At 64.4% G+C, this 57,671-nt stretch carries 39 protein-coding genes and 1 pseudogene (2 of these 40 only partly in view); 30 read left to right on the top strand and 10 right to left on the bottom strand.

Features of this window, described 5'->3' with window-relative positions; translation table 11 throughout:
* Both JGU71_RS04445 and JGU71_RS04440 read right to left on the bottom strand, forming a co-directional pair.
* A protein-coding gene (locus JGU71_RS04445; RefSeq protein ID WP_199702641.1) for an acyl-CoA dehydrogenase family protein crosses the window boundary here: on the bottom strand, positions 1-523 show its 5' portion. It extends 659 nt beyond the left edge of the window; the window shows 523 of its 1,182 coding nt (coding positions 1-523); its start codon is at positions 521-523; its stop codon lies off the left edge, out of view.
* Between the two features lie 41 nt (positions 524-564).
* Complete coding sequence (locus tag JGU71_RS04440) at positions 565-1,737, bottom strand: 3-ketosteroid-9-alpha-monooxygenase, oxygenase component (RefSeq protein ID WP_307829489.1); 1,173 nt, start codon at positions 1,735-1,737, stop codon at positions 565-567.
* Positions 1,738-1,936: 199 nt separating this feature from the next.
* Between JGU71_RS04440 and JGU71_RS04435 the strand changes: the two genes are divergently transcribed.
* Positions 1,937-2,398 carry an FAS1-like dehydratase domain-containing protein gene (locus JGU71_RS04435; protein WP_199702639.1) on the top strand — a complete coding sequence of 154 codons (462 nt, stop codon included), beginning with the start codon at positions 1,937-1,939 and terminating at the stop codon, positions 2,396-2,398.
* Positions 2,395-2,796, top strand: a complete 402-nt coding sequence (locus tag JGU71_RS04430; protein WP_199702637.1) for a MaoC/PaaZ C-terminal domain-containing protein — start codon at positions 2,395-2,397, stop codon at positions 2,794-2,796. The genes JGU71_RS04435 and JGU71_RS04430 overlap by 4 nt, the downstream gene beginning before the upstream one ends.
* Here JGU71_RS04430 and JGU71_RS04425 read toward each other — a convergent pair.
* From JGU71_RS04425 to JGU71_RS04410, 4 genes are all read right to left on the bottom strand, one after another.
* Positions 2,790-4,160: an APC family permease gene (locus JGU71_RS04425; protein ID WP_199702636.1), complete on the bottom strand. Its 1,371-nt coding sequence runs from the start codon at positions 4,158-4,160 to the stop codon at positions 2,790-2,792. The two genes, JGU71_RS04430 and JGU71_RS04425, sit on opposite strands and share 7 nt — an antisense overlap.
* Positions 4,161-4,261: 101 nt before the next feature.
* Positions 4,262-5,179, bottom strand: coding sequence for a MetQ/NlpA family ABC transporter substrate-binding protein (locus JGU71_RS04420; RefSeq protein ID WP_199702635.1), 918 nt, complete (start codon positions 5,177-5,179; stop codon positions 4,262-4,264).
* Positions 5,180-5,229: 50 nt separating this feature from the next.
* Entirely contained in the window at positions 5,230-5,925 is a 696-nt protein-coding gene (locus JGU71_RS04415) for a methionine ABC transporter permease (protein WP_199702876.1), read from the bottom strand.
* Positions 5,926-5,927: 2 nt separating this feature from the next.
* Positions 5,928-6,923: a methionine ABC transporter ATP-binding protein gene (locus JGU71_RS04410; protein ID WP_199702634.1), complete on the bottom strand. Its 996-nt coding sequence runs from the start codon at positions 6,921-6,923 to the stop codon at positions 5,928-5,930.
* A gap of 234 nt (positions 6,924-7,157) precedes the next feature.
* Between JGU71_RS04410 and JGU71_RS04405 the strand changes: the two genes are divergently transcribed.
* Positions 7,158-7,388, top strand: coding sequence for a D-alanine--D-alanine ligase family protein (locus JGU71_RS04405; RefSeq protein ID WP_199702626.1), 231 nt, complete (start codon positions 7,158-7,160; stop codon positions 7,386-7,388).
* 23 nt (positions 7,389-7,411) lie between these two features.
* On the opposite strand, the gene JGU71_RS04400 is transcribed toward JGU71_RS04405, so the two are convergent.
* A complete protein-coding gene (locus tag JGU71_RS04400; RefSeq protein ID WP_307829493.1) occupies positions 7,412-9,067 on the bottom strand; it encodes a putative bifunctional diguanylate cyclase/phosphodiesterase in 1,656 nt (551 codons plus the stop codon).
* Positions 9,068-9,324: 257 nt separating this feature from the next.
* Between JGU71_RS04400 and JGU71_RS04395 the strand changes: the two genes are divergently transcribed.
* The gene (locus JGU71_RS04395) at positions 9,325-9,735 is read left to right on the top strand and encodes a MarR family winged helix-turn-helix transcriptional regulator (RefSeq protein ID WP_199702622.1); all 411 of its coding nucleotides are present in this window, start codon (positions 9,325-9,327) and stop codon (positions 9,733-9,735) included.
* A 95-nt stretch (positions 9,736-9,830) separates the two neighbouring features.
* Positions 9,831-11,294 (top strand): class I adenylate-forming enzyme family protein, encoded by a 1,464-nt coding sequence (locus JGU71_RS04390; protein ID WP_199702620.1) that lies wholly within the window; start codon positions 9,831-9,833, stop codon positions 11,292-11,294.
* A gap of 10 nt (positions 11,295-11,304) precedes the next feature.
* Here JGU71_RS04390 and JGU71_RS29685 read toward each other — a convergent pair whose 3' ends face one another.
* A complete protein-coding gene (locus tag JGU71_RS29685) occupies positions 11,305-14,622 on the bottom strand; it encodes a 3-carboxy-cis,cis-muconate cycloisomerase family FAD/NAD(P)-binding protein (protein WP_233528612.1) in 3,318 nt (1,105 codons plus the stop codon).
* A gap of 761 nt (positions 14,623-15,383) precedes the next feature.
* Here JGU71_RS29685 and JGU71_RS04375 point away from each other — a divergent pair.
* Positions 15,384-15,956 carry an RNA polymerase sigma factor gene (locus tag JGU71_RS04375; RefSeq protein ID WP_199702618.1) on the top strand — a complete coding sequence of 191 codons (573 nt, stop codon included), beginning with the start codon at positions 15,384-15,386 and terminating at the stop codon, positions 15,954-15,956.
* 168 nt (positions 15,957-16,124) lie between these two features.
* Complete coding sequence (locus JGU71_RS04370; RefSeq protein ID WP_199702617.1) at positions 16,125-17,012, top strand: alpha/beta fold hydrolase; 888 nt, start codon at positions 16,125-16,127, stop codon at positions 17,010-17,012.
* Positions 17,013-17,066: 54 nt separating this feature from the next.
* Here the strand turns inward: JGU71_RS04370 and JGU71_RS04365 are convergent, their stop codons facing one another.
* Positions 17,067-17,630, bottom strand: a complete 564-nt coding sequence (locus JGU71_RS04365; RefSeq protein ID WP_199702615.1) for an RNA polymerase sigma factor — start codon at positions 17,628-17,630, stop codon at positions 17,067-17,069.
* Positions 17,631-17,884: 254 nt separating this feature from the next.
* Entirely contained in the window at positions 17,885-18,601 is a 717-nt protein-coding gene (locus tag JGU71_RS29680; RefSeq protein ID WP_233528611.1) for a MerR family transcriptional regulator, read from the bottom strand.
* A 550-nt stretch (positions 18,602-19,151) separates the two neighbouring features.
* Between JGU71_RS29680 and JGU71_RS04355 the strand changes: the two genes are divergently transcribed.
* From JGU71_RS04355 to JGU71_RS04245, 23 genes and pseudogenes are all read left to right on the top strand, one after another.
* Positions 19,152-20,195 carry a type III polyketide synthase gene (locus JGU71_RS04355; protein WP_307829488.1) on the top strand — a complete coding sequence of 348 codons (1,044 nt, stop codon included), beginning with the start codon at positions 19,152-19,154 and terminating at the stop codon, positions 20,193-20,195.
* A gap of 44 nt (positions 20,196-20,239) precedes the next feature.
* Complete coding sequence (locus tag JGU71_RS04350) at positions 20,240-20,758, top strand: cupin domain-containing protein (protein WP_199702611.1); 519 nt, start codon at positions 20,240-20,242, stop codon at positions 20,756-20,758.
* Positions 20,759-20,763: 5 nt separating this feature from the next.
* On the top strand, positions 20,764-21,897 hold the full coding sequence (locus JGU71_RS04345; RefSeq protein WP_199702609.1) for a DegT/DnrJ/EryC1/StrS family aminotransferase: 1,134 nt from the start codon (positions 20,764-20,766) through the stop codon (positions 21,895-21,897).
* A gap of 10 nt (positions 21,898-21,907) precedes the next feature.
* On the top strand, positions 21,908-22,906 hold the full coding sequence (locus tag JGU71_RS04340) for a class I SAM-dependent methyltransferase (RefSeq protein ID WP_199702607.1): 999 nt from the start codon (positions 21,908-21,910) through the stop codon (positions 22,904-22,906).
* A gap of 9 nt (positions 22,907-22,915) precedes the next feature.
* Positions 22,916-23,830 (top strand): aromatic prenyltransferase, encoded by a 915-nt coding sequence (locus JGU71_RS04335; protein ID WP_199702605.1) that lies wholly within the window; start codon positions 22,916-22,918, stop codon positions 23,828-23,830.
* 20 nt (positions 23,831-23,850) lie between these two features.
* Positions 23,851-24,315, top strand: a complete 465-nt coding sequence (locus JGU71_RS04330) for a TetR/AcrR family transcriptional regulator (RefSeq protein ID WP_199702603.1) — start codon at positions 23,851-23,853, stop codon at positions 24,313-24,315.
* 176 nt (positions 24,316-24,491) lie between these two features.
* The gene (locus JGU71_RS04325) at positions 24,492-26,645 is read left to right on the top strand and encodes an MMPL family transporter (RefSeq protein WP_199702601.1); all 2,154 of its coding nucleotides are present in this window, start codon (positions 24,492-24,494) and stop codon (positions 26,643-26,645) included.
* 136 nt (positions 26,646-26,781) lie between these two features.
* Complete coding sequence (locus tag JGU71_RS04320; protein ID WP_199702599.1) at positions 26,782-28,434, top strand: AMP-binding protein; 1,653 nt, start codon at positions 26,782-26,784, stop codon at positions 28,432-28,434.
* Positions 28,431-29,600, top strand: a complete 1,170-nt coding sequence (locus JGU71_RS04315) for an acyl-CoA dehydrogenase family protein (RefSeq protein ID WP_199702598.1) — start codon at positions 28,431-28,433, stop codon at positions 29,598-29,600. The genes JGU71_RS04320 and JGU71_RS04315 overlap by 4 nt, the downstream gene beginning before the upstream one ends.
* Positions 29,597-30,724 (top strand): SDR family oxidoreductase, encoded by a 1,128-nt coding sequence (locus JGU71_RS04310; protein WP_199702596.1) that lies wholly within the window; start codon positions 29,597-29,599, stop codon positions 30,722-30,724. Before JGU71_RS04315 ends, JGU71_RS04310 begins: the two co-directional genes overlap by 4 nt.
* Complete coding sequence (locus tag JGU71_RS04305; protein WP_199702594.1) at positions 30,721-31,719, top strand: NAD-dependent epimerase/dehydratase family protein; 999 nt, start codon at positions 30,721-30,723, stop codon at positions 31,717-31,719. Before JGU71_RS04310 ends, JGU71_RS04305 begins: the two co-directional genes overlap by 4 nt.
* On the top strand, positions 31,712-33,202 hold the full coding sequence (locus JGU71_RS04300) for a PEP-utilizing enzyme (protein WP_199702592.1): 1,491 nt from the start codon (positions 31,712-31,714) through the stop codon (positions 33,200-33,202). The genes JGU71_RS04305 and JGU71_RS04300 overlap by 8 nt, the downstream gene beginning before the upstream one ends.
* Positions 33,195-33,452, top strand: coding sequence for an acyl carrier protein (locus tag JGU71_RS04295; protein ID WP_199702591.1), 258 nt, complete (start codon positions 33,195-33,197; stop codon positions 33,450-33,452). Before JGU71_RS04300 ends, JGU71_RS04295 begins: the two co-directional genes overlap by 8 nt.
* A gap of 10 nt (positions 33,453-33,462) precedes the next feature.
* Entirely contained in the window at positions 33,463-34,056 is a 594-nt protein-coding gene (locus JGU71_RS04290) for a hypothetical protein (RefSeq protein WP_199702590.1), read from the top strand.
* 1 nt (position 34,057) lies between these two features.
* The gene (locus tag JGU71_RS04285) at positions 34,058-35,107 is read left to right on the top strand and encodes a PEP-utilizing enzyme (RefSeq protein ID WP_199702589.1); all 1,050 of its coding nucleotides are present in this window, start codon (positions 34,058-34,060) and stop codon (positions 35,105-35,107) included.
* The gene (locus JGU71_RS04280) at positions 35,104-35,865 is read left to right on the top strand and encodes a maleylpyruvate isomerase family mycothiol-dependent enzyme (RefSeq protein ID WP_199702588.1); all 762 of its coding nucleotides are present in this window, start codon (positions 35,104-35,106) and stop codon (positions 35,863-35,865) included. Before JGU71_RS04285 ends, JGU71_RS04280 begins: the two co-directional genes overlap by 4 nt.
* A gap of 81 nt (positions 35,866-35,946) precedes the next feature.
* Entirely contained in the window at positions 35,947-36,558 is a 612-nt protein-coding gene (gene wrbA / locus JGU71_RS04275) for an NAD(P)H:quinone oxidoreductase (protein WP_199702587.1), read from the top strand.
* An 80-nt stretch (positions 36,559-36,638) separates the two neighbouring features.
* Positions 36,639-38,231, top strand: coding sequence for a class I adenylate-forming enzyme family protein (locus JGU71_RS04270; protein WP_199702586.1), 1,593 nt, complete (start codon positions 36,639-36,641; stop codon positions 38,229-38,231).
* Positions 38,228-39,298 (top strand): methyltransferase, encoded by a 1,071-nt coding sequence (locus tag JGU71_RS04265; RefSeq protein WP_199702585.1) that lies wholly within the window; start codon positions 38,228-38,230, stop codon positions 39,296-39,298. The genes JGU71_RS04270 and JGU71_RS04265 overlap by 4 nt, the downstream gene beginning before the upstream one ends.
* A 36-nt stretch (positions 39,299-39,334) precedes the next feature.
* A complete protein-coding gene (locus JGU71_RS04260; RefSeq protein WP_199702584.1) occupies positions 39,335-39,526 on the top strand; it encodes a hypothetical protein in 192 nt (63 codons plus the stop codon).
* 93 nt (positions 39,527-39,619) lie between these two features.
* Positions 39,620-46,036, top strand: coding sequence for a type I polyketide synthase (locus JGU71_RS04255; protein ID WP_199702582.1), 6,417 nt, complete (start codon positions 39,620-39,622; stop codon positions 46,034-46,036).
* Positions 46,033-56,592, top strand: a complete 10,560-nt coding sequence (locus JGU71_RS04250) for a type I polyketide synthase (RefSeq protein ID WP_199702579.1) — start codon at positions 46,033-46,035, stop codon at positions 56,590-56,592. Before JGU71_RS04255 ends, JGU71_RS04250 begins: the two co-directional genes overlap by 4 nt.
* Before the next feature lie 26 nt (positions 56,593-56,618).
* Positions 56,619-57,671 (top strand): annotated as a pseudogene (locus tag JGU71_RS04245) (SDR family NAD(P)-dependent oxidoreductase) (its annotated part continues 4,915 nt past the right edge of the window); the annotation flags it as partial.

The following is a 57,671-nucleotide window of genomic DNA, read 5'->3' as shown; positions in this document are numbered from 1 at the left end:
TCTCGTAGTCCTTGCGCGGCAGGATCATGTGCAGCATGCGCGGAGGCAGTGCCATGTTGCCGTCCTTGTCGCCTGCCATCGCACCGAGGAAGATCCAGTCGCAATGGTCGGTGCCCGAGGAGAATTGCCACCGTCCGTTGAAGATGTAGCCGCCATCGACCGGTGTGGCGATTCCTGTTGGTGCGTAAGGCGACGCCATCCACGTGTCGTTGTCGGCGCCCCAGACCTCTTCCTGTACCAACGGGTCCGCGAAGGCGAGTTGCCACGGATGCACGCCGACGATGCCGCAGATCCATCCGGTTGCGGGATCCTGTGCGGCGGCTGCCATTACGGTTTCCGCGAAAGCTCGAGGATGTGCTTCGAAGCCACCGTACTGCTTGGGTTGCAACAGCCGGATGGGGCCTGCGGCTTTGAGTTTCTTCGCGGTTTCGTCCGGTAGTCTGCCGATTCGTTCCGCTTCGGTTGCCTGGTCGCGGAGTTGGTCCGCGATCTCCATGATGTTGTCGAGAACCTGGTTGGCCATGATCGTGTCCTTAGGTGCGTCGGTTGGTCTCGGGTGTGCGGTCAAGCATCGATCTGCAGCGGCACAACGCCGTTCGCAATGTTCTCGGCGACCTCGGCCTCCCAGCTCTGGACCGCACGGTCGGTGTCGATCTCGAATTCGAACCGCTTGGTCATGTCGTCGGTGATGTCCTCGACGTCCACGTAGAACTGCTTGTACCAACGGCGAAGCTGGTAGACAGGGCCGTCCTCTTCCGACAGCAGTGGATTGTCGATGGGCGCCTTGGTCTTCCAGATCTCGATGTCCTGTTCGAAGCCCATTTCGACGCCCGCAGCAAACTGTGCGGCCATGCCGGCCGCTACCTCGTCGGACACCCCTTCGGGCTTCTTCACCATCGCGCCGTACTGCAACACGAAAGAGTTTTCGCTGATCGGGTAATGGCAGTTGATCAGGACTGTCTCGATGAGCATGCCGTTGGCTTCGCTCCACAGCTTGTCGATCATGTACGACGGGCCGAAATACGACGCATCGGACCGCAGCGTCGAGTTGGGATCGTCGTAGCTGGTTCCGACCGAGATGTCATGACGTGGTGTCGAGCGCATGTACTGCGTCGCGACGTGTCCTTCGAAAACATTTTTGAAGAAGCGTGGAAACGAGTAATGCACGTAGAAGAAGTGCGCCATGTCGACGACGTTGTCGACGATTTCACGACAGTGCGAGCCTTCGACCAGCAGTGAATTCCAGGTCCAGTCGGTCCATTCGGCGGTACCGTATCCCTCGATTTCAGGGATCGTGATGTCCTCAGGTGGCTTCCGGCCTTGCGGATCGTTCCAGACGTAGAGCTGGCCGTTGCGTTCGAGCGTGACCCAGGAGCGGGTGCGCGCGATCGGCGGCACCCGACGGGCATACGGAATGTCGTTGCATTTGCCGTTTCCGCCCCACCGCCAATCGTGGAACGGGCAAGCGATCGAGTCGCCCTTGACCGTTCCGAGGGCAAGGTTGCCACCCATGTGCCTGCAGAACGCGTCGAGCACATTGAGCTTGCCGTTCGATGTTTGGAAGACGACCAGCGAAGTACCGAAAGCTTTGATCTGGTGCGGCTTTCCATCCTGAAAGGTCTTCAGTAGACCCAAGCAGTGCCAGCCTCTGGCAAACCGTGTCGGCGCTGCGGCCGCCTCGATCATCCTGATTTCGTCTGCGTGAGAATTCGATTGCAGCGCCATCATTACCTCCATCTAGTCCACCGTTCGGTGTGATGACGCTCATAGTCGACCGCGCAACCGCGGGATCGACCGCGCTGTCCCGCCCAGCGGACACCTTTTGCACGTCCATGGTTTCGCGTCGATCGGTGTCCCTGTGGGCGGGAAAGCGCGCATCGGACAGAGCGATTCGACAGCTACCGTGTGGACACTCATTGCCCGGACAGGAGATGGAATGGTCAACACAGCAGCGGTCGGCAGAGTGGGATCGCCCTTCGTCATCGACCTGGAGCGCGGGAAGATTCGCGAGTTCGCGCAGGCGACGCAGTCTGCCAACCCCGAGTACTGGGAGGGTGAAACGCCCTCCGTTCCAGCCACTTTCCTTACCACTCAGATGTTCTGGCAGGAGTGGGCAGGTCCGGACGCGAACCCGTGGCATCAGGTCGAACTCGACCAACAGCGTGGGATGCATGCCGAACAGGACTTCGTCTTCTTCGGTCCACCGCCTCGGGCAGGTGACCGGCTGTTCGCGACGTCGCGTATCGAGCGGATCTACGAGAAGGCCGGCGCGCTCGGCGGAACCTTGACGCTCGCCGAGATGATCACGGAGTTCCGGGACGAGCAGGGACGACTGGTGGCTGAGGCCTCGCTCACCGGCGTCGAGACAGACCGCAATCCGGCTAGGGCGTCGCGATGACGCCTGCAGCGAGCCCGGCCGTGTACGGGCCGTTCACGCGGACCGACTTCGTTCGGTATCAGGGCGCGTCGGGCGACATGAACCCCATCCATCACGACGAAACCGTCGCGCGGGCAGCAGGTTACGACACACCGCTTGCTGTCGGGATGTTGTCGGCGGGCTTGCTCGCGACGTATGCGACGGACTGGCTCGGCGCGGACTCGATTCGACGATTCCGCACCCGTTTCAAACGTCAGCTGTGGCCGGGGGACACGTTGACATGCACAGGAACCGTTGTGCAGGAATACTTTCAGGACGGCGAGTTGCGTGTGGACGTGGCTCTCGTCGGTACGGCACAGGGTGGGGAGGTTGCCGTGCAGTCGTGGGCAACCTTTGCGCGTCCTCCCGCTGCTCAGTGAAGACGATCGCTGTCGTCGGACGGTTGCTTTCCGCCCGTTCCTGTCAGTCGCGCGAGCCCGTACAGGACTAGTCCGACGCCTATCAGGATTGCCGTCCGCAGCCACGTGGACGCACTCTGCTGGGTCATCAACACGATGCACGTCCCCACCGCGAGCACCGGGAGGATCGTGGGCGCGTGGAAGTGATCCGAATCCGCGCGATCGCGCCGCAGCACAAGCACCGCGACGTTCGTGCTGACGAACACGAACAGAAGGAGAAGCACGACGGTCTCGGCGAGCGCTGCGACCGAGCCGGTTGCCGAGAGCACCATCGCGACGGCGGTGGTTGCGACGATCGCTGTCCACGGAGTGCGGCGACGGGGGAGCACCTTGGCCAGGGCGGCCGGGAGTAGCCCGTCTCGTGCCATCCCGAACGTCAGGCGCGACGCCATGATCATGGTCAGCAGTGCACCGTTGGCGACGGCGATCAGAGCAATGAGCGCGAAGAGTCGGTCCGGAATGCCGACATCGGCGATCGAGACCACTTCGAGGAGTGGACCGGAGGATTCAGCGAGTTGCTGTGGCGGTGCAACTACCGAGACGGCCAGGCCGACGAGGACGTACACAACTCCAGCCGTGAGCAGCGACCCGAACAGCGCCTTCGGGTAGACGCGCCTGACATCGCGGACTTCTTCCGCAATGTTGGCCGACGTTTCGAAGCCGACGAACGAGTAGTAGGCGAGCAATGCTGCGCTCAACACGGCGAGCGCAGGCGTTGTGTCGCTGTCGAATTCGAGCACACGGTGCGGCTCGCCGTCTCCTCGGCCGAGGACGATGCCTGCCAAGACGATGACGAGCACGAGACCGGAGACCTCGACCACCGTCATCACGACGTTGGCGCGCAGCGACTCGCTGATTCCGCGCGCGTTGAGCGCCCCGACCGCGAGCAGAAAGACCAATGCGGCGGCCGAAGTCGGAACGTCGACAAAGGATTTCAGGTAGTCGCCGGAGAAGGCGAGTGCGAGCCCGGCCGCGCTGGTGACGCCCGCGGCCAGCATGCAGAAACCGACGAGGAACGAGACGAGCGGCGAGCGATACGCATGGCGTGCGAACACCGCGGCGCCGCCGGCACGAGGATATTTGGTGACCAGCTCCGCGTACGAGGCGGCCGTGAGCAGAGCCATCGCCAGCGCGAGCGCAAGTGGCACCCAGAGGGCGCCGCCGACTTCGCCGGCGATCTCACCGAGCAGCGCATAGATGCCGGCTCCGAGCATGTCGCCGAGGATGAACAAGAACAGCAACTTGCCGGTGATTGCGCGCCGCAGCGGAGTGTTGTCGTTGTCCGCTTGTACGTCGCCGCGCTCGGCCACCTGTTTATCGGTCATAGCGCTGTAGGTACCCGCATTTGGACGATCGAGACAGATCGCGACCTCGACTTCGAGCGGGTGCCGCCGACCGCAGAGCCGTAGCCCTGCGGTCGGGCGGTCTACTTCGCGTCGAGTGGCAGCAAGATGTCCTTCACCTGCGGATCGGTGGCGAGGAACTGCTGGACCTCGGGATCCTTGAACGCTTCGACCAGCTTCTCGATGTTCTCTGTGTCTGCCCAGTCGCTTCCGATGGTGAGTTGTCCCGCAAACTCGTCCGGGGCCGGCGGGGCGAAGATCTGCTTCTGTACCGGGATGCCCGCTGCGAGGTAGTACTCGGTGTAGCCGACAGCGGCATCGAGGTCGGGCAGGGCGCGCGACTGCGCGGCGAAGTCGAGCAGCGTGAACTTCAGGTTCTTCGGGTTACCGACGATGTCCTTCTGTGTCGCCTTCGACTTGTCGATCGCCGGATCCAACTGGATCAAGCCGGCGCGTTCGAGGACCCACAGACCCTGTGACTCGTTTGCCGGATCCGAGTACAGCGATACTGTTGCGCCGTCGGGCAATTGGGCCGGATCGGTGTACTTGTCCGACCACAACCCGAAGCCCCAACGAAACACCGGGGTTGCCGCAGTCTCGCGGAAATCCGGGTTGGCTTCGAGTACCTGGCCGAGCCACAGCTTGTGCTGATAGATCGTGGCCGCAACTTCGCCCTCACTGACGGCGCGGTTGATCGTGTTGCTGTCGGCGAGACCACGGAACGCGACCTTGATGCCGTACTTGGGTGCGATCTTCTCGGCGACGAAATTGACGAGCGCCTGTTCCGACGCGTTGCCCTCGGCTGTCGCCACAACCAGTGTTGCACCGGCGATCTCGTTGGCCGATTGCTTGTCGTCGAAGAGCGTGAAGCGCACGACGGCTGCAATGGCGAACACGAGCACGACGAATCCGATGATCCATGGCAGCTTTCGCCGCTTCTGCAATTCGAAGCCGTGATCGCCGATATCGGCGGTTGTGTCCTGGGTGGGGGTAGCGGTCATCGACATATCTCTCTGTGTGGGGATGTGACTGTGTGGGGTGTGAGGGTGAGTCAGGCCGCGACGCGAGCGCGGCTGTGTGGCGTGGTGAAGCGGACCAGTGCATCGCCGACCAGTTGGACGACGGCGACGGTGGCAACAAGGATCACGATGGTTGCGATCATGACGGTGTGATCGAAGCGCTGGTAGCCGTATGTCACTGCCACATAACCGATCCCGCCTGCGCCGATGGTTCCGGCGATCGCCGAGTATTCGATCATCGCGATGGTGTTGATCGTCAATCCGCCGATGATCGACGGAACAGCTTCGCTCAGTTGGGCGGTGCGAATGATCTGCGCGTTCGACCCGCCGGATGCCCGCGCCACGGCGACGACGGACGGCGGCACGGACCGGAGCGAGTTTTCGACGATGCGGGTGAAGAACGCTATGCCCGCCAACGACATCGGCACCACCGCAGCGGGAATGCCGATGTTGGTTCCGGTGATGAAGCGGGTGAACGGCATGATCGACGCCATCAGAATCAGGAACGGCAGCGAGCGACCAACGCTCACGGTCCAACTCAGCGGCGTGTGCAGCACCGGGTTCTCGAAGAGTCCGCCCGGTGCCAGGTTGTGCAGAACCGCACCGAGCGGGATCCCTACCAGCACAACGATCGTCATGACGATCCCGACCATGATCAAGGTATCCACGAACGCAGGCAAGAGCAGATCGGGTAGCTCTGAGACCGGAACTTTGGTGCTCGCCGACATGATCACGCGACAACTCCCAGTGTTCGCGCGTCGTGCTGGGACGACGTCTGCAGGCCGTAGCGTGCGAGTGTCGCGGGCACATGTGCCGAAAGATCCTTTGCCACACCGATGGTCGCGCTTCCGATGCTCACACCACCGACCACCTGTACCGACGCGCCCAACAGCGACACCGGGGCGCCGAGATCGGCAGCAACCCGCCCGATCCAGTCGGCGGGAACATCCGGCGAGTCGTAGGTGACAACCCACACCGCATCGCCGGACTTGGCGTCGCCGTCGAGGCGTCGGGGCTGCAGGTCACGACCCAGTGCCGATGCGTGATCGGTCAACAGGTCTACCAGTCGGCCACTTTCGACGATGCTGCCCCGATCGAGTCGCGCCACCGAGTCGGCAATCTCGAGCACCGTGTTCATTTCGTGGGTGATGAAGACGATGGCGAGGTTCAGGTCGTCGCGCAGTTCGCGCAACAGTGCCACCACCGACGACGTGGATTGCGGATCGAGTCCTGACGTCGCCTCGTCGGAGAGCAGGACCGATGGCCGCAGCGCGAGCGCGCGGGCGATGCCAACCCGTTGCCGCTGACCGCCGGACAGTTGAAAGGGGTAGGCGTTCGCGCGGTCGGTCAGTCCGACGCGGTCCAGCAATTCCCGTACACGGCGCTCGGCCTCACCTTTCGTGACACCGAGGTACTCGAGTGGTAGCGCGATGTTCTCGGCGGCGGTTCGACGCGATAGCAGGCTGGACGACTGGAATACCGTGCCGATGCGACGACGCGCGACCCGAAGTTGCTTGTAGCTCAACCGTGTCAGATCCTCGCCGTTGACGACCACCGAACCACTCGTCGGGCGTTCCAACAGGTTGATGCACTGCGCCAGCGTGCTTTTGCCTGCGCCACTCGGCCCGACGACGGCAAAGATCTCACCGGAGTCGACGGCGAAGTTGAGGCCGTCGAGTACGACGGTGTCGCCGTAGGCCTTGGTCAGGTCGTTCACTTCGATCATCGTCGCTGCCCTTTTCGTCCTTTTCGCACGCAGGCACCGCCGCCGAGAGGGGCGGTGTCGCCGCAGAGCGTCGCAGAAGTCCGATCGTGAACAACAGAGTTCGGCTCACGCCAATTCGAAAGCGAGGTCCGAGATTTTCGGAGAATGCAGCGTTTGCGCATCGTTTCGTCGGGGTAGGTCGAGCTCGTCGCCAAGGGTGGTGCCGAATCCTGGATCGTCGACGCGAACGATTCAATGACGCAACGGGGTTGGGACGTCGCGACACTGTGTCACACCGCGTTGGGCTGCAGGCACTACAGCCTGTTCGATTTCCGAATCGACCCGGGCGGCCAACCCTGGTTCCTCGAAGCGGGGCTCTACTGCTCGTTTGCAACCAAGAGCGTGATCGCGATGATGGCGGACGCGGCGGGCATACCACTCACCGAACTGTTCGGGGGAGCAGTCCGGCAGGCAGTCGGGAGCTGAAACCGTCCTACCGGATCGGGCGATCAGCGGCCGATGATCAGCTTGCGTGCGTCGTGCGCAGGCATCGAACGGTGGAACAGCCAACCTTGCACGTAGTCGTAGCCGAGGCCGGTCAGTGCGTCGAGTTGGGCTTCGGTTTCGACACCTTCGGCGATGACGTCGAGGCCCAGAGCGTGGGTCATGCTGCGGAGCGCGTTGAGCAAGGCGTGCGCGCCATCGTCGGGAAGTGGCTGCACCAACCTGCGGTCGATCTTCACGCTGCGCAGTAGCCCCTTCGCGATCAGTTCGCCGAGGCGAGCGAGGTTCGAGTAGCCGACTCCGAAGTCGTCGACGTGGAATCCGATTCCCGCGTCACGAAGTACGTGTAGGGCGCGGTCGGTGGTTGGATCCGGTTCGAGGATCGCGGTCTCGGTCAGTTCCAGGGTGAGCAGGTCGGTCGGCAATCCGACCTCGGACACCGCGCGCAGGATCAGACCCGGCAGCTCCGGGTTTCGTAGCTGACGTGCGGAGAGGTTGACGCTGACCCACACCGGCGGACGGTCGTCGGATTCGGGCTGCCACGCGAGGGCGGCGGAGAGGGCTTGATGCAGCACGGCGTCGAACAGGTCGTCGATCAGCGGTGAGGCCTCGATGAGCGCAATGAACTCGCTCGGGCACACTTTGCCGAGGATCGGATCGGTCCAGCGCGCGAGTGCTTCGAACCCAGCGATCGACCGGTCCTGTAGCCGAACGACCGGTTGAAACTCGGTTGTGATGTCGCCCGATTCGATTGCGTGTCGAATTCGAGTCGAGAGGCTGAGCCTGCGCGCCGAACGATCGTGGTCGGCGCTGTAGAAGCTGTAGCTGCCACCACCGGATCGCTTCGCGACGTGCGATGCACTGTCCGCACGCGAGAGCAGCGACGAGGTCGTAGGGCCGTTGTAGTTGTCGGCGACGGAAATACCGATGCTTGCGCTCAACCGCAGCTCGGCGTATGCGGGGGCGCCGTCGACCATGACGTCCACCTGCAGCGGCCTGGAAATCTGATTCAGCAGATTGTCCGCGTGCCGCGCGATGCTGCGGTTGTCCGTTTCTTGTATTGCGACGGCGAACTGATCGCCGCCGAAGCGTCCGACAATCGAATATGCGGGGAGGCTGTCGCGCACTCTCGCACCGATCTGTCGCAACACGTCGTCGCCTACTGCGTGGCCGTGGGTGTCGTTGACGTCGCGGAATCCGTCGACGTCGACGAGCAACACACTCACGGTGTGGGTGCCCGTCAGCAACGTGTCGAGCAAAGTTTCGACGTGTGCACGGCTGGCCAATCCGGTGACGGCATCGCTGAGCGCCATCTGCTGCAACGAACGTTGGTTGTGAACGAGTTCGGTGATGTCGACAGCGATACCCAGGCTGCCTTCGAGTACACCACGCCGATCGAACAGCGGCGTGTACTGCGTATCGAAGATCCGATCGCCGAGCGTTGTCTGCAGCCGGAACTCTTCGCCGGCAATAGCGCGGACGAACTCTTGGCTGAAGTCGGTTCGGTCCGGATAGATGTCGAAGATACTTTGTCCGACGAGTTGGTCCGGTTCGAAGCCGAGTGGTCGGAGCCCGGATCCGCTCGAGAAGGTGATCACGGCGTCGAGGTCGATCGCGAACACGATCGCAGGCACGGCACGAAGAAACTCCGCGACGCGAATGGGGCTGACGGTGAGGCCGCTGCTTGCGAGCTTCGGCGACCAATCGTGGAGCCGGGCAATCGTGGAAGGGGACCAAGGTAGCCCTCCTCAATTAGTCGACACGCGTTCCGCGTGTGGACACCACTCTCGACCGCCGATATCGGACTATCAGTCGGTTTATCATGGCTTCACCGAACCAAGAGTACTCAGGTAGCCTGACTATTGTCGAGTGAGAGCGGGTTTTTATGGACTTGAGCGGGTATTCCCTCGGTACTCTCGTGTCCATTCTCGACCGCACGCTGCAGGACTACATCCACGAAGGTCTGGACGCGGCGGGGTGCGGCGACATCACGCGTAGTCAGGGCGTGGTCATGCACATGCTCGACCGCGAGGGGACTCGCATCACTGCAATCGCTGCCAGGGCGCGAATCAGCGTGCAGTCGGTGTCCGAGATGGTCAACGCGCTGGAACGGCAGGGCTACCTCGAGCGCCGACCGGATCCGGCCGACGGCCGCGCGAAGCTGATCATCATCACACCGAAAGGCGAGCAAGCGGTGGTCGGAGCCACGTCTGGTTTCGACAAACTCGGCCGCGCCTGGGAAGCCGTACTCGGACCGGATCGAAAGGGCGAGTTCAAACGTGCGCTGATCGATCTCGCACTGGCGACCGGTACCGACCACATTCGTTGAACGTCGGCAGTTGCCGTCGTGCGGCCGGGGCTTTTCCGCAACTCAATTGCGCTTTTTGCCTCGAATTCGTGGTTCGATCGGTCGACAATGTAGCAATGACACACCAGCTGAGCAGCCTTGTGTCGGCGAGCGACAGAACAGCGCTCCTGGCAGCGGGCACGTCGTGGTCCTATGCCGAACTAACGACTGCTGCAGACCAATTGGCGCGCGTCATGATCGCTGCGGGACTGCGGGGCGAACGTGTCGCGCTGGCACTTCCGAATTGTTCGGAGTTGGTGCTCGGTTATCTCGCCTGCTTCACCTCGGGTGCGGTCGCGACGCCGTTGAACACGCGGTACGCGCCACCGGAACTCGAGCAGGCCCTTCGTCGTGCCCGTCCGCGCTGGCTCGTGACGCACTCGGGCAAGTTGGCAGACCTCGAACACATCGATCCGGGCGTCCTCGGCGACGTTCGCGTGCTCGTCGTCGGGGACTCGATCGGCGCGTACGAGGACTTCGGCGCGCTGCGCGCACCGTCCGATGCCAACGAGCCGGTTGCTTCGGATGCTGGTGCACCTGCGGTCATGTTCTTCACGTCTGGATCAACGGGGCAACCGAAAGGCGTTGTCCACAGCCACCGTTCGACACTCGCAGTGCTGACGAGCACCTCCGAGGCCATGGGTGACGTCACCGCGAACGACGTAACGCAGGTCTTCGAACCGCTTGTCCATGTCAGCGGCTTCATCGCAACGATGACGACTCTGTTGGCGGGTGGCACAGTTGCGCTGTACGACGGCTTCGAACCAACTCGGTACGTGGAGGCGTTGCAGGAGCATCGGCCGACGCTCGTGTGCACGCATATCGACATCATCGCGCAGGTGCTGCGGCAACCCGGGATGCAGCGTGAATGGTTCGCATCGCTTCGAGGTGTCTACACCGGCGGCGATACGGTACCCGAAGCGCTACAGCGAGAATTCCTGGCAGCCAGTGGCTTACCCATCTGCGTCGGCTGGGGCATGACGGAAGCGATCTGGTTGACGATCAACCGCGAACCCCAGCTCGATCGAGACGGATGCATCGGCGTGCCGGTGTCGGGCGTCGACATTCGCACCGACGACGAGACAGGGGAACTACTCGTGCGCGGGCCGATGATGATGGACCACTACTGGGAGGACGAAACCCTCACAGCCGCAACCGTCACCGACGGTTGGCTGCACACGGGAGACCTCGGCGAACAGGACGCCGACGGAGTCTGGTGGTTCACCGGTCGCAGCAAGGACATCATCGTGCGCCGCACGTCGAAGATCGCGCCCGGCGAGGTCGAGTCGGTCCTCGATCGACATCCCGACGTCGTCGCAGCAGCGGTCATCGGGGTTCCCGATCCGGAAGAAGGTCAGGTACCGGTTGCATTCGTCGTAGCGCGAGCTGGCGCTGTACTGACAACCGACGAACTTGTTTCGTTCTTGCACAACAAGATTGCGGAATACAAGATCCCGGCGCGGGTGTATTTTCGCGATGCACTTCCCCTCACGTCGAGTGGGAAGATCAATCGACGAGATCTGCACGAAGACGCCTCCTAGGGGAGGGTTTCTACAGGCGCAACAAGGCCCTGTCCACCAGTTCGCTTGTCGCTCCGAGGTAATTCTCGGGTCGCAAGAGTTCGGCGATCTCATCCGAATCGAGGTGCGTACGGACCCCTGCGTCTTCGGCAAGAATATCGGCGAGCAGGCGATGAGTCTGTGCGGCTTCGAACGCCGCCGCCTGGAGAGTCTTCTTGGTGGCCGTCTTGCCGAGTAGCGGTGTCAGTCGCATGGCCAGACGCTCGGAGACTATCTGCCCGCCCGTGAGTTCGAGGTTGGAGCGCATCCGGTCGGTGTCTGCCGACAGTCCGGCTGCGAGTTCCGCCGCGGTGGTGGCCGCGCCGCCGACGAGGAGTAGGCACTCCCGAAAAGGTTGCCATTCGGCGTGCCATGCTCCTGCAGGACGTTCGTCTTCTGCGAGCATGGCTCCGAACACGGTCGCGGTCAACGCTGGAACCTGCAGCGCCGCTGAGCGAATCATTGCGCTGAGCACAGGGTTTCGCTTCTGCGGCATAGCCGACGATTCCCCGCGGCCGTCGGCTGCAGGCTCGAGTACTTCCTGAATCTCGTTGCGGGACTGAGAAATAACGTCCGTCGCGAACTTCCCGAGCGCACCTGATGTAATTGCAATTGCGCTGGCGAGATCCGCGATCGGAGTACGTACGGTGTGCCACGGCGCCTTAGGGGCTGCCATCCCGAGTTCGGCCGCGAACTCGTCGGTCAACTTCGTGTAGATCACGCCGGGAGACTCGTTGTCCGCGCTGCTCGCGCACTCGACGTAGGAGGCGAACGTTCCTGCCGCCCCGCCGAGTTGTACCGGCAGTTCGACTGCCCGGAGGCGGTCTCGCGCATCGAAGATGCCATGCATCCACGTGGCAACTTTCGCGCCGAAGGTGGTCGGTACGGCGTGCATGGCGAGAGTTCTACCGGCAACCGGCGTATTGCGGTGCGCGCGAGCGAGCCGGGCGAGTGAGTCGAGGACGCGGTCGAGATCGGCGACGATGGCACCGACCGCGCGTTCGGCGATCACCATCGTCGCTGTGTCGAGCACATCTTGGCTTGTGCAACCGCGGTGCACGTAGTTCGCGCTCCCTTCGTCTATCGCCGCAACCGCGCTGGTTAGTTCGGCGACGAACGCCACGACAGGATTTGCGGCCCCTCTCGATGCCACGGCGAGGCGACGCGGGTCGAATGTGTATGTGCGCACAGCTTTTGCAATGTCCTGTGTCGCCTGCGCGGGGACCATTCCGAGTCGTGCTTGCGCGCGTGACAATGCCAGCTCGACATCGACCATGGCGTCGATCCAGGCGCTGTCGGAGACCAGACGCTCGATCGGAGTTCCTGCGCGAACGGGGGAGAGCAGGCCGGTGTCATGCATGGAGGGTGTCCTTTCAGAACTAGCGTCGACTGCGGTCGGTATCAGGTCGGTTCCGAGAACCGACCGCGCAATTGCATCGGCGTCGGCGAGGGAGACCGAGTTGACGCCCGGCCGCGGACCGGCGGCGGTGACCCAACGCACCGATTCGGTCGGCACGCCGAATGCGTAGCGGCGCTGGTGGACCCGACCCCGACTGTCGATCACGGCGTGCGTCGCGCGGTCGACGTCGAGTCCACCGGTCTGATGTCGTGTCCCGTCCGGGTCGCACAGCGTGTACGCGCGAACGGCACCGGTGCGGAGTAGCCCCGTCAACAACGGGTCGCCTGTGTTCCGGACGTCGGGTTCCTGAATTCTGGCGTCGATGAGGAAGCGTGCACGCACGGTTGCGCCGTCGACGACGGGTGACGTCGCGACGAAAGCCGGGATGGTGCCGTCGATATCGAATGTGAGTCGGGGTCCGACGAATCGCACGACCCCCGCGCGCACAAGGGCCGCGAGCTCGGCGATTCGGGAGGCAGGCGGACCGATCGACAGGAAAGCGTTCATCGGCGTGTACCAGCGGTCCAGGTCGTCGCGGTACGAGCGGCCGGAGATCCCGCCGTGGTCGACGATCAGCCTGATCTCGTTGCGGAGGTCGCGCAGGACGTCGAGTGCTGCCTTGACGGGTCCGCGCACGTTTCCCAGGCGGGCCTGTCGTGCATCCTCGTCCAGGTAGCCCAACAGCCAGCTCCGATAGTCGTCCAGGTCCGAGAACTCGAGTCCGTAGGCGGGATCGGTAATGCGGGTCCAATCCCACCGCTCGTCGCTGCCGACCTTGTATTGGCCGAGTATTTCGACTGCGGCTGCTGCGGTGGGAGCATCGAGGAACAGCGTGCGAAACCAACGCAGCTCGCTCGGGCTCAGTCGGTCGGTGACGAGCGCCGAGTAGTAGGTCACTTCGACCTCGCGGGCCACCAGCGGCCACACATCACGTCGAAAATCGACATTGCCGAATTGTTTTGCCCGCGTGCGCAAATGGTCGATGCGCTCGGGTACGAGCAACAGCGCTTGATGTCTGCCTGCGCTGCCCTTCTCGTTCTCGCCACGGGCGTGGTGTGGCACGCCGCGCCGAGAACCCGCGAACACCACAGGCTCGCGTCCGGACCGCAGATATCGCAGCCGCGGTCCCTCTTCCTCGAAACGACCGCCACGACCGCTGGTCAGCAAGGCGACGTAGTCGAAGAAGGTGAGGCCGAGGCCACGGATCAGCACGGGTGCGTCTGCCGGAATGCCGTGCACCGCGGCGTCCGCCGCGTTTCCGGGAGGGAAGTATGCCAAACCGAGCGCTGTTGCGCGTGCGGCGGTTCGGCGTGTGTCGTCGGATCCGACGAGGGCTAGATGGCCCTGGGTGAGGACCACTGCATCGAGCGCACCGAGGACCGTGCGGGAATCGAGCTCGATCTCCTGGCGCCCGTCGGCGCTGTCGCGCAGGTCGACGGCCGTCGCGTGGACCTCGACGACTCGAACCCGCGATCGCGACCGAGCTCTGATCTGTTCGAAAGCCCACCGCAGGTAGTGACCATAGAACGCGCGTGTCGGATACGTGTTCGGTCCGACGCTGCGGGCTTCGCTGACGACGTGTGGCGGAAGGTCCTCGACGACAGCGAATTCAGTGACGTACGCGGCCCACTCGTGCAGGCTCGGGCCTGCAACCACCGGACCGCTCATCGCGACGGAGGAATCGGTGAAGATCGTCACCTGCGAGGCAACTGTGTTCATCAGAAGTTGGGTGGATTGGCTTCGCCGCCACACTGCTCCCGACCCGACTGCGGTCGAGTCGATGAGAACGACGTCGATCGCGTCGTAATGATCGAACTCGGACTCGTTGGCGCACAGCCGCTCGAACACACTGAGCCCGCGGGGACCTACACCGACTATGGCCACGCGCAACACCCGGCTCGTTTCGCTCATGAGTCAGGTGCCCCGGCTGCGACGACGATATCGAGGTCGAGGACGGCGCGTGTTCCGATCGGGTAGTGGGCCATGGTTGCCTCCTCCACATCTGAAAGAGGTGAAGTCGCGTCGGATCGGTTCCATGGTGGCTGTCGGGGTGTTGGCGTGCCTCCGAAAGTCTCAGGGAGACTCGACGTACTGGCTACGACCAGCAACACGGTGCGAAAGGCGCGGTCCGAGGCGGCTCGATGACCGCAAGCGGACAATAGCCACATTTTCTTGGCGGGCGGTGCGGTCGGCTGCCGACGACCCGTCGCGGGGTTGGGTGCCAAGTAGGTGGCGGACCTTTCCATACGCGTTTCGCTGAAATCAGCCGCCCAGTTGTCGATTGTGCAGGGACTTTGCTCGCGTGCGCGATCCCTGTCGTTCGAATGTTTTGAATTGAACGAATGTCGTGCGCAACCGTTCGTTCGTGCGCATTTAATCTTCTCGCAACGAAACGCACTGTCGATCGGGTTCAGCACACCGTGCCTGGACTCCGTTGCTGATGTACGGTTCTGGCTATCGGCTCGTGGGAGGCATTCTCGAGTGATCGGGTGGTACCGATGACGTTTACCGCCGGGGGCATCGAACAATTCTCGGAACAATTCTGTAAATCCAATAATTTCGGAGATTTGGCAGCCGACGAGGGCGATCAAATTACTCAGGCCGACGCGGATTGCTGAGGTATTCAGTGATCTGTATCGGCGCGTCTTATTCAGCTGCGCTTGGAGTGGTCGATGGAAAAGTCGGAGTTCGATGAATCTGCTGTTATTTCCGCCTGCTTGGAGGGTCGAAGCGATGCGTGGAAGCTACTGATAGACGAGTATTCTGCGATGGTCTGGGCAATTGCGCGAAACTATCGCCTTGCCACGCATGACTGCGGCGATGTGTATCAGTCCACGTGGACGAATGTTTTCATACATCTCGCACAGGTACGGTCGTCCGATCGGTTACCTGCTTGGATTGCGACGACCGCGCGACGCGAGTCGTTGAAATGCCTCAATCGCAACAGCAAGTATTTGCCGACGGACAACGACGCCGTGCTCGACGTAGTCGGTCCAGATATCGAGCAACCCGACGAGGCCGCAATTCGCAAGTTGATGTGCGAACAGATTCGAGCTTCCTTTCAGCTGCTGCCGCCACGTGACCAGACGCTACTTGGATTGCTGATGTGCGACAGTGCTCCCAACTACGACACGGTGAGTGAACAGCTCGGTATTCCGCGGGGATCGATCGGACCATTGCGGCGGCGTGCATTGACACGTCTGCGAAATTTGTTGCCGTCAGCATTATTGGATGGCGTTGCCTGACCCTTCGTCTGCACGGAATCGACAGATCGATCGAATCGGACCGGAACGGAACCGTTCGGCTTGTCACGCGCCTCTTCGAGTCAGTAGAACATTTGCTTTCGACGACCCGAGCAGGACCCCAGACAACTGGCTGGGGATCTGCGTCGTCGAACGAAGGGGGGACCAGCGATGTCCGGCCTTGCTGCGGGCGCGATCCATTGGGTTCGTCGGCATGACGCCGAGCTGGCGGTGTTCGACAGCGGGGGCAGCGGCACGCCGGTGCTACTTGTGCACTCGTTTCCACAGGATTCCCGCGTCTGGAACGATCTCGGTGCACTACTCGCACCGCATTACCGTGTTCTTGCGGTGGACATGCGTGGGTTCGGGCGTTCGTCGAAGCCCCTGCGCGGCTACGACACTCGTACGCGAGCCGGCGATATCGTCGCGGTATTCGACGATCTCGGTATCGACCGGGCCGCGGTGATTGCGCACGGGTGGGGGGCCTGGGCGGCTTTCGTCGCGTGTGAGCGCCACCCGGACAGGTTTTCCAGACTTATCGCGTTGAATGTCATCCACCCCTGGACGAACCACCGGCGCGTTGTCCCGAACCTGTGGCGGCAGTACTACACCCTGCTGTTCGAAGTCCCGTATCTCGGTCGGTTCGTGATCCGCCGGATACCTGCTGTTGTCGACGCGTACGTCACGCGCACTGGGCGGGCGCCCATGGACGTGCACGTCGCTGTGTACGAAGACGATTCCGACGCGCGGGCAGCCGCCCGCGCCGCGGAACAGCTGCACTTCCAGTTCGTCGCGCGAGACATCCCGAAGCTCATGACGAACAGGCTTCGCCGTATGCCCTTGCAGGTGCCGACGCTGCTTATCGGCGGTTCGCACGATCCGGTGTACCCACCGGCGATGCTGCACGTGCCGGATCCGTTACGCGAGTTCTTGCACGTGGCGTTCGTCCAGGGTGCCGGGCACTGGTTGCATGCGGAACAGCCTGCGGCAGTTCATCGTCTGGCGGCCGACTTCATCGAGCGCGCGTATCCATATCGACCAGGAGGATCTAGACGATGACGACCCCGTGGAGTTCCGCTGAGCCGGACAAGATCATCTCCGCCGCCTGCGGACTCAGGCCGGCCGCCGGGAAGTCGGCCACGAGCGCCACTCTTCGCGGAACCGGTTCCGCGCTCGGCTGAGCCTGGATTTCACGGTCCCAGGCGAAACATCGAGATGCTCGGCGATCCTGGCCTCGGCCATGTCCTCGAACGAGCTCAACACTAGAACTGCGCGATGTTCGGGCGAGAGTCGTTCGAGCGTCCGCCGGACGTCGATCCGCAAATCCAGCTCGTGAACGTCGGAGACGTCGGCGATGTCCAGCTGATCGATCGCGAGCGGTATGCGGCGCGCGATACGGATCGATTCACGTGTTGCGATCGTTCGTGCCCAGCTGGCGAGAGCTTTCGGTTCGTGGAGCGTCTCCAGGTTCTTGAAGATGATCAGCAACGTCTCCTGCGCCGCGTCTTCACCCTCGTCGAGGGCGATGGAACCGCAGATCCGCCCGACGTACGGCTCCAGTTGTTGAAGTAGCTCATGCAGCGCGAGAACCTCGCCGCGTTGGGCGCGATGCAGCATGTCGGCACTGATATCGATCGGTAGCCGTCGCGGCCGGGCATTGTTGATTCGTTCTGTCATCGTGCAACTCCCAGGCAGCCTGGATTGGAGTACCGTTCGTCAAAAGGATTGCGACACTGCAAAGTTCAGCCTGTTGCGCGGTTGTTGGCGCATCCCCGTCGCCCCACTTCTGTCGGGCGGCTCGAACGTAACACCATCGAATGGCGCGAAAGATGGTTGCGTCCGCAAGCGGCCGCGCACTGGCGCGTATCAGAAAAATCGGTATCCCTTTACCGAAGCTTTGCCGTGCGCGAGGCCGCGAAGTTCGCGCGAGGTCACTGTCGGCGATGTCGCTTTCCGGCGACGCGAAGCACTTCGGAGAGGTCGAACTCGGCGCGCCGCGGTGTGCCATGCCTGACGATCTGCCCGCGGTGCACCCAATGTCGGAGGGTGTCTTCCGATACGCCGGCGGCCCACGCGGCGACGCTCGTCGTGACGGTCTCCGATTGCTCCTGGCCGTCGGTGACGAAACGATGTCCGTAAGTGCACAGTATCTCCACCGGCTGCTTTCCGAGGCCGCTCCGATGCCGAGCATGGACTGTTCCGGCGCACTCCGGCGTTGGGCAGCCACGTCCGGCCTCGTGCTGCTGTGGCACTGCGATCGATTCGACCACTGCCAGGCCAACTTTCACGGTGGCGTCCAGTTCGTCGACAAAGTCGTGTGCCGCGAAATGGTGCATCACCCAGCTCAGGTGCTGCAGCAGAAAATCTGTCAGCTCGCCGACCGTGACGCCGGGAGAGGGCTGTGGCCTGCGCTCGTCGACCACAAGCGCACTCCACGTTCGCAGAAAGTCGTTGATCTCCAGTCGCGCGGACAAGGCGGACTCGCGCAGTGGGAGATTGTTGCTCTTGGTGCCTCGGATTCTTTCTCGGACCCCCGAGATTGCCGGCAGCTGCAACGCCGCCTGGCACGCATCGTGAACGAGCGGCAATTGGCGCAGTTGCTCGCGCGCGCGCTCCTGTGGAAGTGAATCTGTCCATGTTTTTTTCACGCGAACCCCTCATGCCCCGAAATCGATTCGGATCGCTTCGTTGGTAAGGAGAAGTGGGACCCCTGAAATGGTTCCCTCGAATTCCGCAGTGACGCACGTTCGAACATTTCGCTTGGCCGGAACCTGCAGGCCGCTTGACACGCTTCCTTATCAGCTGTAATTGACGTCGGCCGCTGCTCGAACGCCGAAAAGGGAGTGTGATCTACGTCACTCTGCGGACCCGTTGGCGCTCGGCGGCAAATCTGTCATGCTGATCGGGCGGCATTGCTGTGCCTGCCGGTGGAATTCATCGAAACAACCCGCAGGCCGTATTCGGAAACGGAATCTCTTCATCCGAAATTCATTTAGCAAAGCACGCGTCCACGTGTCGATAAATGCCCGAACATGCTTTCCGCAGACAGCTGAGATGTATTCGGTGTGTAGTCAATGATATCGGTGTGGATCCGCAACCTCGAGGTGATCGATCCGTTTCGTATCTCTAGAGAAAGTTGCCCAAGAAATGCCAAGGCTGTGCAAACCTTCGGTGAATGTGCCGGAAAATGTAGTCACAATGGAAGACACGCTGAAATTCGCGGAGAAGATGCATGCCGGAAAGGAGCAACTTCCGCTTGCGCTGAAGTTGATTCAGAATACGGGTGTACAGACGCGGCACATCGTTCAGGACATCGATACGACGTTGCGGCATCCGGGATTCGAGGAACGCAACAAGATTTACGAGCGTGAGTCGAAGAAGCGCTGCCCCGAGGTCATCGAAAAGGCCCTCGCGAACGCGGGCGTGACCGAACGCGAAATCGACGCAATCATATATGTGTCGTGTACGGGATTTCTCATGCCGTCATTGACTGCCTGGCTGATCAACGACATGGGATTTCGGTCGGACACCCGCCAGATTCCGATCGCACAGCTAGGTTGCGCGGCAGGTGCCGCGGCGATCAATCGTGCGCACGACTTCTGCGTGGCCCACCCCGGAAGCAACGTGTTGGTCGTCGCGTGCGAACTGTGTTCGCTGTGCTACCAGCCCGACGACGACGATGTCGGCTCGCTGCTTTCCGACGGGTTGTTCGGTGATGCCGTCGCTGCAGCTGTAGTGCGCGGAAGCGGCGGGACCGGAATATCGCTCGAGCGGAATGCCGCGTATCTGATTCCGAACACCGAGGACTGGATCTCCTACGCCGTGCGTTCCACCGGCTTCCATTTCCAGCTGGATCGAAGGGTCCCGGGAACGATGGAACCGTTGGCGCCGGTGTTGCGGGACCTCGTCACTGCCAACGGCTGGGACGTCGCCAACCTCGACTACTACATCATTCACGCGGGTGGTCCGCGGATCCTGGACGATCTCAGCAAGCACCTCGGTGTAGATCGCACGATGTTCCGCCACAGCTGGGCCACCCTCACCCAGTACGGCAACATCGCCAGCGCTGTCGTGCTCGATGCGCTACGCAGGCTGTTCGAGGAGGACATGCCGATCGCAGGCGCAACCGGTGTGATCGCAGGATTCGGTCCTGGCATCACCGCCGAGATGTCGCTCGGCCGATGGGCAGTCGACGGACATCGTGAAACCGACCGGACGAGAAAGATCGCGCCGGCTTCCTGACCTCCGGTGAAATTCCTCCGCACGATCCGACAAGGAGCCGAAGTATGAGCGACCTCATTGTCCCGGCCGGCCAAGGTCGAGTTCTTGCCACCGACAAACAGGAAGTCACCTTCAAAGTCACCGGAGCGCAAGGATCCGTGGTTTCGATATTCGAAGTTGTCGTCCCACCCGGTTTCGACGTAGGAGCGCATTCCCACCGCAACTCCCAAGAATTCTTCTACGTACTGGAAGGCGAGCCGGACCTGCTGGCATTCGAGCCGATCGAACGAACGCCGGAGGGCTGGCAGAACTGGGAATCCGCGGCAGGCGATCGAGTCGTCCACGCCGGCCCAGGGGACTGCATGTTCGTTCCTGCCGGGTGTCCGCACGCGTTCAGGAATGCGACCGACAAGCCTGTTCGAATGTTGTTCCAGAGTTATCCGGCACCCGACCACGAGCACTACTTCGAGGAGATCGTCGAGATCTTCGCGTCAGGTCGGTCGGTCGATGCCGAAGCAATTCAAGACCTGCGTGATCGCTACGACATCAACCCGATCACACCCCTTCGATTCGAACCGAGGTGATCAGGATGGACGCGATTCCACTGGTGCACGCGAGCCTCGGCGAGCAGGAGTTGGCAGCGATCGCAGCGGTGTTCTCGTCGGGATGGCCGGCCGGTCAGGGGCCCCGCGGCAAAGCGCTCGAGTTGGAACTCGCTCGACGCTACGGGGTTGGCGGCGCGGTTGCAGTCAGCAACTGTGGTGCCGCACTACACCTTGCCCTTCTTGCGCTTGGAGTCGAGCCGGGCGACGAAGTGATCGTCGCCGACTACACCTTCCCCGCACCGGCCCACGCTGTGCGGTATGTCGACGCGACCCCGGTCTTCGCCGACGTCCGGGCCGACACCGGCACCGTCGACCCGCAGGCAGTCGCGGACCTGATCGGTCCGCGAACCGTCGGTGTGATCGCCGTGGACACGGTGGGCCTTCCCGCCGATTACGCGGAACTGAGGTCGATTGCGCAACGCCACGGGCTTTTCCTTGTCGAAGACGCCGCGTGTGCGGTCGGCGCGACCTACCACGGGATCGAGGCAGGCGCTTTGGCGCCCGTTGCGTGCCTGTCCTTTCACGGGCGCAAAGGTGCGACGAGTGGTGAGGGAGGGGCGCTGCTCACAGCCGACCCAGCTCTCGCCGCTGCCGCACGCGTGCGATCGTCGTTCGGCATAGGAAGCATCTTCGAGGAGGCACAGGTCGTCGGTCTACCGATTCCGGTGTTCACCGAAATCGGCTACAACTACAAGCTTTCCGACATTGCTGCGGCGATATTGCAGGTACAACTCGGGCGGATCGGCGAGCTGCTCGAACGCCGGCGCGCGGTAGCCGCTCACTACGGGCACCTGTTCGGTGCCGAAGACCTCGTCACTGTGCCACACGTGCCGGACGACCGCACCCACGCCTGGCAGTCCTATGTGGTGACGCTGGATCCGTCGGTGGACCGCGGCGCAGTCGCTACCGAACTCCGCGCCAACGGCATCGGCTGCGGGCACGGTACGTGGGCGTGCCACCTACAGCCGGTGTACGACACGAAGTATGCGTGCCCAGTCTCGGCGGATCTGTTTCACCGGAATCTGGCGTTGCCGATGCACGCCGAACTCAGTTCGAGTCAGGTCGAGCGAGTCTCTGACGTCCTGCACACCGCCATCCGAACTCACCGGAAATCGTGAAGGAACCTTTATGAGCAACACCCAACCGACCCCCGATCGGATTCTGCAACTGACCAACGGCTACTGGGCCACCGGCATCATCGGCGCTGCGGCGAGCCACTCGTTGTTTGCCCATCTCGAGTCGGGCGCGGACACTGCCGTCCTGCTTGCTGCCGAAGCTGGAACCTCCGAGCGCGGCACGCAAACGCTGCTGAACGGGCTTGTCGGCCTCGGCCTCGTCGAAGTGCTCGACGGCAAGTACCGCAACGCCGCGGATACCGCCGCCTACCTTGTCGAAGGCACACCCACCTCGTTGAGCGACCTTGCGATTCTCAAGCTTGGCCACATGGGCGAGTTGACAGAACTGCCCCAGATCGTCAGCGCAGGCGGGCCGGTGACTGAACCGACCGTCGAGGTGGCAGACAACCCGCATTGGGAAAAGCTGGTCACGGCAATCGCTGCTATGTCGACTCCAGTAACGGCAGTCGCGGCAGAACTCTTGCACATCGCGGACGCCGGACCGATCTCCATCCTCGACATCGGCGGTGGCTCGGGCATTTATTCGGCCACCTGGCTCGAGCTCAACCCGGCTGCGCGGTCGACGCAGCTGGACTGGGCGCCGGTGAATGCGATCGCGCGCAGACTCCTTGCCGACCGTGGCGTCGCGGACCGTTTCACCTGCGTAGACGGTGATTTGCACACCGTGGACTTCGGTGCCGCCTCCTACGACGTCGTGGTGTATTCCCACATCGCCCATCAGGAGGGGCCGGAGGACAACGCCGAGATATTCGCCAAGGTCCGCGACGCGCTCGCACCGGCAGGCACGTTCGTCATTTGCGACTTTGTCGTCGACGACGACCTGAGCGGTCCGCCGTTCCCGCTGCTCTTTGCTTCGGAAATGCTTGTGAAAAGCAAAAACGGAGGAACTTGGCGGCGAGGCGACTACGTTGCCTGGCTCGAAAAGGCGGGCTTCGGCGACATTACCTTCCACCCGACACCGTCGCCCGCGACGCTGATCCTCGCCAGATAGGACAACAAAATGGCTGTCGAAACGGAAGAACTGCTCGCGGTCCTCGCGGAATCGGCTGCAACTCTGGGATTGGAATACGCGCCTGACAAAGTCGAACCGGTCTTTACCGCATATCGGGACGAACTTGCGAACGCGATGGTCATCGTCGGAATTCCGGCGGACGGCGGCGGCGAACTCGACGTCAGCTTCGGAGTGCCGTTGCGCGACTTTCCGGACGATCCCTACGAACTTGCCCGATCGCGCGGTTTCGTTCAGGCGAACGATCATCCGGTCGCCAACCTGCTCGGCGAGGTTCTCAACAATTGCCCCGTTTATGGCTACGGGGTCGACTGTGGCATCGATCAGGGCTTCAAGAAGATCTATGCGGCGTTTCCACTTGAAGACCTGCAGGGGATTGCAAAGCTAGCGGCTTTGCCGTCCATGCCGCCGAGCGTGGCCGAGCACGTCGACAGTTTCACACACTGGGGCATTGCCGACAACGTCTCCATGTTCGCGATCGACTATCTATCCAGGTCGGTCAACATCTATTTCGGCAAGCTGCCCGACGGTGTCCTGAAATCGGAGACGGTACTTTCGATACTCGGGGAGATTGGAATTCCGGAACCAAGCGAGCAGATGATGGAATTCGTCGGACGATCGTTCTCGATCTATCCGACGTTCAGCTGGGACACCGGTAAAGTCGAGCGAATTTGTTTCTCCATCGTGACGCCGGATCCGATACCGCTGCCGACGCGAGGCGGACCGGAAATCGAGCGATTCTTGGCGAATGCGCCGCATACATACACGGGCAAACCGATCATCGTCTATGCCGGCGTGCTGTCGCCAAGCGGTAGCGAGAACTACAAGCTCGGCTGGTACTACCAGGAACCGCAAACAATGTGGCGGAAATTGGAAGTGTTCAACGCCGTCGCAGGCGGCGGATAACAAGATCAGAAGGAGAAATAATGTCTGCAGTAGCCGAGACAGAAGGTTCGGCCGCCTTCACCGAGTACGGCGAGGCTCTGGCGGCGGCCGCGGTGGAGGCGCACACCGGAGATCGGGCGCAGTTGGGCGAAACCCTCATCGGTACTTTTCTGAAATTCTGGGATGATCCCCAGCTCAGGCCACAGCTCCTCGAGAAGTATCGCGCCGCGTTCACCAGCGAAACGGGGGCAGCAGAAATGCGACACTTCATGTCCTCCGGCCTGTTCGCACAGGCGGTTGGGAAGCTCGATGATCCACCGAAGAACATCGAAGAGGTGGCGAAGCTGCTCGGTGTTCCCCCGCTTCAGGTCAACGCAGCGGTTTCGCAGGTGATGGGCGTGATCATGCTGCGCTATGTCGTGAAGGTGGAGCCGATCGCCTCGGCAGCGCCCGAAGAGATCCGTGCCATCATCGCGCCGACTGTCCAGCGCTATCTGGTTGGTTAGCGGCGAAGTTCGCGGTTCGATGTCCGCTTGCGGACACCTTCCGTGACGTGCGTCGAATGCGTGTCACGATGCTCGAAGACGGTGATGGGGATGCGCCGCGAGAACAATTTTCCAGCGCCTCCGCAGACCACGTCGGGACCCGGTTTTATCCGCTGTAGCTCACGATGGAGGAATCGATGAGTTCGTTGAAGTTGAACGCAGCCGACGCGGTCGGCCGGTTCGCGCGAATTCCCGCAGGCAGAAAGTCCAAATGGATTGTGCTCGTCGTCTGGATCATTGCGCTGCTCGCAGTCGGTGGTTTGGCGTCCAAACTTACTGGCGCACAAACGAACGACGCTGTGGAGTGGTTGCCAGGGGGCGCGGAATCGACCCAGGCATTCGAAGCCGCCCAAACGTTCCAGGACGCAGACGAATCGCCCGCTGTCGTCGTGTACGAACGTCCGAGCGGCATCACTCCTGCCGACTTGGCGACGGCCCAGGCGGACGTCGCAGCATTCAAGACGAGTGATCGCGTCATCGCGGAAAAGGTCCTCGGACCGGTGCCGTCCGAGGATGGCCAAGCGCTGCAGATTCTGCTTCCAGTACGCACGGGCGGCGGTAGCTGGCCCGACATCGCCGAAATCGTGGCAGAGCTGAAGCAACCGTTGTCGGATCGGCCCGACGGCCTCGCATTCCACGTCACAGGCCCTGTCGGGTACGCGGCGGGCTACGGCGAAGCGTTCAAGGGTGCCGACGGCATCCTGCTACTGGCGGCGGCCGCTGTCGTCATCGTCATCCTGTTGATCAGCTACGGACCCGTGTTGTGGTTGTTGCCACTCACCGCAGCGATATTCGGCTTGACGATCGCGCAGGGTGTCGTCTACCTGGCGACCAAGGGCGGAGTGACGGTCACCGCGATGGGTGCGTCCACGCTGATGGTGCTCGTGTTCGGCGCGGGTACGGATTATGCGTTGCTGCTCGTGGCGCGCTATCGGGAGGAACTGCGAAGGCACGACGACAAACACGAGGCAATGGCGGTTGCGTTGCAGCGGGCCGTCCCGGCAATCCTGGCGAGCGCGGCGACGGTGGTGGTCGGGACGCTGGCATTCCTTGTCGCCGACATGAATTCGACGAAGGGCTTGGGGCCGGTCTGCGCTATCGGAATCGTCGTCTCGTTCGGAGTGATGACCACGTTGTTGCCGGCCTTGCTGGTGATATGTGGTCGGTGGGTCTTCTGGCCGCGTCACCCAGAGGTCGGATCCAGTGAGCCGACCAACGGTATCTGGGAACGCATCGGCAAGGCGATCTCGATTCGGCCACGAACGATATGGGTTGCCACAACGGCGGTGCTGCTCTTGGGCACGGCCGGAGTGATCGGTTTCGACAGGGACGGGATCGCGGCCAAGGACTCGTTCGTCGGCGAAGCAGACCCGGTGGCCGGTGAGGAGATACTCGGTCGACACTTCGACATCGGAACCGGCAATCCATTTGTTGTCGTCGGTTCTGCCGACCGCGTATCGGTCGTCGAGTCGGCACTGACACGAGTCGATGGCCTCGGATCCGTGAAAGCCCCAGTGGTGAAAGACGGGCTGTTCTACATCGAAGGGACCCTTGCCGATCCGCCCGACAGCAACGCCGCGGAGGCGACGATCGACCGCACTCGTGATGTCGTGCATGGGATCGAAGGTGCCGACGCAAAGGTCGGTGGAAGTACCGCGGTCCTGCTGGATTCCAAGCGCGCAGCAGAGCGCGACAACAAGGTCATCGTGCCATTGGTGCTCGTGCTGATCCTGTTGATCTTGATGGTGCTACTCCGCGCGGTATTGGCTCCGGTCTTGCTGATCGCAACGGTCGTGCTGTCCTTCTTCACGGCGCTGGGTCTGAGTCGCTGGCTATTCGAACTGTTCGGGTTCGAGGGTGCCGATCCGTCTCTGCCTCTGCTCGGTTTCGTCTTCATGGTCGCACTCGGGGTCGACTACAACATCTTCCTGATGACCCGGGTCCGGGAAGAAGCGGTGCAACACGGCACCCGGCGAGCAGCGCTCATCGCGCTGGCATCGACCGGAAGCGTGATCACCTCGGCCGGGCTGGTGCTCGCTGGTACGTTCGCGGTGCTCGCGTCGTTGTCGATCTTGTTCCTGGCCGAGATCGGCGTGCTGGTTGCAGTCGGCTTGCTGATCGACGCGCTGATCGTGCGCTCGATTCTGGTGACCGCACTGAACCTGGACCTCGGCCCGAAGATCTGGTGGCCGAGTGCACTAGCTCGACAGCCCGAGAAGCCGCTGTTCGTCGACGCCGAGAATGCGAACGCCGAGGAGGACGACAAGCGCGAGTTTGCTCGGCTGAACTGAGCCGCCGCGCAAGCGTATTCGCTGCGAGTGCCCCGTCGAGGAAGCTGACCCTTCCTTTGGCGGGGCACTTGTCGTTCCCGCGCAAACGATCCGGTGGTGAGCCCGACTACGAGTTACGACGATGTGGAGCGAGAAAATGACTCTGACGGCATGGATCGAGCATCCCGTTACCGACCGCGGAATAAGCTTCTGGCGCGATGAGCAGTGGCAGCGGTTCAGCTATGCCGAATTGGCCGATGGTGTTCGCCGCAAGGCAACGCAATTCCGCGAGGCAGGCGTCCGCCACGGCGAGGTGGTGCCGATCGTGATCGGGCAGAGCGCCGATTTCGTCCTGAGCTTCTTCGGGTTGATCTGGATGGGTGCTGTGCCGACGGTACTGCCGGCGCCGAAGGCTTTGTCAGGGACCAGCGGTTACACGCCGTTCGTCGCAGGCATCGCCGGAATCAGTGGCGTGCAGCACTTCGTATCCGAGGAGCGCTACAGCGAGACCCTCACTGCAGCTTTGGGCACCACCGATCGTCGGGTACTTCCGCTCGAGTCGGGGTGGACTTCGTGCGCCGAGTCCGGGGAGCAGCGCAACGACGGTCCGGCGATCATGCAGTTCACGTCGGGGTCGCGCGGAAACCCGAAGGGGCTGTGCATCACTCGCGAAAATGTCGAGGCAAACCTAGCCATGCTGTACGAATGGCAGACCCTGGGCGACCACTTTGGGGTGTCCTGGCTTCCGCTTTATCACGACATGGGTCTGATCGGCGGCATGCTCACGCCGGTCACCGCACAGGCCGAGCTGAAGATGATGTCACCACGCGACTTCGTGCGCGAGCCGCTGCGTTGGCTGCGTGAATACGGGCACGAGCGGTTCACCGTCATGGTCATGCCCAACTTCGGTTTCGAGTGGCTGGTGAAGCGGGTCGAGCCGCAGGACGTGCGGGACTGCGACTTCTCATCGATCCGTTCGGTGATCAGCGGAGCCGAGCGCGTACAGCCGAGCACGATCTCGCAGTTCGGTGCACTTCTCGAGCCGCGCGGGTTCAAGTTCACCGCGCTCACACCGGCTTACGGACTCGCGGAAGGCACGCTGGCCGTGACCGGAGTTCCGTTGGATCAGAACGCGGTTGCGATAAACCTCGGGCAGACTACTGCGCCGTTCGGACGGCGCGTCGAGGTCTTGCTCGAAGCCGAAATCGACGGCGCGGGATCGGTCGGTGCCGGGTGGATGGTGAGCTGTGGTGTTCCGCTGGCAGGACTGGAAATGTCCATCCGCGGCGACGATCAGCAGGAGTTGCCCGAATGTGTCGTCGGCGAGATCTGGGTCTGCGGCGCGTCGGTCGCCCGGCAGTATTCCACCGACGGGGGCGTGATCGACACCAACCGAGTCGGCGATTGGCTATGCACGGGCGATAGCGGGTTCGTCTACAACGGCGAACTCTATGTCGTGGGGCGAATCGGAGATTCGATCAAGGTCCGCGGCGAGGTTGTGCACATGGAGGACCTCGAAGGACAGCTGGCTGATGTCCTGCGGCCCAGCATCTTTCGGCGCTCCTGCGTGGTGGGTTCGAACTCGGGGGACCAGCCGGTCGTCGTGGTGGCGGCCGAGTTCGTCGTCACACCGGCCGAACGTGTGGCGATCTCGCGGATCCTGTCCGGAATCATCGGCAATGCAACGGAATTGCGTTGGCTGCAATTGGAGCCTAACGAGCTTCCGGTAACCACCAGCGGTAAGCCCCGCCGGCGCGAGGTGTGGCTGCGTCACCACACTGCTGCCACCGTGGACGGCGATCAGACGTGAAGTACGCGGGGATCGTCGGCGACGCCGAGCGGGCGCGCCTGGACAAAATTATCGGCGCGGCCGTCGATCGCTACGGTGCCGAGGCCGAGCGCTTGGGGATCTTCCCCCATGGACTCGTGAAGGAGCTCGCGGCCGAGGGGCTCTTCCGGCAGCGGTGGCCGCAGGAACCTGCAGCCGGCGACCCGATCCTCGGCTTGCTGATCGCCGAGCGAGTCGCCAATCGAGGCATGTTCGGGATCGCAGTTGGACTGAGCCTGCAATTGGAAACGTGTGCGTCGGCTCTGCGGCGATTCGGTAACACAGCCGAGCACGAACGGTTGTTGAACGGCCTGCTCGACGGCGACACGATCTGCGCGTTCGGCGCGTCGGAGCCGGTTGGTGGCTCGGATCTGCTCGGAATCGAAACCCGGATCACCCCGCTGGGCGACGGTCGCATCCGCGTGACCGGGGAGAAGAAGTACCTGTCGCTCGGTGAGGTATGCGACGTCGCGATCATTCTCGGCAAGTACGTAGTCGACGGCAGCCAGGCACCACTGTTGACGACGGTGATCGTGCCCTCGTCGGCGTTGACGACGGTGAAGCGGCACAACAAGACCGGAACGTCCTGCCTGGACACGTCGTGGGTCCGCGTCGACGCCGAGTTGGGTGCGGGAGCCATCCTCGGCCGGGTCGGCGGCGGACTGGCGGTGGCATCCTGGGCGCTGATGCACGAGCGACTCTCGATCGTCGCCCAGCTGGTCGGTGGCTGCAAATACGCTCTTGGACTGGCGGTTTCGCACGCACGCCAGCGCAAGCAGTTCGGCACGACGCTGATCAATCATCAGGCATTGCGGTTGCGGCTGGCCGAATTGGCAGCCCAGGTGACGATGGCCGAGCTCGCCGTCTACGGAGTGGGGGAGCGGCTGGCCACCGGAAACGGCTGTAATGCAAGAGATGTCGCGGGTCTCAAGGTGACGACAGCCCGGCTCGGCGAGCGGGTCATGAGCGAATGTATGCACATCTTCGGCGGCTCCGGATACCTCGAAGACGAGACGCCGATGAGCAGGCTGTGGCGCGATGCCCGCTTGGCCCGCCTCGGCGGCGGCAGCGACGAGATGATGCTGGAGATGGTTGCGGGTGGACTGCAGGGCGAGGATCGCTACAGCACCGATGTGAGGATGTCATGACGATTTTCGTGGCCGGCCTCAGCGGACAGATCGGGCATGCGGTGGTCGATCACGGTGCCACGAAGGTGATCGGACTCGTGCGCCGCTCGACCGGCACCACACGGTTGCGCAGGCGGATCGAATCCCGTTCGCGGGAAATCGAATTGGTTTACGGCGACATCACCGTGCCGCACTGGGGACTCGAACGCGGTGCACTGGAGAAGCTCGCTGCGGAGGTCACGTGCGTCGTCAACTGTGCCGGGAGCACCGATTGGCAAGGTAGCGCCGAGTCACTACATGTGAGCAACGTCGTCGGCGCGGTCTACGGCGTCGGCTTCGCGGCCCGGCTCGCCGAAATCTCCGGCCGCTCCGTGCCGTATCTGCATACCTCGACGACCTATGTTGCCGGCTCGGCGATCGGCGTCGTGCCGGAGACCCGACTCGGCGCAGGCGCCGATCGCACACGCTACGAGCACTTCAAGTGGATGGGCGAACAAGCCGTGCTGCGCCAAGCGGCCGACGTCGGCGTGCCCGTATTGCTTGCCCGAATGCCTGCGCTGCTGGGTGATTCGCACACGGGGGAGACCCTGTACAAGAACTCGCTGTACCAGTTGTCCGAGCGGTGGAACGACATTCCGTTGGGCCTGCTGCCGGCGATGAAGAACGCGCGTGTGGATTGCGTGCCGCGCGACACTGCCGCGCAGGTGCTGATCGCGCTCGCGAACGGGCTTGCGGCACGGTCGTTTCCGGATATCAAGATCGTGCACATCACGAACGGCGTCAATGCTCCCACGCTACGTGCCCTGCTGGAGGCGGCGCGCATGGTCGACCAGCATGCCTTCGACAAGTGGGTTCGTGTCGTTCCTGCCGGCCGTGATCACGTTGTCAACGCGTCCGCCCTCGGCGAGCGCTTCGGCAGGCTGCCAGCCAAATGGCAGAACACCCTGATCGGGCTGCGCTACATCGGCCTCGACCGAAGCTTCGACCGGGCCAACCTGCTCTCTGCGCTGGATTCGCTCGACAAATCCGCTGCAGCACCTGCGATCTCGATCGAGGCCGCGGCACGGCTGACCTTCGGTCTGCACCCTGCCCGCGAGTCGGTCGTCTCGCAGAAACATCGTTCGCTTGTGAGGTTCGGAGCATGAAGGTAACGGTATTCGGCGGCACTGGCTATCTCGGCGAGCTCGTCACGGATCGCTGCCACGCCCGCGGTCACGAGGTTGTCGCGCTGTCCCGCAACCCTGGTCGTGGGGCATGGGAACATCGGCATTGCGATTTCACGGCGCCGAGCCTCGGAATGGACGAGGACACACAGGCGGTGATCGCCGGTAGCGACGTGTGTGTCGTCGCAGTCGGTGGTGTTTCGTGGCAGTCGACAGGTGCCGCGAGCCTGCAGATCCATGACCGAGGGATCGCGACCCTGCTGCAACTCGTGGAGTCCGCACCCCAGCCGCCGCGGATCGTGCATGTGTCCTCGATTCTCGCTCTCGGTGAGCCGAACAAGACGATGACAAGCGACCAGCTCTATGTCGGGCAACGCTTCCGGAACTGGTACGAGTACGGCAAGTACGTCGCCGAACATCGGGTGCGGAATTCGAAGACGCAGCACAACATCGTGCGGTTCGGTCCGCTGCTCGGGCTCGGATACGAAGGCCGGGTTCCGTCGACTCAGGACGGCCTGCCCGCGCTCTTCCCGATGGTTTTGGCCAACTATCCGGTGCCGATCACAGAGGGCGGACGCTACCCCTGTTACGTCGGAGACGTACTGGGTGCCGCGGAGTTGGTCGCCGAGATGGTGGAGTGGACAGCGCACGGCCGCACGCTCACCTGGTTCGATCCCCAGACGCCGAGCCTGGTCGAGATTTTGAGTCGGGTGTGCCTGCCTTTCGGCAAGTACCCCCGCCTGCTGAAGGCCGATGTCACGCGGGCCGAGTGGTTGTTGCGAATGGCCATGCGCCGCATCGGGACCGACGCCAATCTCACCGACTACGCGCACCGCTGGATCGACGTCGACTGCGGTGCCGACTTGGAGCATACGACTGCGGCACACTGCCGCGTCGACTACATCCAGGCCATGAGTGCCGCCATGGCTGGCCATGCCTGGCCCGATCGAAGCGAGGCGTGGTACGCCCATGCGTGAACCTCAGAAGCTTGGTGTTGTCGGGCCACTAGACACTGATCCCCATCCCGTATTTCGCACTTACTCCGCCGGCAATTTCGGTGAGGTCGCGCCGGAGCGGTTGTCCCCGTTCTCCTGGTCGCTTGTCGGCCTGCCGATGGAGGCGGCCACCCGTCGGCTGACGACCAAGATGTGGGGCAAGCGGTCGTGGACGTCGGGCGAGTTCTTCACGTTTCTCGGATACATCAAATGCCGTCCGTACCACAACTATTCGGCCTACGCACAGATCGCGGCCTCGGTGCCCTGGATCGAGGGCGACGACGTCGGGCTGGCGTACTTCGAGGGGGTGCCCGCTCCGGATCCGTACGGGGCGCTTGCCGAGAATCCTTTCGTCAAGGCGAAGGGCGTAGTTCGGATCACACAGGAAGTATCGATGGCGGTAGTTCGGATCCGCAATCTCGAGGAACGGCTGTTCGAGTTGGAGGCGCATACCGCCGAGCCGGGCTTCGACGTCCGACTGCGCGCGAACGAGGCCACCGAGTTGCTGAGTTCCTGTTGGTACGAACACATTCTGTCGACTACGGCCCTGGTGCCGCTGACCAGCTACCAGGAAAAGATCCTCGCGCGGGTATGCGACGATCCGGCCGACATCATCGGCTTCCTCACTCGTCCGGACGAATTGGTGTGGAAGCGACTGCACCGGCTGACCACGACCGGTGACCAGACCTCCGCAGCGTTCCTGAACCACCCCTTCTACGAGGTCGCGTATCGACATCCGCTGTGGGCCAAGTATTCCCATCGGCATCAGGTCGAATTCGATCGCACCGAACGATTCGAGTCGTTTCTGACTCCCGCGGAGGCCATAGCGGGAATGTACAAGGGCGCTCGGTATCGGGTGATCGCCGGCGTCACGAAGACGGTCGCCGAGACGATGGCCTGCCGGGAGCACTCGAAGTCGATGGTGATGCGGGTGCTGCATGTTTTCCGCACGATCGGTCCGGCGTTGGCAGCCGAGCAGTCGATTGCCGAGGAGTTGTGGCCGTTTCTCACCGTGGCCGAACTGTGCGGTGCGCCGCGAGGTGATCTGAGCAAGATCGCAGACGAGCGAGCGACGCTGTGCGAAGAGGCGCTCACTGTCGTGCTACCGGAGAACATCGAGATCCTGCACGACGGGACGATCGTCGAACCGGTCGCGGCGGCGGTGCGAGTGCAACCGCGCGGTGTGTCGGGTGGCAACGCGAGCGGGATCGCGGTGCGACCGGAGCAGGACATCCCTGACGAGGAATTCATCCTCGTGTGCGAGGCCGCCGACGCGGATGTCGTTCCGCTACTGAGGTTTGCCTCGGGCGTCGTCAGTCGGCGAGGCAGTGCGATGTCGCACCTGGCGATTCTGTGCCGGGAGTACGGCATCCCCTGCGTCGTCGGCGCCGACATCGAAAGTATCCCCACCGGAGTCGTCATCACCGTCGACGGCGCGACAGGAAAGGTGAGCAAGCATGAGTGAAACATTGGCGGGAGTCGCGGATATAGCGACCGCTTTCGGCTCGGCCACAGGGATCTCGCGGGATCTGCGGCCGGACGATTCGCTGACAAAGGATCTCGGTATCGATTCGATTGCGAGCATCGAGATGATGGGCCTGCTGGAGAGCCGATTCGGGGTGAACCTGATCGACAATCCCCGCATCGTCGGTACCGAAACCGTTCTGCAGCTGGTCGATCTCATCAACGACCTGCAAACCGGCCGTGTGGCGTGAGGACTGCGACATGTTCGAAACGAAAGTAGACGAGGCGTTGCACGTCATTCGCCTCCGATCGGGCGTGAGCGTCGAAGAGCTTGCCGAAGTCATCGGCGTCATGGGCGACGAGGCCCAGTCGATCGTCGGGAAGATCCGCGCCGCCGGGCACGCGCGGTCGGTGCGCGGCAGTGTCATCGTCACTACCGCCGGGCTCGCCGCCGACGATGCGGCCGTACACCGGTGGCGGGGTCGGGCGCTGCGGGCGGACCTGGATCTGGTCGAGGAGTTCGACCGCCGCTTCCGCGCCGTCAACGAGATCGTGAAGGCAGCGCTCTCGGAGTGGCAGGCCAATCGCTGTGAGGAAGTCGTCGGCAGCTTCGCCGCCCGATTACGCGGCGCAGTAGACGATCTCGCCTTCCCTTCGGATGGCGTCGGCGACGTCGCACGTCTGCTGGATGCGTACCGCCAACGGCTGACGAAGGTGGTCGAGCGCGCTGCGGGCGGCGACGCTGCGGCACTGTCGGGGATTCGAACCGAATCGTTCCACTCGGTCTGGATGGAGCTACACGCCGAACTGATCCAGCTGAGCGGGCGCGTACGCACCACCGCCGACGGGTACTGACGTGAGATCGGGCATCGGCGGCATCTGTGATATCGGGACGATCGCTGCATCAGCGCTGCCGCTCGACGAGGTTGCGGTGGCGTTCGGCGGCAAAGCTGCTGGGTTGGTTCGCCTGCAGCGCAGTGGATTTCGAACTCCGCCGACCTGGTTCGTCCCACCGCAGGTCGGGCTGGGCATAATCGACGTCACGACGCTCGACCTCCAAGTGAGTCGGTGGGCAGTGCGTTCCTCGTCTGCGAACGAAGACGGCGAGCAGCGCTCCTACGCGGGCCTGTTCTCCTCGGAGTTGGCGGTCGTTGCGACCGCCGTACCCGACGCTGTGGCTCGTGTTCGTGCGTCCGGGGCGAACTCGCGGTTGCGTGCGGTGTACGACCTCGTCGACCATGGTCCCATTCCGGTTGTGCTGCAGCCGTTTCTGGATGCCGAACTCGCCGGAGTCTGGATCGGGGACGGTGCGGGAGGTGGCGTACTGGAGTGGTCGTCGGCCGGTACCGACGCCGTTGTCGCGGGTACCGTGACGCCCGCCAGGGAGCTCTGGCGGTCGGAAGAACCTCTCGGCGGCAACGCCCTTCGCGTCGCCGGCCGCGAGATGGGCGCTGGTTGCCTCGCCGTCGAGCGTGCGATGGGTGAGGCGTGTGACCTGGAATTCTGTGTACACGCTGGACAGTTGGTCTGGCTGCAGTGCCGCCCGGTGACGGCGTTCGTTCCGAGTGGTGTTGCGGGCCAGTCCAATGGCGAGGTCGTGGTGAGTGGGATCGCGGCGGCCGCGGGCATCAGCCGTGGGCGACCGCGGGTCGTGCTTTCCCACGATGACGAGGCGTGGGCGGCAGGCGACATTCTCGTCGTTCGCTACACGTCGATCGAATGGGTGCCGCTCATGACCGAGGCGTCGGCGGTCGTCACCGATATCGGCGGTGGGCTGAGCCATGCGGCGATAATTTCGAGAGAACTCGGAATTCCCTGTGTGACAGGCACTGGGACAGGTACGCAGGCACTTGCCGACATGGCGTGGGTCACCGTGGACGGTGACGGCGGCCGGGTATTCCGGTGAGTTCCCACCGAGATCGGTTGGCGCTTCTGCATCGCGAAGTTCGGTCTTTCCAAGACACGTTGGCGAGGCTGGGACAGTGCGAGCTGGATATGGAAACCCGTTGTCCGGGTTGGACTGTGCGAGATCAGGTCGCGCACCTCGCCGATACCGACGAGGTTGCCGCCGACACGGTCCGCGAAGGGCCACGTGCGTTCACGCGTGTCGTTCCGAACTTCTCGACCCCGCAAGACTTCACCAGGGCGGGTTGCGATCGCGGCGCGGATCTGACGTTGGCCGAACTTCGCGAGTGGTCGGCGGCGGCGGGGCGATCGAGCGCTGCGGCGCTGTCCGCATGCACCGGAACCGAGCGCGTGCGATGGGGGTTCGGAATGCGGGCAACGCACCTGGTCATGGGTCGCGTCATGGAGTACTGGGCCCATCATGGCGATGTCCGCGTGGCGCTGGGACTCGAGGGCCACGGTTCTGCCGAGGGAGCGGTCTGCGTAGCCGAGTTGTCGCTGTATTCCGTGCGATATGCATTGGCGAAAGCCCGCGTCAGAGTTGACGATTGGCAAGATGTGCGCCTGGTCCTTGTCGACGATGAATCGGGGCGTGTCCATATGCTTGGCAAGGACGACGCCGCAGAATCGGTACGAGGCTCGCTGCAGAGCTGGGCGCTTCTGGCCGCCGGTCGGCGAGATCGTTTGCTGGAGCGGTCATTCGAGTTCGAGGGCGAACACGCCCGCCTGCTGATCCAGATCGCGCGAGCCTACCTGTAGCGCACCAATTGGTCGAAATAATTCGCCACACATTCTCTTCCGCGACATCGGCACACACCACCGAACAAAGGGAATTCGATCATGGAACCCGTCAACGCCGCGATCATCTACTACAGCGCCACCGGCAACGTCCACACCCTTGCGAAGGCCGCCGCAGAGGGGGCCGAGAAAGCAGGGGCGAATGTGCGACTGCGCAAGGTGGGTGAGCTGGCCTCCGCTGAGACGATCGACGCCAATCCGGCATGGGGGAAACACATAGCGGACAGCGCCGACGTCGCCGAGGCGAGCATCGACGACCTTGCTTGGGCGGACGCGGTACTGTTCGGCACCCCGACCCGCTTCGGGACGCCGGCCAGTGCGCTCACGAGATTCATCGAGGGCGCCGGTGTGCTGTGGCGGCAAGGGTCGATCGCAGACAAGGTGTGCTCGGCCTTCACCGCCACCGGCACTGCCCACGGCGGGCAGGAGTCCACCCTGCTTGCGCTCGGGCACGTGTTCTATCACTGGGGCGGCATCATCGTGCCTCCCGGCTACACCGATCCCGTCCAGTTCGAGACGGGCAATCCGTACGGCACCTCCCATGCAGCGAGTAGCGGCCCGCCGAGCGACGTCACCCTGCGAGCGGCGCATTACCAGGCCCGCCGCGTCGTCGACATTGCCGCTGCACTCAAGTTGGGTCGCGCCGCGGCCTGACGGGTTCGCCGCCGCGATGAGCTGCGCGCCACCGAACGATCGATCACCGTTTCATTCATCGAACAGGGAGACATGTCGACATGACCAGCTTCACGATCCGACGATCGATCCGCCGGCGCGGTCTCCAACTCGGGATTGTGCCGGAAATGGCTGCGGCAAAGATGAACTCGCCGCTGATCAGGCTCGACCACGATCTCGACGTCCGTCCGCAGGCCGGCAGGCAACTGACCGTGGCAGGGCTGGCCGACCTGGTCGACGATCTCGCCGACAGGCTCTGGGCCGCTGGGATCCGACCAGGCGAACACACCGTTGTTCACAAGGCCGCCAACTTCGACGTCTGGATACTGGCAACCGCAGCCGCACGCATCGGAGCAATTCCTGTGATGCTGTCGCCCGCACTCGACGGCGCGACAGTCGGCGCCCTACTTGCCAAGCTCGACGGTCCGAACCTGCTGACGGACGTGCACAAGTTCGACGCTCTCGCCGATGTGCACTTGCAGGACCTCACCGAGCGGGTGATCATCGTGGCCGGAAGCAGGCCGGGTGTGGTTTCGCTGTCCGATTTGGGCGGGGCACCGCGCGCCGTACCGGTCTTTCGGCAGCAGGACGAGCCCGCGTTGATCACACACACCTCCGGCACGACCGGCCTACCCAAACTGGTCGTACACACCCCGCGGAGCATGGCAGCTCGGCTCACTCCGCAGTGGCGGCTGCTGTCGCTGATCCGGAAGCGGGAGACCGTTGCGATTCACATCTCGTTCGTGCATTCGCGGATGTTCGCGGCGATGACGCTGGCACTACACGAGGGAATGCCGATTCTGCTTATGCGAGAGTCCGATCCCGAGCAGGTTGCCGGCTTCTTCCTCGAGCACCGACCAGGATTCATCGAGGCGCTGCCCAACTCGTTTATGGACTGGGAGGGGCTGACAACCGATCCGCGAAAGCCGTTCGCATCGATCAAGTACTTCAGCAGCACGTTCGACGCGATTCACCCAAGGACGATGAGCCGGCTGCTCAACTCCTCCGAGCGCCGCGGGGCGCTTTTCTTTCAGATCTACGGCCAGAGCGAGGTCGGTCCGGCAGTCGGGCGCGCCTACTTCCGCCGATCCGCGCACAAGACGAACGGGCGCTGTGTCGGCTGGGCGATGCCGGGCTGTGCACGGGTTCGAGTCGTCGGCCGAGACGGTAAGCGTCCCTCCGAGCAAAATCCGGGCTACATCGAGGTCGCGTGGAACGGCTTGGCGCAAACGTACTTCGCCGAGCAGGCGCGATACGACGCCAATCGGTTCGGCAGCTGGTGGCGGACCGGAGACGTCGGATATCGCACCAAACGCGGTTGTGTGCACCTCCTCGACCGTGAGATCGACATGATCCCCGGAGTTCGAAGCTCGCTCGAAGTGGAGGATGTCCTGTTGAGCAGGTTGATCGAGCTGAACGAGCTCGTTGTGGTGCGCGGTTCGAACGCCGAGGCGGTGCCGGTGCTGTGTACGTCCGGAGACAGGCCGTTGGACAGGAACCGATGGCGCGACGCTGCTGCCGAATTCCCTGAGCTGGCCGACCCGATTCAGATCCCGCAGTCCGAGCTGCCTCGCACAGCGACGCTGAAAGTGCAGCGGATTGCGCTCTCGCGGCTCCTCCAGCAGCAATCCGATTCGAAAGGGACAGTGAAATGACACCGGACGATGTACTTGGGCGGTTTCGCGAATACATGGTGGGACCGACGCGGTTTGCGACCCTGATGTCGTGCTTCGAGCTCGGCATCTTCGATGTGCTCCGAGAACGCCCCGACTCGACTGCCGTCGAGCTCGGCGCCGCCGTCGGCGCCAAACCCGATGCTGTCGAACAACTCCTGTTTCTGATGGTCAAAGAAGGCTTCGTCGCTTTCGACTCCGATTCCCGTGGCTACTGCCTCGGTGCGCTCGCTGGTGTCGCCGAGGCCGACCTCGGCCGCGCGCGTACCTACATGAACATGATCAAAGTCGTCGCGCTTCGGCAGATGTTCTATCTCACCGAGAGCGCGCGGACCGGCACGCTCGTCGGCCTCCAGGAGCTGTACGGAGCTGATGGCACGCTGTATCAGGCTGTGGCCGAGCACGACGACCTGCGTCAGTCCTGGGCGACGTTGATGGACGCCGTCACCGCCCGTATCGATCCATGGTTCTTCGACACGATCGACGTACCACCGGGCGCGCAGGTGCTCGACCTGGCGGGCAACACCGGCCTCGGGGCGATTCATGCCTATCGGCACAAGGCCTCACCCGGGCTTCGGGTAACGACCTTCGACCTGCCGCCGAAGGAAGCGGAGTGCCTGGCGAACTTCGAGGCACATGGTGTGGCCGAGCACTGCTCGTTCATCGGCGGGGACGTGTTCGAGGGCATCCCCGAAGGCTTCGACGTGGTGCTCATCAAGCATTTCCTGGACATGTTCGACAAGGACGACGTCGTCAGAATTGTCGAGGGCGTAGCCAAGTCGCTTCACGTAGGCGGTCAGGTTCACATCATGGTGCCCGTGTACCCCGAGAACATCGAAGACTCCGACAACTACAACGTCGACTTCTTCCCGGCCTTCTTCATCGGCGCCACCATGGGGCAGGGCGGACCACAGAAGCTTTCGACGTACACGACCTGGCTGGAAGAGTGCGGTTTCGAGGTAACGAAGGCGATCACCAAGGGCTCCAACGACATTCCACCGGACGTCATTCCTGTCCAGGCCATCATCTCGGCAACGAAGGTCGCCTGAAAGTTGCATTCGGTGAGCAAAGGCGGAGGTCGGACGATGCCGAATGACCCGAAGTCGTGGCTGGAACGAATTCTGGATGTGCTCCCGCATTTCCAAGGGCTGGTGGCGACCTATGCGGGAGTCTGCCCGCCGTACGTCGCTGTCGACGATCCGCACCGCAAAGTTCCGTTGGACGACTCGTTCGACGTGAGTATCGAAGGAGTATGGGAGAGCGACACCAGACGCTGACATCCGCCGAATTCGGCCCAACTGTATCCAGACGAGCACGGTCGCGATCTATTGGATTGATACCGGGTGAGTGCGGATGTTGGGGGTTGTTCGATGGTCGATGGACGCAATGATCTGGTCGGCGCACTTCGCAAGTCGCTGAAGGAGACCGAGCGCCTTCGGCGCGAGAATCAGCAACTGCTGGATCGCAGCAACGAACCGATCGCGATCGTCGGGATGAGTTGTCGCTATCCCGGCGGGGTGACGTCGCCGGAGGCCCTGTGGGACCTGGTGGCCGCCGGCCGCGACGCGTTGTCGGAGTTTCCCGACGATCGTGGCTGGGACCTCGACGGGCTCTACCATCCCGATCCTGACCACCCCGGCACCGCCTACACCCGCGAGGGTGGGTTCGTCGACAACGTCGGCGAGTTCGACGCCGAGTTCTTCGGCATCAGTCCGCGTGAGGCAGTCGTGATGGATCCGCAGCAGCGGCTCCTTCTCGAGGGGACCTGGGAGGCGCTCGAAGACGCCGGCATCGATCCGATGTCGTTGCGCGGCACTGACACCGGTGTGTTCTGCGGGTTGATGTACGCGGACTACCAGTTCGTCGCGGGCCAGAGCGAGCGGCGTGCCGAGGTCGAGGGCTATCTGATGATCGCGTCGGCGGCGAGTGTCGCGGCTGGACGGATTTCCTACACGTTCGGGTTCGAAGGTCCGGCGGTGTCGGTGGACACGGCGTGCTCGTCGTCGCTGGTCGCGCTCGACCTTGCGACCAAATCGCTGCGTGCGGGGGAATGCTCTCTTGCCCTCGCCGGTGGCGTCACCGTGCTTGCTCGGCCGAACATCTTCGTCGAGTTCAGCCGCCAGCGCGCAATCTCGGCGGACGGACGATGCAAGTCGTACGCGGCGGCCGCCGATGGCGTCGGTTGGAGCGAAGGCTCGGGTCTGCTTGTGCTCGAACGACTTTCCGACGCCCGACGGAACTCCCATCGAATCCTCGGACTGATCCGCGGGAGCGCGGTGAACCAGGACGGTGCCAGCAACGGGCTCACAGCACCGAACGGACCGAGTCAGCAACGTGTCATCCGGCAGGCACTGGCGAACGCCGGCGTGGGCGCTGCGGACATCGACGCGGTGGACGGTCACGGCACGGGTACCGGGCTCGGTGACCCGATCGAGGCGGAAGCCCTGCTGGCCACCTATGGCCAGGAGCGATCGAAGGGGCCGTTGCAGCTGGGGTCGATCAAATCGAACATCGGGCACACTCAGGCGGCTGCAGGTGTCGCGAGCGTGATCAAGATGGTTCTTGCGATGCGGCACGAGACGCTGCCACCGACCTTGCACGTCGATTCACCCTCAGCGCATGTGGATTGGGCCTCGGGAGAAGTCGCGCTGCTGACCGAACCCCAGAAGTGGTCGCGTAACGGTCGGCCGCGGCGTGCAGGCATCTCGTCGTTCGGCGTGAGCGGGACGAACGCGCATCTGATTCTGGAAGAGCCGCCGCTCGACGAGCCCGTGGCCGACGGTGCCGGCCAACCGCGGCGTCAACAGGTCGTTCCTGTGCTGCTGTCGGGACGCAGCGACGGTGCCGTGCGCCAGCAGGCGGATCGCCTACGCGCGCAGCTGATCGCCCAACCGGAGCTTTCGGTTCTCGACGTCGGTTTCGCGACCGTGACCACAAGGGCACAGTTGGAGCGGCGCGCGGTCGTCGTTGCGGCAGATCGTGGTGCGTTGCTCAGCGGATTGGCTGCCATCTCGGCCGCAGATCCCGCAGTACACGTGGTCGAGGGCGTGCCGACGGGAAGCGGCAAGGCAGTCTTCGTGTTTCCTGGGCAGGGAGCGCAATGGGCGCGGATGGCCGTGGACCTGCTCGATACCTCGACGGTGTTCGCCGCCGAGATCGCCACGTGCGCTGCCGCGTTCGATCCGTTCGTCGAATGGCGCCTGGAGGATGTGCTGCGCGAGGCGCCGGGTGCGCCGTCGCTCGAGCGGGTGGACGTGGTGCAACCCGCGTTGTTCGCGGTAATGGTGTCGCTCGCCGCGCTCTGGCGTTCATACGGAGTCGAACCCGTTGCGGTGGTTGGTCATTCACAGGGTGAAATCGCAGCGGCCTACGTCGCGGGTGGGCTGTCGTTGGCGGACGCCGCGCGCGTGGTCACCCTGCGCAGCCGCCTCGTGCGCGACAGGTTGGCGGGTCGAGGCGGCATGGGCTCGGTCGCGGTCACGGCGCAGCGCGCTGCGGAGCTTGTCGAACCCTATGCAGGCAGGCTCTCCGTCGCCGCAGTGAACGGTCCAGCGGCAGTTGTCGTTTCCGGTGAACCCGAAGCGCTCACGGAGTTGCTCGCGGCATGTGAGGCCGAGGGTGTGCGGGCCCGACGGGTGGCGGTGGACTACGCGTCGCACTCCGCGCAGGTCGAGGCCATCGAGGCCGAGCTTCTCGAGGTACTTTCGCCGATCGCTCCCGAATCGGGTCGACTTCCGTTCTTCTCCACTGCGGTAGGCGATTTCGTCGATACAGCGACCCTGGACGCGAGCTACTGGTACCGAAACCTGCGGGGCCGAGTCGACTTCGAGCCCGCGGTGCGTGCGCTCATCGAATTCGGAGCAGGTTGCTTCGTGGAAGTTTCCCCACATCCCGTCCTCACCCTGGCCGTCGAGGACACGGTCGCGGCGCACGGTGCGGACGGTCGCGTCACGACGGTGGCGTCGCTGCGCCGTGACGACGGGGGAATGGCACGGTTCGTCACCTCGCTGTCCGAGGCCCATGTATCGGGTGTCGAGGTCGATTGGCCCGCGCACTTCGCAGGTACCGGCGCGATGCGGGTCTCGTTGCCGACGTACGCATTCCAGCGGCAGCGCTACTGGTTGCTTCCAGGAGCAGCTGCCGGCAACGCTGCGGCTGCCGGGCTCGGGGCGGTCGACCATCCGATGCTTGTCGCGTCGATGCGGATGGGGGATCGTGACGAGTGGGTCTTCACTGGACGCATCTCGCAGGAATCGCAGCCGTGGCTGCGTGACCACGTCGTGTCCGACGTGGTGATCGTGCCCGCGACGGCAGTGGTCGACTCGCTGATCGCCGCCGGCCGCGAGGTGGATTGCCCCGCGCTCGACGAACTCGTCATCGAGGCACCACTCGTCCTCGCCGGTGACGGGGCACGCCAGATCCAGGTCATCGTCGGCGCGCCCGACCCGGATGGGCGACGCGAGGCGACGGTGTACTCGCGATCCGAGTTCGCAGCAAACGACGATCAGCAGACGACGACGTGTCACGCTCGCGGTTGGCTCACGACCGATGCTTCTGCGCCGGAGCCGTTTCCGGCGCAGTGGCCGCCCGCCGGTGCCGTGCCTGTGAACACTGACGCGTTCTACCCGACACTCGCAGACCTCGGCCTCGAGTACGGTCCGCTGTTCCAGGGACTTCGCATGGCCTGGCGTACCGATGCTGCGGTTTACGCGGAGGTCGCGCTTCCCGAAGACGCCGAGCACGGTGGCTTTGCCATCCATCCGGCGTTGTTCGACGCTGCCCTGCACGCGACGATGCTCGACAAGATCGCCGGGATCGACCTACCGTTTTCGCTATCCGGGGTACGCATCGACCGGACCTCGAACACCGCACTGCGCGCGCGGATCGTGGCGGTCGGCGACGCAGCCTTCCGGATCGATGTGGTCGACGAGGCCGGTGTGCAGGTCGTCTCCGTCGAACGGCTCACACTGCGACCCGTGGACCCGGCGCAGTTGTCGGGCGCGCGACCAAAGGGCAACGCACTGTTCGCATTGGAATGGGCGCCGGTGCCGGTCGCTGCCCCATCGGGCAGCATTGCCGTGTCGACCGACCCGGACCTGACCGAGCTGGAACATGCCTGCGCACAGGGTGACTCCCCGGACGCGGTCGTGTTCGAGGTCGAGACGCCCGGCGAGTCCGGTGTGTCCGACGCAGCGCGGGTCGCTACCTGGCGCGCAACGGAACTCCTACAGCGGTGGCTGGCGAGCGAATGGCTCGGTGCTGCGACGCTGATAATCGTGACTCACCGGGCGGTAGCGGTGGGTGGCGAGATTGCGGACCCGGTCCAGGCGGCGGTGTGGGGTCTGGTCCACAGCGCGCAGGCCGAACATCCCGACCGGTTCCTGCTTGTGGATGTCGACGGCGGTGAGGTTCCGGATTGGGCCGGATTGCTCGCTGCCGACGAGCCGCAACTTGCGGTGCGCGACGGTGCTGTGTCGGCGCCCCGGCTAGGCCGGGTCGAGACCGGTCGAAGCGACGACCTGTGGCACCTCGGCACCACGCGGAAGGGTTCGCTGGACGAGTTGACGATTCTCGACTCCGACGGCGGTCGCGCGCTGGGTGTCGACGAGGTGCGGATCGGCGTCCGCGCGGCAGGCCTCAATTTTCGCGACGTATTGATCGCGTTGGGTATGTATCCCGGCGACGCTCCGCTCGGCAGCGAGGCCGCCGGCGTCGTGCTCGAAACCGGTTCGGGTGTCACCGATCTCGCGACCGGCGATCGGGTGTTCGGTCTGGTGACCGATGCGTTCGGACCAGTTGCGGTCGCAGACCGACGCACGATCGCGCCGATCCCGCAGCGGCTGTCGTTCACCGAGGCAGCGGCAGTGCCGGTGGTGTACTTGACTGCCTTCTACGGCCTGTTCGATCTCGCCGACCTGCGGGCAGGGCAGACGCTGCTCGTGCACGCCGCAGCCGGTGGAGTCGGCATGGCAGCGGTGCAGTTGGCGCAGCATGCGGGCGCGGAAGTCTTCGCAACGGCGAGCCCATCGAAATGGGATGCGTTGCGCGCGTTAGGGATAAGCGACGAGCGGATAGCCTCTTCACGGGATCTCGACTTCCGGGACACGTTCCTTTCGGCCACCGCAGGCGCGGGCGTCGACGTGGTGCTCGATTCGTTGGCAGGCGAATTCGTCGACGCAACACTGGATCTCCTACCCCGTGGCGGTCGGTTCATAGAGATGGGCAAGACCGACATCCGCGACCCGCGGGTCGTTGCCGACGATCACCCCGGCATTCGCTACCGCTCGTTCGATCTCGCGGAGGCCGGTCTCGAGCGAATCCAGCAGATGCTCACCCGGATCGCAGCGATGTTCGAACAGGAGGTACTGGCCCCGGCTCCGATACGCACCTGGGATGTCCGTCGGGGACCGGACGCGTTCAGGTACCTGCGCGAGGGCCGCAACATCGGCAAGGTCGTGTTGACCGTTCCAGCACCACTCGACCCGGACAAGACGGTCCTCGTCACCGGTGGCACCGGCGGACTCGGAGCGCGGGTCGCAAAGCACCTGGTCGAATCGCACGGTATCCGGCATCTGTTGCTCGTTTCGCGGCGCGGACCGCTCGCACCCGGTGCGGACAACCTGCGTATCGAACTCGAAGCGCTCGGGGCCCGGCCACGAATCGTGGCATGCGATGTCGCCGACCGCGATCAGGCTGCGGCGCTGCTGGATTCGCTGGACATACCGTTGACCGCGGTGGTTCACACCGCGGGCGTACTCGACGACGGACTCATCGAATCACTCACACCCGACAAGATCGATGCAGTACTGCGGCCGAAACTCGATGCAGCGTGGAACTTGCACGAACTCACAGAGCGTTCCGACCTCTCGGCGTTCGTGCTGTTCTCCTCGGCCGCAGCAGTTCTCGGCAACGCGGGTCAAGCGAACTATGCGGCCGCCAACGCTGCGCTCGACGCACTCGCTGCGCGCAGACACGCCACGGGGCTGCCCGCGGTCTCCCTCGCCTGGGGACTGTGGGCCGATGCGACGGGCATGACCGGTGAGCTCGGCGTCGCGGACCTCGAGCGAATGCAACGTACCGGCATCGGGGCGCTGCCTGCCGAGCTCGGGCTGGACCTGTTCGATCGTGCGCTGAACGCTGAGGTGTCGATGTTGGCGCCGGTCCAGCTGGATCCGGTTGCGCTGCGGGCGCAATCGCGCGCCGGCCTGTTGCCTGCGCTGCTCCGCGGACTCGTCCGCACGTCGGCACGACGCGCCGAGCCTGCCAACGCGACGCTGTCCGAGCGCCTCGCCGGGGTCGCCGAGGCTGACCGCGAACACGTCGTGCTCGAGTTGGTGCTGGCCAACGTCACAGCCGTCCTCGGCCACGCCAGCTCCGCAGCCGTGCAGCCGGACCGGGCGTTCAAGGACATCGGGTTCGATTCACTCGCTGCGGTCGAGTTGCGCAACCGGCTCACCCAGGCAACGGGTGTACGACTGCCCGCCACACTCGTCTTCGACTTTCCGACCCCGATTGCCGTCGCGCGGCTCGTTCTCGGTGAGGTCGGCGTCGGCGCAGAACCGGACCGCTCGCCCTTCCAGGACGAATTGGGCCGCCTCGAAACACTGCTGGCGACCGTTGCGGCCGACGAGGCGCAATTCGCCGAGATCGCGCCGCGTCTGCGGTCGCTGAGCAACCGGCTACGGACCGTTCTCGGCGCAGCTGACGACTCGTCCGACGACGACCTCGATTCCGTGTCGGACAACGAGATGTACGAATTGATCGACAAGGAGCTCGGATCGCTATGACCGGCACTTCGGAGGACGAGAAGCTACGCACCTACCTGCGACGGGTCACAACGGAGCTGCGTTCGGCGAACCGCAGGGTGCGCGAGCTGGAAGAGCGTGACACCGAGCCGTTGGCGATCGTCGGCATGGGCTGCCGGCTGCCCGGAGGGGTGTCGTCACCGGACGAGTTGTGGGAATTGGTAGCCGAAGGCCGAGATGCGATGACGCAGTTCCCGACCGATCGCGGCTGGGACCTCGACCGGCTCCACGATCCTGATTCGGACAGGCCCGGCACAGTAAGCGCGCAGCGTGGCGGCTTCGTGGACGGAATCGGTGATTTCGACGCCGAGTTCTTCGGGATCAGCCCGCGTGAGGCGCTGGCGATGGATCCGCAGCAACGAATCCTGCTCGAGGTGGCGTGGGAAGCCTTCGAAAACGCTGGTATCGATCCGATGTCGTTGCGCGGCAGTGACACCGGTGTGTACACCGGTGCCGTCACCTCGGACTACGGCGGAACCATGCTGCCCGAACTCGAAGGCTTTCGACTGGCAGGCAACCAGGGCAGTGTTGTATCAGGCCGAATCGCCTACTCGCTGGGGCTACAGGGTCCCGCGGTGACGGTGGACACCGCGTGTTCGTCCTCGCTGACGGCGATTCACCAAGCGGCACAGGCATTGCGGGCCGGTGACTGCTCGCTCGCCCTTGTCGGCGGCGTCACCGTGCTTGCCGGGCCGTTCCTGTTCGTGGAGTTCAGCAGGCAGCGCGGGCTTTCGGCGGACGGGCGCTGCAAAGCGTATGCGGCCGGAGCTGACGGCACCGGGTTCGCAGACGGTGCTGGTCTGGTCGTACTGGAACGACTGTCGGATGCTCGGCGCAACGGGCGGAACGTGCTCGCGGTGGTGCGGGGGAGTGCGATCAATCAGGACGGTGCGAGCAACGGGCTGACTGCCCCGAACGGTCCCGCGCAGGAGCGGGTGATTCGCGCGGCGCTTGCAAATGCGGGACTGAGCGCCGCCGAGGTTGACGCGGTGGAGGGACATGGCACCGGCACGAAACTGGGTGACCCGATCGAAGCGCAGGCCCTGCTGGCCACCTACGGACGCGACGACCGCTCGCACGGTCCGCTGTGGCTCGGGTCGATCAAGTCGAACATCGGCCACACGTCGGCAGCCGCGGGCGTTGCTGGGCTGATCAAGATGGTTCTCGCGTTGCGAAACGAGCTGTTGCCCGCGACTCTGCACGTGGATTCGCCATCGCCCCATGTGGATTGGGAATCGGGCGAAGTCGAGCTGCTCACCGAAGCGAGGAAATGGTCGCGGAACGGCAGACCGCGCCGGGCAGGTATCTCCTCGTTCGGTATCAGTGGGACCAACGCGCACGTCATCCTCGAAGAGGCCCCACTGGACGACCCCGCCCCGACGCACTCGAGGGGCTCGGCGCCGGTGCTCGTGGTGCCACTGTCGGCGCGTTCGGAGCCCGCGCTGCATGCCCAGGCGCAGCGGCTGCGCGCGCATCTGCTTGCCCGACCCGAACTGTCGCTACCGGATGTCGGATTCTCGGCGGCTACGACACGTGCGCAACTCGAGCATCGCTCGGTCATCGTCGCCGCCGATCGAAACGCGCTGCTTGCCGGACTTGCCGCCATCGACGTCGCGCGCCCGGTCACCGGCAGGACAGCCGTGCTGTTCAGCGGCCAGGGCGCTCAGCGCGTCCGCATGGGTGCCGAACTGGCACAGGCTTTCCCAGTGTTCGATGCCGCGTTGGCTGGGGTGTGCGCCGAGTTGGACCCACACGTCGGCAGGTCGGTGCGGGACGTGATGTCCGACGACTCGGGACTGCTGGATGCGACCGAATTCACCCAGCCCGCCCTTTTCGCACTCGAGGTCGCGTTGTTCCGGTTGGTGGAATCGCTCGGTGTGCGACCCGACTACCTGATCGGCCACTCGGTCGGCGAGTTGGCCGCTGCGCACGTGGCGGGGGTGTTGTCGCTGCCGGAGGCCTGCGAATTGGTTGCGGCACGCGGACGGTTGATGGGCGCGCTACCTGCAGGCGGCGCAATGGCCGCGGTGCAGGCGAGCGAATCGGAGGTCGTCGAGTCGTTGTCCGCGTTCGCCGGACGCCTCGATGTTGCTGCAGTGAACGGTCCCGCGGCGGTGGTTGTATCCGGCGACGCAGACGCGATCGACGAGTGGTTGCCGCAGTTCGCCGACCGCAAGACCACCCGACTGCGAGTCAGTCACGCCTTCCATTCGCACCGGATGGAGCCGATGCTTTCTGAATTCGCCACGGTGGCAGCGGGTTTGACCTTCGCCGAGCCGAAGATTCCGATCGTGTCGAACGTGACCGGCGCAGTGATCGCCTCCGAGGAGTTGTGCAGTGCGCAGTACTGGGTCGAGCACGTGCGACGGGCCGTTCGGTTCGCCGACGGTATCGGCAGTCTGTACGACCTCGGCGTGCGGCGATTTCTCGAACTCGGCCCGGACGCCGTACTGACCCCGATGGCGCGTCAGACGCTGGACAGCCATGGCGACGACGTCGCGGTCCTGGCGGCGTTACGGGCCCGCAAGTCCGAAGCCGATGGTTTTGCACGCTTCCTCGGCGACGTGAGCACCGCGGGCATCGCCGTTGCCTGGCAGACCTACTACGCCGACTGTGGTGCGGCACGGATATCGCTGCCCACGTACGCATTCCAGCGCCAGCGTTATTGGCTCGCCCCGACCACGGGACATCGGGACGCTGTTGGCGCCGGACTCGACCATCCCGTCTTGACGGGCGCGACATCGGTCGGTGACCGCGACGAATGGATCTGCACCGGCCAACTGTCCACCGACACAGCGCCGTGGACCGCCGAACATCAGCTTTTCGGCACTATCGTCGTGCCGGGTACGGGTCTGGTCGAACTCGCGCTCGCTGCCGGTCGACACACCGAAAGCACCGTGCTGGACGAGCTGGTGCTGGAGGCGCCGCTGCTGCTGGAGCCCGGTGTTGCACGGCAACTGCAGGTTACGGTCGGCGCGGCCGGTGCCGATGGCCGGCGCGAGGTCGCGGTGTTCTCCCGCCTGGACGGCGGCAGCGAGACCACCTGCCACGCGCGCGGTGTCCTCGGTACCGACACTGCGCCACGCACGGAACTGCCCGCGGATTGGCCGTCGCAGTGGCCGCCGGCGGGCGCCGAACCTGTCGAGATCGCCGGCCTCTACGAGCACTTGAGCGAGATCGGCTACGACTACGGACCCACCTTCCAAGGGGTGCAGGCACTCTGGCGGGACGGAGACCGGACGTACGCCGAGGTGACGTTGCCGGAGGAGAGTTCGGGGTTCGGCATCCACCCGGCACTCTTCGACGCGGCGCTGCAGAGTGGGGTTGTTCTGCTCACAGACCGATCCGGTGCGCAGCGAATGCCGTTCAGTTGGGCAGGTGTGCAATTGCACCGCCCCGGTGCCACGACTCTGCGCGTCCGTTCGATCGCGACCGGCGAATCCGCGCTGCAGCTGGATGCGATCGATGAGACCGGTGGTCCTGTCATATCGCTGCGTTCGATCGCCGTGCGACCCGTCGATCCCGCGAAACTCGCTGCCGCGCAGAGCAACAACGCACTGTTCGCCATGGGGTGGGTCGAGCTCGCGGAAGCGCCCGCAGACCCGCGCGAGGTGGTCGTCGTGCGCGTCGATGATCTCCAGGCAACCGACGCCGTGGCATCGGGAGACGTGGCCGAGCGAACGCGGACGCTCGTCGGCGCCGTCCTCGACACGATGCAACAGTGGCTTGCAGCCGAACAGCCCAGCGCAGCAACGATGCTCGTCGTCACCAGGAACGCGGTCGCGGTCGAGTCGCCCGATATCGCGCACGCCGCGGTGTGGGGTCTGGTCCGCAGCGCCCAGTCCGAGCAGCCGGACCGTTTCGTGCTCGTCGACTCCGACTCCGACACCAACGATCCGCAATGGGCCACTCTCGCAGGCCAGGACGAGCCACAACTGGCGCTGCGAGCGGGCCGTGTGCTCGTACCGCGACTCGCACGAGCACAGGTGAACGCGGTGTCAGGGTTGGCGCTCGACCCGGACAGGGTCGTGCTGATCACCGGCGGTACAGGTGGTTTGGGAGCGGTGTTCGCGAAGCACCTCGCGCGGGAGCACGGCGCTCGTCGACTGCTGCTCGTCAGTCGACGCGGTCCGGCCGCCGACGGTGTCGACGACCTGGTTGCCGAGCTGGCCGAACTGGGCGCTCGAACCGTGGTTGCCGCGTGCGACGTCGCGGATCGTGGCGCGCTTGCCGAGCTGCTGTCCTCCCTCCGGCACCCGCTGGGCGCGGTCGTGCACGCCGCCGGTGTGCTCGACGACGGACTCGTCGAATCGCTGACGCCCGATCGGATCGATGCGGTATTGCGCCCGAAACTCGATGCGGCGCTGCATCTACACGAGCTGACGGCAGACCTCGACCTCTCGGCGTTTGTGTTGTTCTCCTCGGTCGCAGCACTGCTCGGCAGTCCGGGCCAGGGAAACTACGCTGCAGCCAACGCCGCGGTCGAAGCGCTCGCAGACGTACGCCGCTCCTCTGGGCGCAGCGCAACGGCACTCGCCTGGGGACTCTGGGCACAAGCCGGCGGCATGGCAGCAGCTCTGGACGCGGCGGACCACGCCCGTCTTGCCCGCATGGGTGTCGGTGCGCTCCCTACCGAAGCGGCCCTTGCACTGTTCGACCAGGCCGTAGTCTCGGTGGACTCGGATTCGGCATCATCGATGCTCGCGCCGGTTCAGCTCGATCTGGGCGCACTGCGCAATCAGGCCCGTGCCGGAAACCTGCCTGCGTTGCTGCGCGGACTCGTGCCCGCCGGTGGAACGCGCCGCCGCAGTGCCGCCGGCGGCTCACTGGCACAACAGCTTTCCGGCCTCGGAGATGCGGACCGCGCGCGCATGGTCGCCGAACTCGTGCAGTCTCATGTCGCCTCCGTGCTCGGCCACGTCGCTGCGGGCGCCGTCGACCCCGAGCGGGCGTTCAAAGACCTCGGGTTCGACTCGCTCGGCGCGGTCGAGCTCCGCAACCGGCTCACCCGGGCCACCGGCGTGCGATTGCCCGCAACCCTTGTCTTCGACCATCCGTCGCCCGCCGCGGTCGCACGGCTGCTACTCACCGAAGTTGCTGGTGCGGAGACGCATTCGGTGCCAGTTGCACCGGTGGTCCGCGAGCCCGCAGCCGCGGACGAAGCACTCGCGATCGTCGGTATGAGCTGCCGTTACCCGGGCGGCGCCGGTTCACCGAAGCTGCTGTGGGACCTCGTCGCAGCAGGGAGTGACGCCGTCACTGGACTGCCCACCGATCGCGGCTGGGACCTCGAACGGCTCTACGATCCCGATCCCGATCAGCCCGGCACCGTGTCCACTCGCGGCGGCGGCTTCCTCGCAGATGCGGGGGCCTTCGATGCGGAGTTCTTCGGGATCAGCCCGCGCGAAGCATTGGCCATGGATCCGCAGCAGCGGCTACTGCTCGAGCTTGCGTGGGAAGCACTGGAAGACGCAGGTGTGGACCCGAACTCGCTGCGCGGCAGTGATACCGGCGTCTTCACAGGCGTCGTCACCACCGACTACGGCGGCTCCAACTCGTCGGAACTGGAGGGCTACCGGCTCACCGGCACCACGACGAGTGTGGCGTCCGGGCGGATCTCCTACACACTCGGCCTCGAAGGTCCGGCCATGTCGATCGACACGGCCTGCTCGTCGTCGCTTGTCGCAATGCACCTGGCTTCTCGTGCGCTGCGCTCTGGCGAATGCTCAATGGCGCTGGTCGGCGGGGTGACGCTGATGGCGGGCCCGTACCTGCTGACGGAGTTCAGCAGACAGCGAGCACTGTCCCCGGACGGCCGATGCAAGTCCTACGCGGCGGCTGCGGACGGTACGGGATTCTCCGACGGGGCGGGGCTCGTTGTGCTGGAGCGACTTTCGGACGCGCAGCGGAACGGTCATGAGGTGCTGGCGGTGATCCGCGGCAGCGCGGTGAACCAGGACGGCGCGAGTAACGGACTGACCGCACCCAACGGACCCTCGCAGGAGCGGGTGATCCGCCAGGCGCTTGCCGATGCGGGTCTGGGTCCGGCAGACATCGACGCAGTGGAAGGCCATGGCACCGGCACCACACTGGGCGACCCAATCGAGACCCAGGCGCTCCTTGCCACTTACGGACGTGATCGCACGAACGGCCCGCTCTGGCTGGGTTCGATCAAATCGAACATCGGTCATTCGTCGGCCGCCGCCGGTGTCGCCGGCGTGATCAAGATGGTGCAGGCGCTGCGGCACGAGACACTGCCCGCGACACTGCATGTGGATTCACCCTCACCACACATCGATTGGGATCAGGGTGGGGTCGAACTGCTCACCGAGGCGCGGGCGTGGTCGCGCAACGGTCGCCCGCGACGTGCCGGGGTGTCGTCGTTCGGTGTCAGCGGCACCAACGCGCATCTGATCTTGGAGGAAGCGCCGGATTCGCCGCAGCGCGAGCATGTAGCGACGTCCGGTCCGTCGGTGGTGCCGGTGCTGCTGTCGGCGCGCACGGATGCAGCCCTGCGAGCGCAGGCAGAACAGCTGCACACCTCCGTTGTCGGTCGACCCGACGTGACCCTTCCCGATCTCGCCTATTCGACGGCGACCACCCGTGCGCAGTTGGAACGTCGGGCCGCCGTTGTGGCTGCCGATCGTGGGGGGCTGCTGTCGGGGCTCGCCGCGATCGCTGCCGGCGAACCGGCCGACAACGTCGTCGTCGGCCGAACCCTCGGCAAGGGAGCCGTTTTCGTTTTTCCCGGCCAGGGTGCGCAGTGGGCTGGAATGGCTGCCGAGCTGCTCGAGTCCGCGCCGGAGTTCGCCGCCGAGATTGCCGCGTGCGAGACGGCGCTCGGGCAGTTCGTCGAATGGCGGCTTACCGAGGTGCTTCGCGGCGACGCCGAGCTGTTGGATCGAGTCGACGTCGTCCAGCCCGCACTGTTCGCGGTGATGGCAGGACTCGCCCGGCTGTGGCGTGCGCATGGCGTGGAACCGACTGCAGTGGTCGGGCATTCGCAGGGTGAGATCGCCGCTGCCTACGTTGCGGGCGGGTTGTCACTCGACGATGCCGCCAGAATCGTCACGCTGCGCTCACGCCTCATCGGTGAGCGATTGGCCGGCAGAGGTGGCATGGCGTCGATCGCCCTGCCGGTGCAGCAGGTCGAAGAATTGCTCGCACCCTATGCCGGCCGACTGTCGGTCGCCGCCGTCAACGGGCCTGCGGCAGTCGTGATTTCCGGTGAGCAGGGCGCTCTCGACGAGCTCGCCGCGGTCTGCGAACGCGACAGCGTCAGGTTCCGCCGGGTCGCGGTCGACTACGCCTCCCACTCGGCGCAGGTCGAGACGATCGAGGCCGAGCTTCTGGAGGCGATCGCACCGATCGCTCCCGTATCGGGCCGGATTCCGTTCTACTCCACGGCAGTTGGAGGCTTCGTCGACACAGCGACCCTCGATGCGGACTACTGGTATCGAAACCTGCGGGGTCAGGTCGGTTTCGAGCCCGCCATCAGGGCACTTGCCGACCAGGGGACCAGCTGCTTCGTCGAGGTTTCGCCTCATCCTGTGCTGAGCACCGCGGTGGAGGCTACGGTCGGGCAGACCGACATCGTGGTGGTCGGATCGCTGCACCGTGACGACGGCGGACTCGAACGATTTCTGCTCTCGCTCGCCGAGGTGCACTGTGTCGGCGTCACAGTCGACTGGACCCCGATCTACGCGAACAGCAACGCGCGCAGAGTCGATCTGCCGACGTATGCGTTTCAACGCCAACGCTTCTGGCTCGCTCCCAGCGTCGGGACGAACACAGCCGCCGAGGCCGGTCTCGTCCGCGTCGACCATCCGATCCTGGCTGCGGCGACGCAGATCGGGGATCGCGACGAGTGGCTTGTCACGGGTCGGCTGTCCATCGACGCACAACCGTGGACCCGCGACCACATGGTGTTCGGGCTCGTACTCGTACCGGGTGTGACGCTCGTCGAGCTGGCGCTGGTGGCAGGCCGCATTGCCGACTGCCCCGCGTTGGACGAGTTGGTGCTCGAGGCGCCGCTGATCTTGGAGGAGACCACCGTCCGTCAGCTCCAGGTGAGTATCGGCGCAGCGGCGGACGACGGACGCCGCCCGGTAGCGATCTTCTCCCGACAGGACAGCGCAGACGAGCCGCAGTCAGCGGTCTGCCACGGCCGCGGTTGGCTCGGTGTGCCACCCGAGTCGGCGCAGTTCCCCACGCACTGGCCGCCCGTCGGGTCCGAGCCGGTGGCCGTCGAGACCGTGTATGCCCGGCTCGGCGATTATGCCCACCTCACCGACGGCGACTTCGCGTACGGTCCTGCGTTCCGCGGGGTCCAGGCCGCCTGGGCGCTCGGCGACGAGGTGTACACAGAGCTGGAACTGCCGGAAAGCGCTGGAGCTGCAACAGGATTCAGCCTGCATCCCGCGCTGTTCGACGCCACCCTGCACGGTGGTCTCGGCAAGCTCTACCGAGGACCCACTGCAGGCGGCGGTCTACCGTTCTCCTGGTCCGGTGTGCATCTGGAGCGAACCGGGCTCACCAGGCTCCGGGTCCGCGTTGCAACGGCGGGGGAGCACGCGCTGCGGCTGGACTTCGCCGACGAGACCGGTCTGGCGGTCGGCGGTGTGCGACGGATGGATGTTCGCCCGGTCGATCGGACGCAGCTGCAGTCCACGCGGCTCGCCGCCCAGCGTTCCCTGTACCAGCGCGACTGGACGGCTGTCAGCGTTCCGTTGGGCCAGGCGGGGCACGTCGTCCTACTCGGCGCCGTCGCAGGCAGCGGACAACGGTGCACCGATCTGGCAGCGCTGGACGAGCAACTCGCCGCAGGAGCTGCAGTGCCCGATGTCGTTGTTGCAGCCGTCGAGTCACCACCGGGTGACACACACGTCGCGGCGCAGGCGGTCGCCGCACGAGCGTTGGAACTGGTGCAGAGCTGGCTCGCGAGCGACCGCACGACCCAGTCACGGTTGATCGTCGTCACTCGCAATGCGGTTGCCATCGAGGGCGATTCGCCGGATGTGTCCCAGGCGCCCGCGTGGGGTCTGGTGCACAGCGCACAGTCCGAGCACCCGGACCGCTTCCTGCTCGTCGATCTCGGCGGCGAGGAGACCCCGGACTGGGCAGCGCTTGCCGGTGTCGATGAGCCGCAGTTGGTCGTACGCAACACCGGACTACTTGCGCCGCGGCTCGCGCGGGCAACTGTGGCGACGCCGCAGACAACGCCAGTGTTCGACCCCGACGGAACCGTCCTGATCACCGGCGGCACAGGTGGTTTGGGCGCCGTCGTCGCAAAGCACCTCGTTGCCACGCACGGCGCGCGGCAGCTGGTGCTTGTGAGTCGGCGTGGCAGCGCTACGCCGGGCGTCGCTGCCGTAGTTGCTGATCTGGAGGCGGCAGGAGCAACCGTACGGGTCGAAGCGTGCGACGCTTCCGATCGGGATCAGCTTGCAACACTTCTCGATTCGCTGGAGCAGCCGTTGATCGCCGTCGTCCACGCTGCAGGTGTGCTCGACGACGGCTTGATCGAAACTCTGACCCCCGAACAGCTGGCGCGCGTGCTGCGACCGAAGGTGGATGCGGCGTGGCACCTGCACGAACTGACCGCCGATATGGACCTCGCAGCTTTCGTGCTGTTCTCGTCGGTCGCAGCGCTGATCGGCAGTCCGGGGCAGGGCAACTACGCCGCCGCGAACGCTGCGCTGGATGCGTTGGCGCAGCAGCGTCGCGCCATGGGGTTGGTCGGAACGTCGCTGGCGTGGGGGCTGTGGGCCGATGCCACCGGGATGACGGGCGAGCTCGGTAGCACCGACCTCGTTCGGTTGGAACGGCTGGGGGTAGAAGCGCTTTCGGTAGAATTCGGGCTCGAACTCTTCGACCACGCCCTCGGCGCAGCTGCATCCGTACTTGCGCCGGTCCAGCTGAATCCCGCTGCGCTGCTCGTGCAGGCCCGTGAGGGCACACTGCCTGCTTTGCTGCGTGGTCTGGTGCGTACGCCGGCGCGCGGTGTGGAGGCTGCTCACGAGTCGTTCGTGCAACGTCTCACCAGCGCTCAGGACGTCGATCGGGAACGAATCGTCCTCGAGTTGGTGCAAGCGCAGGTCGCCGCGGTGCTCGGCCACAAGTCCCCGGCTGCAGTCGCCCCCGATCGACCCTTCCAGGACCTCGGCTTCGACTCGCTCGGCGCCGTCGGCCTGCGAAATCGGTTGACACAGTTCACCGGTCTGCGCCTGCCTGCGACGCTCGTCTTCGACCACCCGACACCTGCGGCGCTCGCGACGCAGTTGCTCGCCGAATTCGGCGGGAGTTCGGGTGACGAGCCGCAAGTCCCGATCGACCGGGAACTGCAGAAGCTCGAGGAAATGCTCACGGCGACAACACCTACCGAACAGGTGCGCGTTGCCGCGCGCCTGCGCACGATGCTGGCGGCCGTCACCGCGGGCGGACGGGCAAGCGAACAGATCGAGGCGGCGACGACAGCTGACGAGGTCTTCGCGCTGATCGACGCCGAATTCGGCATCGACGACATCGGCACGGCATGACAGGGGTTGGCATGACAGGGGTTGGAATGGACACCGGCAGCGCGGATCCCCAGCAGGACAAACTCGTTCGGTACCTGAAGAAGGTTGCGGTCGATCTCAACGAAACCCGGTCGCAACTGCGGGAACTGGAAGAACGCGCAAACGAACCCATCGCAATCGTGGGGATGAGCTGCCGGTATCCCGGCGGGGTGACGTCGCCGGCCGAACTGTGGGAATTGGTCGCCTCGGGCCGCGATGCGATGTCGGGCCTGCCTACCGATCGCGGCTGGGATCTCGAGCAGCTGTACCACCCCGATCCGGATCAGCCAGGCACGTCGTACACGCGCGTGGGCGGATTCATCGACGGGGCAGCCGATTTCGATGCCGATTTCTTCGGGATCAGTCCCCGTGAGGCGCTCGCCATGGACCCACAGCAGCGGCTGCTGCTGGAGGCGGCATGGAAGGCGCTCGAGGACGCCGGCATCGACCCGACCTCGCTGCGGGGTAGCGATACCGGAGTCTTCTGCGGCGTCGGCGCATCGGACTATGCAGCCGGACCCGCCGGCGGTCAGTCACAGCTGGAGGGCTTTCGGCTGACCGGGTCGACGTCGAGCGTGGTGTCGGGCCGAGTCTCCTACACGCTCGGCCTCACCGGACCGTCGGTGTCGATCGATACCGCCTGCTCCTCGTCGTTGGTGGCATTGCATCTCGCAATCGGGTCGCTGCGAGCGGGGGAGTCGTCCATGGCGCTCGTCGGCGGCGTCACCGTGCTGTCGGGCCCGTTCCTCTTCGTCGAGTTCAGTAGGCAGCGCGCGCTCTCGCCCGACGGTCGGTGCAAGTCGTACGCGGCTGCCGCAGACGGAACGGGCTTTGCTGATGGTGTCGGACTTGTCGTGTTGGAGCGGCTTTCGGAGGCGCAGCGGCTCGGCCACCGAGTGCTGGCGGTCGTTCGCGGCAGCGCGGTGAATCAGGACGGTGCGAGCAACGGTCTGACGGCGCCGAACGGGCCGTCGCAAGAGCGAGTCATCAAGGCTGCGTTGGCGAACGCCGGGGTGCGCGGGGACGAGGTCGATGCTGTCGAGGGCCACGGCACCGGAACG

Origin of the sequence: Antrihabitans stalagmiti (assembly GCF_016482825.1) — a bacterium.
Taxonomy (GTDB): Bacteria; Actinomycetota; Actinomycetes; order Mycobacteriales; family Mycobacteriaceae; genus Antrihabitans; species Antrihabitans stalagmiti.
Note: the sequence above shows the minus strand (reverse complement) of the source record. Positions and strands in the feature narration are given on the sequence as shown.

What these genes read in the sequence shown, in the direction of transcription:
- JGU71_RS04320 (WP_199702599.1), top strand. Translation starts at nt 26,782, where the DNA reads ATGACTCTGACGGCATGGATCGAGCATCCCGTTACCGACCGCGGAATA.
- JGU71_RS04430 (WP_199702637.1), top strand. Translation starts at nt 2,395, where the DNA reads ATGACGCCTGCAGCGAGCCCGGCCGTGTACGGGCCGTTCACGCGGACC.
- JGU71_RS04325 (WP_199702601.1), top strand. Translation starts at nt 24,492, where the DNA reads ATGAGTTCGTTGAAGTTGAACGCAGCCGACGCGGTCGGCCGGTTCGCG.
- JGU71_RS04265 (WP_199702585.1), top strand. Translation starts at nt 38,228, where the DNA reads ATGACACCGGACGATGTACTTGGGCGGTTTCGCGAATACATGGTGGGA.
- JGU71_RS04435 (WP_199702639.1), top strand. Translation starts at nt 1,937, where the DNA reads ATGGTCAACACAGCAGCGGTCGGCAGAGTGGGATCGCCCTTCGTCATC.
- JGU71_RS04405 (WP_199702626.1), top strand. Translation starts at nt 7,158, where the DNA reads ATGACGCAACGGGGTTGGGACGTCGCGACACTGTGTCACACCGCGTTG.
- JGU71_RS04410 (WP_199702634.1), bottom strand. Translation starts at nt 6,923, where the DNA reads ATGATCGAAGTGAACGACCTGACCAAGGCCTACGGCGACACCGTCGTA.
- JGU71_RS04305 (WP_199702594.1), top strand. Translation starts at nt 30,721, where the DNA reads ATGAAGGTAACGGTATTCGGCGGCACTGGCTATCTCGGCGAGCTCGTC.
- JGU71_RS04345 (WP_199702609.1), top strand. Translation starts at nt 20,764, where the DNA reads ATGGACGCGATTCCACTGGTGCACGCGAGCCTCGGCGAGCAGGAGTTG.
- JGU71_RS04425 (WP_199702636.1), bottom strand. Translation starts at nt 4,160, where the DNA reads ATGACCGATAAACAGGTGGCCGAGCGCGGCGACGTACAAGCGGACAAC.
- JGU71_RS29685 (WP_233528612.1), bottom strand. Translation starts at nt 14,622, where the DNA reads ATGAGCGAAACGAGCCGGGTGTTGCGCGTGGCCATAGTCGGTGTAGGT.
- JGU71_RS04310 (WP_199702596.1), top strand. Translation starts at nt 29,597, where the DNA reads ATGACGATTTTCGTGGCCGGCCTCAGCGGACAGATCGGGCATGCGGTG.
- JGU71_RS04340 (WP_199702607.1), top strand. Translation starts at nt 21,908, where the DNA reads ATGAGCAACACCCAACCGACCCCCGATCGGATTCTGCAACTGACCAAC.
- JGU71_RS04355 (WP_307829488.1), top strand. Translation starts at nt 19,152, where the DNA reads ATGGAAGACACGCTGAAATTCGCGGAGAAGATGCATGCCGGAAAGGAG.
- JGU71_RS04295 (WP_199702591.1), top strand. Translation starts at nt 33,195, where the DNA reads ATGAGTGAAACATTGGCGGGAGTCGCGGATATAGCGACCGCTTTCGGC.
- JGU71_RS04390 (WP_199702620.1), top strand. Translation starts at nt 9,831, where the DNA reads ATGACACACCAGCTGAGCAGCCTTGTGTCGGCGAGCGACAGAACAGCG.
- JGU71_RS04350 (WP_199702611.1), top strand. Translation starts at nt 20,240, where the DNA reads ATGAGCGACCTCATTGTCCCGGCCGGCCAAGGTCGAGTTCTTGCCACC.
- JGU71_RS04270 (WP_199702586.1), top strand. Translation starts at nt 36,639, where the DNA reads ATGACCAGCTTCACGATCCGACGATCGATCCGCCGGCGCGGTCTCCAA.
- JGU71_RS04250 (WP_199702579.1), top strand. Translation starts at nt 46,033, where the DNA reads ATGACCGGCACTTCGGAGGACGAGAAGCTACGCACCTACCTGCGACGG.
- JGU71_RS04330 (WP_199702603.1), top strand. Translation starts at nt 23,851, where the DNA reads ATGTCTGCAGTAGCCGAGACAGAAGGTTCGGCCGCCTTCACCGAGTAC.
- JGU71_RS04290 (WP_199702590.1), top strand. Translation starts at nt 33,463, where the DNA reads ATGTTCGAAACGAAAGTAGACGAGGCGTTGCACGTCATTCGCCTCCGA.
- wrbA (WP_199702587.1), top strand. Translation starts at nt 35,947, where the DNA reads ATGGAACCCGTCAACGCCGCGATCATCTACTACAGCGCCACCGGCAAC.
- JGU71_RS04260 (WP_199702584.1), top strand. Translation starts at nt 39,335, where the DNA reads ATGCCGAATGACCCGAAGTCGTGGCTGGAACGAATTCTGGATGTGCTC.
- JGU71_RS04335 (WP_199702605.1), top strand. Translation starts at nt 22,916, where the DNA reads ATGGCTGTCGAAACGGAAGAACTGCTCGCGGTCCTCGCGGAATCGGCT.
- JGU71_RS04370 (WP_199702617.1), top strand. Translation starts at nt 16,125, where the DNA reads ATGTCCGGCCTTGCTGCGGGCGCGATCCATTGGGTTCGTCGGCATGAC.
- JGU71_RS04365 (WP_199702615.1), bottom strand. Translation starts at nt 17,630, where the DNA reads ATGACAGAACGAATCAACAATGCCCGGCCGCGACGGCTACCGATCGAT.
- JGU71_RS04440 (WP_307829489.1), bottom strand. Translation starts at nt 1,737, where the DNA reads ATGGAGGTAATGATGGCGCTGCAATCGAATTCTCACGCAGACGAAATC.
- JGU71_RS04300 (WP_199702592.1), top strand. Translation starts at nt 31,712, where the DNA reads ATGCGTGAACCTCAGAAGCTTGGTGTTGTCGGGCCACTAGACACTGAT.
- JGU71_RS04420 (WP_199702635.1), bottom strand. Translation starts at nt 5,179, where the DNA reads ATGACCGCTACCCCCACCCAGGACACAACCGCCGATATCGGCGATCAC.
- JGU71_RS04375 (WP_199702618.1), top strand. Translation starts at nt 15,384, where the DNA reads ATGGAAAAGTCGGAGTTCGATGAATCTGCTGTTATTTCCGCCTGCTTG.
- JGU71_RS04255 (WP_199702582.1), top strand. Translation starts at nt 39,620, where the DNA reads ATGGTCGATGGACGCAATGATCTGGTCGGCGCACTTCGCAAGTCGCTG.
- JGU71_RS04415 (WP_199702876.1), bottom strand. Translation starts at nt 5,925, where the DNA reads ATGTCGGCGAGCACCAAAGTTCCGGTCTCAGAGCTACCCGATCTGCTC.